The sequence below is a fragment of the Streptomyces sp. NPDC051286 genome, from assembly GCF_044455345.1.
Taxonomy (GTDB): Bacteria; Actinomycetota; Actinomycetes; order Streptomycetales; family Streptomycetaceae; genus Streptomyces.
The window spans coordinates 85,918-141,922 of sequence record NZ_JBITER010000003.1 but is presented as its reverse complement, the minus strand read 5'-3'; the positions used below and the strand labels follow the sequence as shown (position 1 = coordinate 141,922).

Here is a 56,005-nt window from a genome sequence, read left to right as displayed (position 1 = left end):
CATCCGGCCAGGACCGGCATTCGGCCCGGACTTGCGCCCGAACCCGAACACGCCTCGGCCGCCATTCCAGGACGTGGGCCGGGGAGCCACCCACTCGCATCCGCACCCTCCGCCGACGTCCGGATCCCACTCCCGACCGCCCGCCCGACTTGTCCTTATTTGAACGCAAAAGTAAAGAAGTGCGGCCAGCACTACCGCTCGTCCTGGCTCTGGAGTACAAAGGACTCAACGGCCCGCGAGACCAAGGACATCCGAAAGGATTAACCTGAAAACGCAGAGAAGGCCCCACGGACCGAGCATGAATATCCAGCACCCACGCGACGTCGACCCGTCGATTACGGGCCAGCCGCACCAGGGAACGGGCTGAGTTCTCGTCCTGATGGGCAATTTTCGAGGACGCATGGTAACTGGGTGGACGTGCCAGCGGCGGTACCGCGGACGGTACCGCCGCAACCCTTTTATCGGGCAGTGATGACGAAGCACAACAGGCTTGACGGACCCGCAAGTTGAGGTGCGTTCCGGCAGCCCCGGGTCGTTACGCGGCTCCGCGCTGAAGCGCTTCGCAGACCGCCGTCGATTCCCTGACCCCCAGCTCCACCGCGCGCCCGCAGTGTGCGATCCAGGCGGACATCCCGTCCGGCGTTCCCGACCGATACCCCTCGAACGCTGCGACGTACGCCGCTCTGCCCTGCTCGGCGTAACCGACCTCGGCGGGGCAGATCGCTTTCGGGTCGAGTCCGCTCCCGATCAGGACGATCCGCTCGGCGGTCCGCGCGACGAGGCCGTTGTACGAGCCGAAGGGACGCAGCGCCAGCAGTTCGCCGTGCACGACCGCGGCCGTCACCAGTGCGGGCGCCGCGCTTCCCGAAAGGATCAAGCCGGAGAGCCCCTCCAACCGGCCGGCGACCTCGTCGGCGTCGGGCAGCGGCGCTTCGATGAGCGGCTCGTCGACCGGTTCACCGGCCAGCCGCGGGCGGCCGATTGCGTCGTCGGGCGCTGCCCCGCCTGCCGCCACAAGGTGCAGCCGGGCGAGGACCCGCAGCGGCGACTGCCGCCAGATGGAGAGCAGTTGGCCCGCCTCCGCGGTCAGCCGCAGGGCGGCGCCGATCACCTGCGACTCCTCGTCGCCGCTGAAGTCGGTGCGCCGCCGAACCTCCTCCAGGTTCCAGTCGGCACCGGAGAGCGCGGCGGAGCCGCGGGCGCCGCGGAGCGCCGCCTCCGCGGTGATCTCGTTACTGCGGCGTCGCATCACGCGGTGGCCGTAGACCCGGTCGACGGCCTTGCGTACGGAGTCCACCGCATCGGTGACACCCGGCAGGGCACCCAGGGCGGCGAGCGGATCTGAGGCAGGCGTACTCATAAGTAGCGAGGCTACGCGCCCCCCGCGCCCTTACCACCCCGGAGTGGCCTTCTTCACGAAGTGCGACTGCACAGCGCAGTTACACCGCTACCCTAGGTGAACATGAAGATCGCTTTCGTGGGGAAGGGCGGCAGCGGCAAGACCACGCTGTCCTCGCTCTTCATCCGCCACCTTGCCGCCAATGAAGCCCATGTCGTCGCGGTGGACGCCGACATCAACCAGCACCTCGGGGCCGCGCTCGGCCTCGACGAGGAGGAGGCCGCGGCGCTGCCCGCCATGGGTGCGCACCTGCCCCTGATCAAGGAGTACCTGCGGGGAAGCAACCCCCGCATCGCCTCGGTGGAGACAATGATCAAGACGACTCCGCCCGGCGAGGGCTCGCGGCTGCTGCGGGTCCGCGAGGACAACCCGGTCTACGACGCGTGTGCCCGCGCGGTCGGTCTCGACGACGGGGAGATCCGGCTGATGGCCACCGGACCGTTCACCGAGTCGGATCTCGGGGTGGCGTGCTATCACTCCAAGGTCGGCGCGGTCGAGCTCTGCCTCAACCACCTTGTCGACGGCCCTGACGACTATGTGGTCGTCGACATGACCGCGGGTTCGGATTCGTTCGCGTCCGGCATGTTCACCCGCTTCGACATGACGTTCCTGGTCGCCGAGCCGACCCGTAAGGGCGTCTCGGTCTATCGCCAGTACAAGGAGTACGCACGGGACTTCGGGGTCGCCCTGAAGGTCGTGGGCAACAAGGTGCAGGGCCAGGACGACCTGGACTTCCTGCGCGCCGAAGTCGGCGACGACCTGCTGGTCACGGTCGGCCACTCGGACTGGGTCCGGGCGATGGAGAAGGGACGCCCGGCCCGCTTCGAGCTTCTGGAGGCGGACAACCGGATGGCCCTGCAAGCTCTGCAGAACGCCGCGGAGGACTCGTACGAGCAGCGCGACTGGGAGCGCTACACACGACAGATGGTGCACTTCCACTTGAAGAACGCGGAGAGCTGGGGCAACGAGAAGACGGGCGCCGACCTGGCCGCCCAAATCGACCCCGCCTTCGTGCTCGACGAGCGGAGCGCACAGGCAGCCGCCGTACAGCCCGCGTGAGCCGGTCGCCCGAAGCCCCGTCCACCGACGACCCGGCGGGCGGCGGATCGACCTGCGTCAGTGCTCCGCCGGCTTCGTGCCGGATTTACCGGGAGCCTTGGCGGCTCCCGGGGTCCTGGCCGGTCCGGAGGCCTGGGCGGCGAGATGGGCCGCCCAGCCCTCCTTCGGTGCCTGGCCGACGTCGAGCGTGCGGAGTTTCGCCAGTGTCGCCGGGTCCTGGGCGTCCAGCCAGTCGGCCAGCTGCCTGAAGGACACACAGCGGACTCCCTCCTTGGTGCAGACCGCCTCGATGGTCTCCTCGACGGCGCGCATGTATGTGCCGCCGTTCCAGGACTCGAAGTGGTTGCCGATGACCAGCGGGGCCCGGTTTCCCTCGTACGCGCGGTCGAAGGCCTGAATCAGGCCGTCGCGCATCTGATCGCCCCAGTACTCGTACTGATCAGGGTCGCCCTGCATGGTCGTCCCGGACTGGTTGATCATGAAGCTGTAGTCCGCCGACAGCGTCTCGAACCCCCGCCCCGGCACCGGCACGAATTGCAGGGAGAGGTCCCAGACGCCGTCCTTCTTCTTCGGCCAGACCTGCTTGTCGGCGCCGCTGGAGTCGTAGCGGAAGCCCATCGACCGCGCTGCGACCACCATGTTCTTCCGCCCCTCCAGGCAGGGGGTGCGGCCGCCGACCAGCTCCGTGTCGTAGTCGAAGGGCAGCGGCTTCTCGTCCGCGAGGTCCGGGACGTTCGTCCTCCATTTCTTCACGAAGGCCTTGGCCTGGCTGATCTCGCGCTTCCACTCGGCGACCGACCAGGTGCCGACACCACCGTCCGGGCCGCAGAAGTGGCCGTTGAAGTGGGTGCCGATCTCGTCGCCGTCCTGCCAGGCGCCCCGGATCTGGGTGATGGTGTCCCGGATCCCCTTGATTTCGTTGAAGCCGATGTCGGAGCTGCCCGCGTTGTGCTTGGGCGGGTCGTAGAGCTCCCGCTTCTCCTCCGGCAGCATGTACACGCCGCTGAGGAAGTACGTCATGTTCGCGTGGTACTTCCTGCCGACCTCGCGAAAGCGGGAGAAGAGTTCCTGGCTGTCCCCACCCACGCCGTCCCAGGAGAACACCACGAACTGCGGGGGCTGTTGACCAGGTGTCAAGCGCATGGGTACGGGCTGCTTCGGCTGGCTGCCGGTGAAGGAGGTGGAGCCGTCGCCGATAAGCCGGAAGGCCTTCTCGGGGGCGTTTCCCTTGGGCCCGGCGGCCCCCTTCTCGGCACCCGGCCCGGCAGCCCCGACAGCCGAACCCGAAGCCGAACCGGAGCCGGAACAGCCGGCGACTCCCGCAACGAGCGCGACGGCCATGGCACCCAGGGCGACCCTCTTCATGGCGGCCATCATCCGCCCACCCTCTTCCGTTTCAGGTAATTTGCGTGGAATGCGCCGACGCGGCGCAGCCACGTTCTCACGCACCCTTGAACGAATCGACACAACAGGCCATATGAAAAGCCGCCTATTCACGTGAATGGGTGATTGAGTGGACCATTTGCCCTCAATCATGGACACGGCTCTTTACTCTCCATTACGATCCATTTACCGAGAGTTGAGAAATCCCGCCGCTGCACGCCGTGACCCACGGCCGCGTCCCCACATTCCGCGACCGCGCTGCCCCGGAGGAGACGGGAACATGCCTGCCTGCGTCCCCGCACGTCATGACCACACGTCCCGCAGTTGGCGCCAGTCCAACGGCCCGGGAATCAAGCGACCTCACAGCCCGCCACCGCCGCGTCGCGGCGGACGATTCCGTATCGCGGGCGCCGACCTGTCCGCATCGATCACTGTCCTTCTCATTGCCGTTCCCATGTCGCTCGGCCTCGCCGTGGCCATGGACGCCCCGCTGGAAGCCGGACTCGTCGCCGCGGCCGTCGGCGGCATCGTCGCCGGACTGCTCGGTGGCACTCCCCTTCAGGTCAGTGGCCCGTCCGCCGGACTGACCGTCGTCACAGCCGAGTTGATCCAGATCTACGGCTGGCGCACCACCTGCGCGATCACCATCGGCGCCGGGCTGCTGCAGATGCTGCTGGGCGCGGTGCGTGCCGCGCGCAGCGCTCTCGTCGTCAGTCCCGCCATCGTGCACGGCACCCTGGCCGGTATCGGCGTGTCCATCGCACTGGCCCAGCTGCATATCGTGCTCGGCGGCTCGCCCCAGAGCACAGCCGTCGACAACGCCCTCGCACTGCCTGCCCAGTTGGACCGGATCAGCCCGGCCGCCCCTCTCATCGGCGGACTGACCATCGCCATCCTGATGGCCTGGCCACGGCTCCCCGGGCGGATCGGGCGGGCGGTACGGAGGATTCCGGCGGCCCTCGCCTCGGTGGCGATCGCAACAGCGGTGGCCGCGGTGGCGGCTCCCGGGATCGCCCGGGTGGATCTGCCCTCCTGGCGGTCGCACGCCCTGCCCGAACTGCCGCAGGGCCCCGTACTGGGCCTCGCCACCGCCGTGTTCACCGTGACGCTGGTGGCCAGCCTCGAATCCCTGCTCGCCGCGGTCGCAGTGGACAAGCTGACCACCGACCGCGCCGGACGGCAGGGCGCCGGGCCTCCCGCCCCGGCAGCCCCGACCGCCCCGCCGGTCAGGCGCTCCGACCTCGACCGCGAATTACGCGGCCAGGGCATCTCCAATGTGCTGTCGGGCCTGCTGGGCGGGCTGCCGGTGTCAGGGGGAGCGGTACGGAGTTCGGCGAATGTGCGGGCCGGGGCCACCGGCCGCGCCGCCACCGTTCTGCACGGTGTCTGGGTCCTGCTCGCCGCCGGGTTGCTGGTCACGGCTCTGGAGTGGATCCCGCTGGCCGCGCTCGCCGCACTGGTGATGATGGTCGGCATCCAGATGGTGAGCTTCGCCCATATCCGCAATGTTCACAAGCACCGCGAATTCCCGGTCTACGGCGCGACGATCACCGCTGTGGTGCTCTTCGGTGTGCTGAGGGGCGTGGTGATCGGCGTCGCGGTGGCCGTCGTCATCGCTCTGCACCGGCTGGCCCGCACACGGATCACGGTGACGGATCGAGGAGGACAGCATCTCGTGGTCGTGCGCGGGCAGTTGACGTTCCTCGCAGTGCCACGACTCAGCAGGACGCTCGGCCGGATTCCCCATGGCAGTGATGCCGTAGTCGAGTTGGACGGCTCCTTCATGGACCATGCGGCATACGAGACGATCCAGGACTGGAGCAACGCTCAGACCGCCCAGGGCGGCCGGGTCGTCTTCACCGGCAGATCCGGCGGCCGGATCGCCGAGCCTGCCTCGGCGGCGCACTCCTGCTGCCGCCCCTGGACGCCGTGGCGCAATCACCACTGCCACGACCGGCCCAAGCCGGAAAGCGTCCACCACGACTGCGGCACGCGATCCGGCGACGGTGAGCATCACACCACCGCCATCACCGCCGACCCCAGCCCCAGTCCCGGAACAACCGACACCACGGCGGCCGACACCATGACCGACATCACGAGCAACGCAACGCCCGGCACAAGCGCCTCGGCCCCGGCCGCCGAACCCATTCCCGGCACTCCGTCATCCCCCACACCCCCCGCCGCTCCCCGTGGGACCGGCGCGCACCGGCTGGTCAGTGGTCTGAGTTCGTTCCAGCGCAACACGGCTCCGCTGGTGCGCGATGAGCTGGCCCGGCTGGCCCGGGAGGGGCAGCACCCCTCCCAGCTCTTCATCACCTGCGCGGATTCCCGGCTGGTCACCAGCATGATCACGGCCAGCGGTCCGGGCGACCTGTTCACCGTGCGGAACGTCGGCAATCTGGTGCCACCACCGGGCGCGGAAGCCGGCGACGAATCGGTGGGCGCCGCGATCGAGTACGCGGTGGAGGTGCTGCAGGTGGAGTCCATCACGGTCTGCGGCCACTCCGGCTGCGGCGCGATGCAGGCACTGCTGGGCGCCAAGCCGGACAACCCGCAGACGCCCCTGTGGCGGTGGCTGCGGCACGGTCTGCCGAGCCTGCAGCGGATGACGTCCCGGCATCGCGCCTGGGCGCGGATCTCCGGCCGGCTGCCCGCCGACGCCGTGGAACAGCTCTGCCTCACCAACGTGGTCCAGCAGCTGGACCATCTGCGCGCCCACGAATCGGTGGCACGGCGACTCGCCGAGGGCACGCTGCAGCTCCACGGAATGTACTTCCATGTCGGTGAGGCGCAGGCATACCTCCTGACCGAGGGCGCGAGCGCCGGTACATGTCTCGACGAGGTCTTCGACCACGTGGGCCCCGGCGATCCTGCCGGTTCCGGCGAGTTGGAACGTACAAGCGCCTGAACCGGACGCACCTCGGTTCCGTGAGACCTTGTGGTCCCGCTTCCGCATCGCACTGTGCTGCAGCGCATCGCAGGTGGGGGAGCAGGATCGTGCCCCATACACGAAAACACAGGTCTAAACCAATTCCCGGCAGACACTTGTCACCCGGCCCCTGGACTGATGAGCTATGCGCCGGGACACAACGGACACCCTGGGAATGGGAGATGTCGTGAGCAACGAAAGCCTGGCCAACCTGCTCAAGGAGGAGCGGCGGTTCGCACCGCCTGCCGATCTGGCCGCGAACGCCAACGTCACAGCGGAGGCGTACGAGCAGGCCAGGACGGACCGGCTGGGCTTCTGGGCCGAGCAGGCCCGCCGCCTGACCTGGGCCACGGAGCCGACCGAGACGCTCGACTGGAGCAACCCGCCCTTCGCGAAGTGGTTCGCGGACGGCAGGCTGAACGTCGCGTACAACTGCGTGGACCGCCACGTCGAGGCGGGCCATGGCGACCGGGTCGCCATCCACTTCGAGGGCGAGCCCGGCGACAGCCGCGCGATCACCTACGCGGAGCTTAAGGACGAGGTCTCCCGCGCCGCCAACGCCCTCACCGAGCTCGGTGTCGGCAAGGGCGACCGGGTCGCCGTCTACCTGCCGATGATCCCCGAGGCCGCCGTCGCGATGCTGGCCTGCGCCCGCATCGGTGCCACGCACTCGGTGGTCTTCGGCGGCTTCTCCGCCGACGCCATCGCCGCCCGCATCCAGGACGCGGACGCCAAGGTCGTCATCACCGCCGACGGCGGCTACCGCCGCGGCAAGCCGTCGGCGCTGAAGCCTGCGGTCGACGACGCCGTATCCCGTATCGACAGCGTCGAGCACGTCCTCGTGGTGCGGCGCACTGGCCAGGACACCGCGTGGACCGAGGGCCGCGACGTCTGGTGGCACGAGATCACCGGCCGCCAGTCCGCCGAGCACACCCCCGAGGCCTTCGAGGCGGAGCAGCCGCTCTTCATCCTCTACACCTCGGGTACGACGGGTAAGCCGAAGGGCATCCTGCACACCTCCGGCGGCTACCTCACGCAGGCCGCGTACACCCACAACGCGGTCTTCGACCTCAAGCCGGAGACCGACGTCTACTGGTGCACGGCCGACATCGGCTGGGTGACCGGGCACTCGTACATCGTCTACGGACCGCTGGCCAACGGCGCGACGCAGGTCATGTACGAGGGCACGCCCGACACCCCCCACCAGGGGCGCTTCTGGGAGATCGTGCAGAAGTACGGCGTCACGATCCTCTACACCGCGCCGACCGCGATCCGTACGTTCATGAAGTGGGGAGACGACATCCCCGCCAAGTTCGACCTGTCCTCGCTGCGGGTCCTCGGTTCGGTCGGTGAGCCGATCAACCCCGAGGCATGGATGTGGTATCGCAAGCACATCGGCGCCGACAGGTGCCCGATCGTGGACACCTGGTGGCAGACCGAGACCGGCGCGATGATGATCTCGCCGCTGCCCGGTGTCACGGACACCAAGCCCGGTTCGGCGCAGCGCGCCCTGCCCGGAATCTCCGCCACCGTCGTCGACGACGAGGCCCACGAGGTGGAGAACGGCGGGGGCGGCTACCTCGTCCTCACCGAGCCGTGGCCGTCGATGCTCCGCACCATCTGGGGCGACGACCAGCGCTTCATCGACACGTACTGGTCGCGCTTCGAGGACAAGTACTTCGCGGGCGACGGCGCCAAGAAGGACGAGGACGGCGACATCTGGCTGCTCGGCCGGGTCGACGACGTGATGCTCGTGTCCGGGCACAACATCTCGACGACCGAGGTCGAGTCGGCACTCGTGTCGCACCCGGCGGTCGCCGAGGCGGCCGTGGTCGGCGCGGCCGACGAGACGACCGGTCAGGCCATCGTCGCGTTCGTGATCCTGCGTGGTTCGGCGTCCGCCTCCGACGAGCTCGTCGCGGACCTGCGCAACCACGTCGGTGCCACGCTCGGCCCGATCGCCAAGCCGAAGCGAATCCTGCCGGTGGCCGAACTGCCGAAGACCCGCTCCGGCAAGATCATGCGGCGTCTGCTGCGTGACGTCGCGGAGAACCGCGAGCTGGGCGACGTCACCACGCTCACCGACTCCTCGGTGATGGACCTCATCCAGACGCAGCTGCCGACGTCGTCATCGTCCGAGGACTGACAGACGCACAGGCAGAAGGCCGGAGCACCGGCCAACGCACATGCACGAACCCGAGGGGCATCCGGCAACGCGCCGGGTGCCCCTCAGGCAATTAAGGTGAAGATCACTGGATACGCCCCCGCACACCCCCGGGTACAGTGGCAGCAACGTCAACAACACATCAAGAAATCTCCACAGGGTGTGCCGGGAAGTCTGGTCGGCAAGTGCATCAGCCATGCCATCGCTGCCGAACCGACCCGGAGGTCTCCACTCGTGGCCGCGCCCACCCGCACACCCCCGACGTCCCGCCGGACCTTCCTCGGGCGCCTCTCCCTCCCTGAGCGGAACTACCTCGCGGACGCCCTGCGCACCGAGACCGTCGGCGGGGTCATCCTGCTGGTCGCCGCGATCGCGGCGCTGGTCTGGGCAAACACCTTCGGCTCCAGTTACCGGGCCCTCAGCGACTTCCACTTCGGTCCGGGTTCCATAGGACTGAATCTCTCCGTGCAGCACTGGGCGGCCGATGGGCTGCTCGCCATCTTCTTCTTCGTCGCGGGCGTCGAGCTCAAGCGCGAACTGGTCGCAGGTGAGCTGCGCGATCCCAAGGCGGCCGCGCTGCCGGTCATCGCCGCCGTGTGCGGAATGGCTGTGCCGGCCGTCGTCTACACGCTGGTGAACGTGATCGGCGGCGGTTCGACCGCCGGATGGGCCGTCCCCACGGCCACCGATATCGCCTTCGCACTCGCTGTGCTTGCGGTCATCGGCACCTCACTGCCGTCCGCGCTCCGCGCCTTCCTGCTCACGCTCGCCGTCGTCGACGACCTCTTCGCGATCCTGATCATCGCGGTCTTCTTCACCGACCACATCGACCTCGCCGCGCTCGCCGGCGCCTTCGTCGGCCTCGCCGTCTTCTACCTCCTGCTGCGCAAGAACGTGCGCGGCTGGTACGTCTACATCCCGCTCGCCCTGGTCATCTGGGGACTGATGTACAACAGCGGCATCCACGCCACCATCGCCGGTGTCGCCATGGGACTGATGCTGCGCTGCACCCGGCGCGAGGGCGAGGAGCACTCCCCCGGCGAGCACATCGAACACTTGATGCGCCCGCTGTCGGCCGGTCTCGCCGTGCCGCTGTTCGCGCTGTTCTCGGCCGGCGTATCGCTCTCCGGCGACGCGGTGGCACATGTCTTCACGCGGCCCGAGACGCTCGGTGTCGTGCTGGGGCTCGTCGTCGGCAAGACGGTCGGCATCTTCGGCGGTACATGGCTGACCGCCCGCTTCACCAAGGCGGAGCTGAACAAGGACCTGGCCTGGGCGGACGTCTTCGCGGTCGCCTCACTCGCCGGGATCGGCTTCACCGTCTCGCTGCTCATCGGCGAGCTGGCGTTCGCGGGCGACGCGTTCGTCGAGAACGAGATCAAGGCAGCCGTGCTGCTGGGGTCGCTGATAGCAGCCATGTTCTCCGGTGTGCTGCTCAAACTCCGGGTACGTACCTACCAGGCGCTGTACGAGGCGGAGGAGCGCGACGAGGACGAGGACGGGGTACCCGACGTCTACGAACAGGACGATCCGGCGTACCACCTACGGATGGCCGCGATCTACGAGAAGAAGGCCGCAGAGCACCGGCGCCTTGCCCAAGCGGCGGGGGCGGCGAGCAGCAAGCCGGACAGTCCGGCATGATCTGACACCAGATGTGTTGAGCAGGAGAGCAGAAGAGGGAGTCAGGGATGAGCGACCCCGGCAACTACGCGGGCAGCGCAGACCGCAGTCTCGGGCAGCTGGTCGCCTCGGCGACGGCCGAGGTGTCCGCACTGGTGCACGACGAGATCGCCCTGGCCAAGGCCGAGGTGCGGCAGGACGTCAAGCGGGGCGTGACCGGCAGTGTGGCATTCATCATCGCGGGAGTGCTGATTCTGTTCGCGATCCCAGTTCTGAGCTTCGGAGCCGCCTACTGGATCCACACCACGGGACTGGGCCTCGCCTGGTGCTTCGGGATCGTGGGTCTCGCCTTCATCGTGCTGGGGGTGCTGCTCGCGCTGTTCGCCATCGCCAAGTTCAAGAAGGTCAAGCCGCCGGAGAAGTCGATCGCGTCGGCCAAGCAGACGGCGGCCGTGCTGCAGGGCGTCAAGCCGCACCCGCGTCCGGCGATCACCGCGCGTGCCGGTCTCCCGGCCGTCACAGCTTCGGGCAGCACGCGGACGGAGAAGGCCGGAGCGGAGTCCGCGGTCAAGGACGAGGCGTCCGCTGTGGCACGCTCGTCCACATGACCGTCCCCGATTCCAGCGCACTCGACCCCAAAGGCCCCGGCTCGGCAGGCCCCGGCTCCGGCAGTCCCGTACGGATCGACGGTCCCTGGAGCCACCGGGACGTGGCAGCCAACGGGGCACGCTTCCACATTGCCGAGCTGGGCGACGGCCCTCTGGTACTGCTGCTGCACGGCTTCCCGCAGTTCTGGTGGACCTGGCGCCATCAGCTGACCGCGCTCGCCGACGCCGGGTTCCGTGCCGTCGCGATGGATCTGCGCGGGGTGGGCGGCAGCGACCGCACACCGCGGGGGTACGACCCCGCCAACCTGGCCCTCGACGTCAGCGGTGTGATCCGGTCGCTCGGCGAGCCGGACGCGGCGCTGGTCGGCCATGACATGGGCGGATACCTCGCCTGGACGGCCGCGGTGATGCGGCCCAAGCTGGTGCGCCGGCTGGTGGTCTCCTCGATGCCGCATCCGCGCCGCTGGCGGTCCTCGATGCTCTCCGACTTCGCGCAGTCCCGGGCGGGCTCCTACATCTGGGGCTTCCAGCGCCCCTGGGTGCCGGAGCGTCAGCTCGTCGCGGACGACGGGGCCTTGGTGGGCCGGCTGATCCGCGACTGGTCGGGTCCGCGGACGCCCGAGTTCCCCAACGACGCGACAGTGGACGTCTACCGGCGTGCGATGTGCATCCCCTCGACGGCTCACTGCTCGATCGAGCCGTACCGCTGGATGGTGCGCTCCATGGCGCGCCCGGACGGCATCCAGTTCAACCGCCGGATGAAGCGCCCGGTACGGGTGCCGACGCTGCATCTGCACGGTTCGCTCGATCCGGTGGCCCGTACGCGGAGTGCGGCGGGGTCCGGCGAGTACGTCGAAGCGCCATACCGTTGGCGACTTTTCGATGGTCTGGGGCACTTCCCGCACGAGGAGGATCCGGCCGGATTCTCGACCGAACTCATCAACTGGCTCAAGGATCCCGAGCCCGACCGGTAGCCCGGGACGGAACCTGGGGGTCGCCGGACAGGTAACCGGGCGCGACCAGCCGGTGGCCGGAAGAGCACACTTGTCCGACGAACAGCCAATTGCCTGGCGCATAGGCCAATTGGCTGGCGCCCGCACGATTACCGACCATGAGGCACGGGCAGACGTCGAGGTATGGGCTGGACGCACGACTTCGGTGACACAGCACGCAATCGTCGCTCGACCGCCACGGCGGATCCGAGCATTCATGAGGGGGACGGCCTTCAAGGCCGGGTGCCCGGTGTGCATGACCTGCATGATCCCCAGCTGGGCATTCCACACATTCTTCGCCGCCGGGCCCGCTGGGTCTCGGCGCGGCTGCGCCATCCCCGCGGATGACGCAGTCCTGACCTGATCAGACGGCCCGGACCCGGGCCGACCCCTGTCCGTTTCCCTACAGCGCGCACGCCTGGCTGTCGACCTGCTGGTTGGCGGTGCGGCCGTCGGCGATGTCCTGGCGGATCTCGTCGGCGGTCAGGGCGTAACCCGTGTCGGGGTCGTCCAGCGACTTGGCGAAGACGACCCCGTACACCTTGCCGTCGGCGGTCAGCAGCGGTCCGCCGGAGTTGCCCTGGCGGACCGTCGCGAAGAGCGAGTACACATCGCGGCGAACGGTGCCCCGGTGGTAGATGTCCGGGCCGTCGGCGTCGATGCGGCCGCGGACGCGCGCGGAGCGTACGTCGTACGAGCCGTTCTCCGGGAAGCCCGCGACGATGGCGTCGTGCCCCGTCGCGGCGTCGTGGTCCGTATCGGTGAACTTCAGCGGCTTCGCGTCGAGGTCCGGGACGTCGAGTACGGCGATGTCGCGCTGCCAGTCGTAGAGGACGACCTTCGCGTCGTACAGCCGCCCCTGGCCGCCGATCTGGACGGTCGGCTCGTCGACGCCGCCGACGACATGGGCGTTGGTCATCACCCGGCGGTCGGAGAAGACGAAGCCGGTGCCTTCGAGGACCTTGCCGCAACTCGGGGCCGTACCGACGACTTTGACGATGGACTGCTTGGCGCGGGCCGCGACGGGGCTGCCGGCCAGGGCCGGATCCGGGGCCTTGACCTCGGTGATCGGCTCGTTGGCGAAGGGGCTGAAGACCTGCGGGAAGCCGTTCTGCGCGAGGACGGAGGAGAAGTCCGCGAACCAGTTGGAGGCCTGGGCGGGCATCACCCGGGAGATCCCGAGCAGCACCGAGGAGTTACGCACCTCCTTGCCCAGCGTCGGCAGCGACGTGCCCGCCAGTGCGGAACCGATCAGCCACGCCACCAGCAGCATCGCGACCACATTGACGAGTGCGCCGCCGGTGGCATCGAGGGCGCGGGCGGGCGACCACGTGATGTGCCGCCGGAGTTTGCTGCCGAGGTGGGTGGTGAACGCCTGGCCGACGGAGGCGCACACGATCACGATGATGACCGCGACCACGGCGGCCGTGGAGGAAACCTGGGAGCCGTCCGTCAGCTGGTCCCACAGGACCGGCAGCAGGTAGACGGCGACCAGGCCGCCGCCCAGGAAGCCGATGACCGACAGGATGCCGACGACGAAGCCCTGGCGGTAGCCGATCACGGCGAACCACACGGCGCCGGCCAGCAGCAGGAAGTCCAGCACGTTCACCGTCTATTGCCTCGCAGACTCGTCACCGGACCCGTTCGGCTGGGACCGGGCAGGCCCGAACGCCCCAGCATGGAAGTCAGCCTGTCATGCGCGCCAGTCGAGCGGCACCTGCCTGGTCCCGTCCCAGGGGCGCTCCCACCCCGCGAAGTGCAGAATGCGGTCGATCACCCCGGCGGTGAAACCCCAGACCAGTGCCGATTCGACCAGGAATGCCGGGCCCCGGTGACCGCTGGGGTGCACCGTCGTCACCCGATTGGCCGGATCAGTGAGATCCACCACCGGAACCGTGAAGACCCGGGCAGTCTCGGCCGGATCGACGACCCCGACCGGGCTCGGCGCCCGCCACCAGCCAAGTACGGGCGTGACGACGAAACTGCTCACCGGGATGTAGAGCCGGGGCAGCACAGCGAAGAGCTGGACGCCGCAGGGATCGAGTCCGGTCTCCTCCTCGGCCTCCCGCAGAGCCGCCCTGAGCGGCCCTGCGGTCGCCTGGTCGCCGTCCTCGGGGTCCAGGGCTCCCCCGGGGAAGGAGGGCTGTCCGGGGTGGGAACGCAGTGAGCCCGAGCGCTCCATCAGGAGCAGCTCGGGCCCACGCTCGCCCTCACCGAACAAGACAAGGACGGCGGACTGGCGCCCGGCGCCGTTCTCGGGCGGCAGAAAGCGGCTGAGCTGCCGGGGCTCGATGGTCCGCGCGGCGCGGGCGACGGGCTCGAGCCACTCGGGCAGCCCGTCCGTCGAGACGGCGATCGCGCCGTCCCGGCCCACACCGGCGGAGTGATCCTCCACGTGGCTCTGTTCGTGCGTCTTCATAGGCACCCCTCGTCTCACAACGCCTGCGGTCGCGCATTTCGTTCCGGAAGGGCGCCCCCGTCACCCGGCTCCCAGCGCCGGCGCGGGCTTGCCCGGGTAGTCGGGCGGCGGGCTCAGCCGCTGGCCGGGCTGCCCGCCCATCTCGTACTTCAAGAGCTTCCGGGCCTTCTCCGGATCCGTCTCGCCCTCGCCGTACGAGGGGCAGAGCGGGGCGATCGGGCAGGCACCACAGGCAGGCCTGCGGGCGTGGCAGATGCGGCGGCCGTGGAAGATGACGCGGTGCGAGAGCATCGTCCACTCGCTCTTGGGGAAGATCGCGGCGATCTCAGCCTCGATTTTCTCCGGGTCCTCCTGCTCCGTCCACTTCCAGCGGCGGACCAGCCGGCCGAAGTGGGTGTCGACCGTGATGCCGGGGACGCCGAAGGCATTGCCGAGGACGACATTGGCGGTCTTGCGGCCGACGCCGGGCAGCGTGACCAGGTCCGCGAGCCGCCCCGGGACCTCACCGCCGAAATTGTCCCTGAGGGACGCGGAGAGCCCCATCAGCGACCTGGCCTTGGCCCGGAAGAAGCCGGTCGGCCGGATGATCTCCTCCAGCTGCTCGGGGACGGCCGCCGCCATGTCCTCGGGGGTCGGGTAGGCGGCGAAGAGCGCGGGGGTGGTCTGGTTGACTCTCAGATCGGTGGTCTGGGCGGAGAGGACCGTGGCGACCAGGAGTTCGAAGGGGTTCCGGAAGTCCAGCTCCGGGTGGGCGTACGGATAGACCTCGGCGAGCTCGCGGTTGATCCGGCGAGCGCGGCGGACCATCGCGAGGTGCGACTCCGGCTTCCCGGGCTTTCCCGGCTTCACCGATGCCCCGGCCGTCTTCCCGGACGCTCCGGACGTCTTCGCCGATGCCCCGGCCTTCTTTGCGGAGCCGCTGGACGCCTTCGCGGGCCCCTCGGACTTCACCGGCTTCACCGACTCCCCAGTCGGGCGTTTTGCGGCTTTTGTCGGTTGACTTGCAGCCTGTTCGCCCACAGCGGAATTATGGTCTTCCGACACCCCATCAGCCCCCTTGGCCTGCGCTCTCACCGGCTTGTTGGACACCCGGCCAGCCTAGAGCCAGGCAGTGACATCCGCCCCGGTCACCGTGGATCCGTCCCCTATCGGCCCCCTGCGGCACGATGAGGCGCGCCCGTGCGTCAAACTGGTTTGTGATTGATCGCACTGTTTTACCGTCCGGCATGATGGGGACCACGGTTCCCTGAACAGGCCGACAAGGAGAGAACTCGTGGACGACGTTCTGCGGCGCGCCCCGCTTTTCGCGGCGCTCGATGATGAGCAGGCCGCGGAGCTCCGCGCCTCGATGAGTGAGGTGACCCTCGCACGCGGCGACGCTCTCTTCCACGAGGGCGACCAGGGTGACCGCCTGTACGTGGTCACCGAGGGCAAGGTGAAGCTCCACCGCACGTCCCCCGACGGACGCGAGAACATGCTGGCCGTCCTCGGCCCCGGCGAGCTGATCGGTGAGCTGTCGCTCTTCGACCCGGGCCCGCGCACCGCCACCGCCACCGCGCTGACCGAGGTCAAGCTCCTCGGCCTCGGCCACGGCGACCTCCAGCCCTGGCTGAACGCCCGCCCCGAGGTGGCCACGGCCCTGCTGCGCGCCGTCGCCCGCCGACTGCGCAAGACCAACGACCAGATGTCCGACCTGGTCTTCTCCGACGTACCGGGCCGTGTCGCCCGCGCCCTTCTCGACCTGTCGCGCCGGTTCGGCGTCCAGTCGGAGGAAGGCATCCACGTCGTCCACGACCTGACCCAGGAAGAGCTGGCCCAGCTGGTCGGCGCCTCCCGCGAGACGGTCAACAAGGCGCTCGCCGACTTCGCGGGCCGCGGCTGGCTCCGCCTGGAGGCGCGCGCCGTGATCCTGCTGGATGTGGAGCGCCTGGCGAAGCGTTCGCGCTAGCCGGACACCACCCCCTCACGACGCGAGAGGCCCCACCGGACGGCGGGGCCTCTCGCGCGTCACGGCGCGTCGGCGCCGCGCAGCCCTGATAGCAGCGCCGCGGCCGTCACAGCGGCTCAGATCAGCCCGTGCTCGCCCAGGTACTCCAGCTGCGCCCGCACCGACAGCTCCGCCGCGGGCCACAGCGACCGGTCCACGTCCGCGTACACGTACGCGACCACCTCCGTGGCCGAGCGGTGCCCGGCCTCCACCGCCGTCTCCACCTGGGCGAGCCGGTGCGCGCGGTGGGCGAGATAGAACTCGACCGCGCCCTGTGCGTCGTCCAGGACCGGACCGTGCCCTGGCAGCACCGTGTGCACCCCGTCGTCGACCGCCAGCGAGCGCAGCCGCCGCAGCGAGTCGAGGTAGTCACCGAGCCGCCCGTCGGGGTGCGCGACGAGCGTGGTGCCGCGGCCGAGGATCGTGTCGCCGGTCAGCACCGCCCGGTCGGCGGGCAGATGGAAGGAGAGCGAGTCGGAGGTGTGCCCGGGGGTCGGGACCACCCGCAGTTCGAGCCCTCCGGTGGTGATCACATCGCCCGTCGTCAGCCCCTCCTCGCCGAGCCGCAGCGCCGGGTCCAGCGCCCGCACCGCTGTACGGGTCAGCTCGGCGAAGCGCGCCGCGCCCTCCGCATGGTCGGGGTGGCCGTGGGTGAGGAGCGTGAGGCCGATCCGCCGGCCGGCGCGCTCGGCGGTGTCGATGACGGCCTGCAGATGGCTGTCGTCCAGCGGGCCCGGGTCGATGACGACCGCAAGGTCGGAGTCGGGCTCGGCGACGATCCAGGTGTTGGTGCCGTCGAGCGTCATCGCCGAGGCGTTGGGGGCGAGGACGTTGACCGTACGGGCGGTCGCGGGGCCGGAGAGGACCCCGCCGCGCGGCTGCCCGGGCAGCGCTGCTGCGTCGCTCATGCGGAACCATCTCCGGTCGGGATGTGCTTGGTGAATTCGTCGTGCCCCGGCCAGCTCAGCACCAGTTCGCCGTCCTCCAGCCGGGCCTGTGCGAGTACCGGGGTGAGGTCCTGGGAGGACGCGGCCTTCAGCGCCTCGGCCGCGGTGCCGTACGGGCGCAGCTGACGCAGCGTCGACACGGTCGGCGGCATCATGAGCAGCTCGCCCCGGTCGTATCCGTCGGTGGCCTCCGCCGGGGAGATCCATAGCGCGAGGTCGGCCTCGGTGGAGGCGGAGGGGGCGCTTCCCATGCCTTCAGGGCCGTGGGAGAGGGTGCGCTGCCCCTCGGGGAGCGCGGCGACGAAGAACCAGGTGTCGTAGCGCCGGGGTTCGAACTCGGGCGTGATCCAGCGCGCCCACGCCCCGAGCAGATCGGAGCGGAGTACGAGCCCGCGCCGGTCCAGGAATTCGGCGAAGGACAGCTCGCGGGCGACGAGGGCCTCGCGGTCCGCCTCCCAGTCGGCGCCCGTGGTGTCGCTGACGACGGTGTCGGCGGTCGGCCCGGCAAGGAGGACACCCGACTCCTCGTACGTCTCACGGACCGCCGCACAGACGATGGCCTGCGCCTCGGCGACCGTACCGACGCCGAGCCGCTCGGCCCAGAGCTCCAGCGCGGGTCCGGCCCAGCCGACGAGGCGGTCGTCGTCGCGCGGGTCGACGCCGCCACCCGGATAGGCGTACGCGCCTCCGGCAAAAGCCATGGAGGTGCGGCGGCGCAGCATGTGGACGGTGGGCCCGCCCTCGGTGCCAGAGGGGTCCCGGAGCAGCATCACGGTGGCGGCGCGCCGGGGGGTCGCGGCCGTGAGCTCGCCTGCGGCGAGTGCCCGGACCCGGTCGGGCCATTCCGGTGGGTACCACTGACCATTGGACATGGCCGGAGGCTATCCGGAACCGCGACGATGTTCGAGAGGCGGCAAGGGGCGCACGGGACGAGACACGCGTCACGCACGGACCCGGGGGTGTGAAACGCGTGATCCCGCCCGGTCGCACGGACCGGACGGGATCATGGATCACGGAGGTACCCGCCTCACTGCGGCAGTGGCTCAGGCCCCGTCCAGCTCGACCTGCACCTCGACCTCGACCGGCGCGTCCAGCGGCAGCACGGCGACGCCCACGGCGCTGCGCGCATGCACGCCCTTGTCGCCGAGCACTGCGCCGAGCAGCTCGCTCGCACCGTTGATCACGGCGGGCTGCCCGGTGAAGTCGGAGGCCGAGGCGACGAAGCCCACGACCTTCACGACCCGCTTGATCCGGTCCAGGTCGCCCGCGACCGACTTCACGGCGGCCAGCGCGTTGAGCGCGCAGGTCCTGGCCAGCTCCTTGGCCTCGTCCGGCGTGACCTCCGCACCGACCTTGCCGGTGACCGGAAGCTTGCCCTCCACCATGGGCAGCTGGCCCGATGTGTACACGTACACACCGGACTGGACGGCCGGCTGATACGAGGCGAGCGGCGGTACGACGTCCGGCAGCGTCAGCCCGAGTTCGGCGAGCTTCGCCTCGACGGCGCCCGCCACTACGCCTTCTCCCGCTTCAGGTAGGCCACGAGCTGCTCGGGGTTGTTCGGGCCGGGAACGACCTGGACCAGCTCCCAGCCGTCCTCGCCCCAGGTGTCCAGAATCTGCTTCGTCGCGTGCACGAGGAGCGGCACGGTCGCGTATTCCCACTTGGTCATAGGCCGACTGTAATGCCTGGCACGTACGGGCTCGTGCGTAGCCCGGGGCCGTACTGGTTAGGCTCGAATACGTGAGCAGGTTCCAGGTCGTCAGCGGCAAGGGCGGTACCGGTAAGACCACGGTCGCCGCCGCCCTCGCGCTCGCCCTCGCGACCGAGGGCAAGCGCACCCTTCTCGTCGAGGTCGAGGGCAGGCAGGGCATCGCCCAGCTCTTCGAGGCGGATTCCCTTCCGTACGAGGAGCGCAAGATCGCCGTCGCGCCGGGCGGCGGCGAGGTGTTCGCCCTCGCGATCGATGCGGAGCGCGCACTCCTCGACTACCTCCAGATGTTCTACAAGCTCGGCAGCGCGGGCCGGGCGCTCAAGAAGCTCGGTGCGATCGACTTCGCCACGACGATCGCACCCGGTGTACGGGACGTGCTGTTGACGGGCAAGGCCTGCGAAGCCGTACGCCGCAAGGACAAGCAGGGCCGGTACAGCTACGACTACGTGATCATGGATGCGCCGCCCACCGGCCGCATCACGCGCTTCCTCAATGTGAACGACGAGGTGGCGGGGCTGGCCCGGATCGGCCCGATACACAATCAGGCGCAGGCCGTGATGCGGGTGCTGAAGTCCCCGGAGACCGCGGTCCACCTGGTGACGCTGCTGGAGGAGATGCCGGTCCAGGAGACCGCGGACGGCGTCGCGGAGCTGCGGGCGGCCGAACTGCCGGTGGGCAAGGTCATCGTGAACATGGTGCGGCCGCATCTGCTGGACGAGGACGCGCTGCGTACCGCCTCCGGGGGCCGCCGCAAGGAGATCGCCAAGGCGCTCACCCGGGCGGGCGTGACCGGGTCGGCGGCGCTGGTACGTCCGCTGATCGAGCAGGCCTCCGAGCATGCCCAGCGGGTCGAGCTGGAGCGCGAGCAGCGCGCGGCCCTCGCGGATCTGGAGCTGCCGACCAACGAACTGCCGCTGATCGGCGAAGGCGTGGACCTGCCCGGCCTGTACGACCTGGCGGTCGAACTCCGCAAGCAGGGCGTGGGCGAAGAGGCGGGCCAAGGGGTGGGTGCATGAGAGCAGGTACGGAACCGGGCACCGATGCGCGTACGGACGCCGGTACAGGCACAGCCACGGCCACCGCGCCCGCGCTGGACACCGACGCGCTGCTCGACGATCCGGACATCCGGATCATCGTGTGCTGCGGCTCGGGCGGCGTCGGCAAGACCACGACCGCGGCGGCACTGGGTGTACGGGCCGCCGAGCGCGGCCGGAAGGTCGTCGTCCTCACCATCGACCCGGCCCGCAGGCTCGCCCAGTCCATGGGCATTCTCTCCCTGGACAACGTCCCGCGTCGGGTGCCGGGCATCGAGAGCGCGGGTGAGGGCGGTGGTGAACTGCACGCCATGATGCTCGACATGAAGCGGACCTTCGACGAGATCGTCGAGGCGCACGCGGAGGGCGAACGGGCGCGCGCGATCCTGGAGAACCCCTTCTACCAGTCCCTGTCGGCCGGTTTCGCGGGCACGCAGGAGTACATGGCGATGGAGAAGCTGGGGCAGCTGCGGGCGCGCAACGAGTGGGACCTGATCGTCGTCGACACCCCGCCGTCGCGTTCCGCGCTGGATTTCCTGGACGCGCCCAAGCGGCTCGGCTCGTTCCTGGACGGGAAGTTCATCAAGCTGCTGATGGCTCCGGCGAAGATGGGCGGCCGGGCCGGAATGAAGTTCCTCAACGTCGGCATGTCGATGATGACCGGGACGCTCGGCAAGCTGCTGGGTGGCCAGTTTCTGCGCGACGTACAGACGTTCGTCGCGGCGATGGACACCATGTTCGGTGGTTTCCGGACCCGGGCGGATGCCACGTACAAACTGCTGCAGGCGCCCGGCACGGCGTTCGTCGTCGTCGCGACCCCGGAGCGGGACGCACTGCGCGAGGCCGCCTACTTCGTGGAACGGCTGGCCGCGGAGGACATGCCCCTGGCCGGTCTGGTCCTCAACCGGGTCCACGGCAGTGACGCCGCCCGGCTCTCCGCCGAGCGTGCCCTGGCAGCCGCAGAAAATCTTGACGACATCGGCATTGTGGATCAGTCGACCGGGAAGGCTGGACTTCGTGACCCGGCCGACTCGGCAGTCACCTCCCCCGAAGACCCCGAGTCGCCGCCCTCCCCCGCCCGTTCCGAGCACACCCAGGATGCTGACACCGAACCAGAGGCTGATGCCGTCTCCGTCGAGCAGCTGACCGCAGGCCTGCTGCGGCTGCACGCTGAACGCATGCAGGTGGTCGCGCGCGAACAGCGCACCCGCGACCGCTTCATCGCGCTGCACCCCGAGGTCGCCGTGACCGAAGTCGCGGCGCTGCCCGGAGATGTGCACGACCTCGCAGGACTGCGGGCCGTCGGGGACCGGCTCGCGACCGATTCCGCTCCGGCCGGAGCTGCGTAACTCACCCGGACGGCCGGGTGGCCCCCGGCGGCCTACCCCACGGCGGCGTACGTCTCGTGCAGTTCGTCGTCCAGACCGATGGCCACCGGCAGGATGCCCGTGGACCGCTCATACTCACTGCGAGCGGTCTCCAGCAGCCGGCGCCAGGACGTGACGGTGGGTCGCCTGCGCAGCAGCGCGCGACGCTCCCGTTCCGTCATTCCGCCCCACACGCCGAACTCGACGCGATTGTCCAGCGCATCGGCCAGGCACTCGGTCCGCACCGGGCAACCGGTACACACCGCCTTGGCCCTGTTCTGCGCTGCCCCTTGTACGAACAGTTCATCCGGATCGGTAGTGCGGCAGGCTGCCTGCGCACTCCAGTCGGTTACCCAGCCCATCCCGGCGCCGTCCTCTCCCGAATCGAGGCTCCCCCACGGCGGTAGCGGCATATTCACCGCTGCCAGTTGAGGACGTTACGGAAGGTGGCGACAGCACAACACCCCCTTCGGGCCCAATCTTGAATGGCCCGAACGGACTATGCGTACGCGGCAGATCACCCGGGGGAGTGAGGCGAGGACATACAAGAATATCCCCGCAAAATAGGGACAATTGATCCGAGTCGCAACGGACGTTCAATGACACATGGGGCGAATTCGGGGGCGCCCGAGGTGCTGGCCGAACCGTGGTTGGGTCACGGCCGAATGCTGCATGGGGGTTGATACGGAACCGGACGGCTGTGACAGTTGGGAGCAGCTTAGGCCAACGCATATACGCGTGTCCGGCGAATGAGAACGTAGGCTGCCTCCATGCCAAAGAACCGCTCGGGCGGGGGTCTCACCGCGACCCAGCAGGCCGCCAAGTTCCTCGGTGTCGCCGCACTCTCCGGAGTCGTGCTCGCAGGCATCGCGCTGCCGGCCGCCGGAGGTCTGGGGCTCGCCGCGAAGGGGACGGTCGAGGGATTCGACGAGATCCCGGCCAACCTCAAGACTCCGCCGCTGAGCCAGCGCACCAAGATCCTGGACAGCAAGGGCGACATGCTTGCGACGGTCTATTCGCGTGACCGCACCGTCGTTCCGCTGAAGGACATCTCCCCGTACATGCAGAAGGCGATCATCGCGATCGAGGATGCCCGCTTCTACCAGCACGGGGCGGTCGACCTCAAGGGCATCCTGCGCGCGATGAACCGTAACGTGCAGGCGGGCGGGACCGCGCAGGGCGCGTCGACCCTCACCCAGCAGTACGTGAAGAACGTCTTCGTCGAGGAGGCGGGCGACGACCCGGACAAGGTCGCGCAGGCCACCCAGCAGACGATGGGCCGCAAGATCCAGGAGCTGAAGTACGCGATCCAGGTCGAGGAAGAGCTCGGCAAGAAGAAGATCCTGGAGAACTACCTCAACATCACGTTCTTCGGCCAGCAGGCGTACGGCGTCGAGGCGGCCTCCCAGCGCTACTTCTCCAAGTCGGCGAAGGACCTGAAGCTGGAGGAGGCCGCCCTGCTGGCCGGCATCGTCCAGTCGCCGAGCCGCTACGACCCGGTCAACGACGCGGAGGAGGCGACCAAGCGTCGCAACACCGTGCTCCAGCGGATGGCGGATGTCGGGGACATCACTCGCACGGCGGCGAAGAAGGCCCAGGCGACGCCGATCAAGCTGAGGGTCAGCAAGCCGAAGAACGGCTGCATCACGGCCGTCAACGGGGCCTCCTTCTTCTGTGACTACGTCCGCAAGGTCTTCCTCACCGACCCGGTCTTCGGCAAGACGAAGGAGGAGCGGGCCAAGGTCTGGAACCAGGGCGGACTCACGGTCCGCACGACGCTTGACCCGCAGGCGCAGGCGGGCGTGCAGGACTCGATCAGGAGTCACGTCTACAAGACGGACAAGGTCGCCACCGCCGTGACGCTGGTCCAGCCCGGCACCGGCAAGATCATGGGCATGGGCCAGTCCAAGCCGTACGGTTTCGGGCCGAACGAGACCCAGTACAACTACTCGGTCAACAAGGACATGGGCGGCTCGAACTTCGGCTTCCCGACCGGGTCGACGTTCAAGCCGTTCCTCGCCGCGGCGGCCATAGAGGGTGGCATGCCTGCGACGCAGATGTACTCGTCGCCGTACGAGATGGACTACCCGGACACGGTTCAGACCTGCGGAAAGCCGTGGGTCAACACCAGTGTGCCGAAGGACCACCTGGAGAACGAGAGCGAGTCCGAGGAAGGGCCGTACGCCCTGAAGGAAGCGATGGCGAAGTCGGTCAACACCTACTTCGTCCAGATGCTCCAGGACATCGGCATGTGCCCGGTCACCCAGATGACCGACAAGCTCGGTGTGGTGCAGGGCGACGGCACCAAGCTGCCGCAGAGACCGGCCACACTGACCCTCGGCTCCAACGGCCTCTCGCCGCTCACGATGGCCAGCGCGTACGCCGCCTTCGCCAACCGGGGCACGTACTGCACGCCGATCGCCATCGAGGCGGTCACGACGGCGAACGGCAAGTCGCTCCCGGTACCGAAGACCACCTGCTCGCAGGCGATGTCGCAGACGACGGCCGACACCGTCAGCACCCTGCTGCGCGGTGTGATCGACTCCGGTACCGGTCAGCAGGCCGGCCTGCAGAACCGCGACAACGCGGGCAAGACGGGTACGACCGACCGCCGTTTGAACGCCTGGTTCGTCGGCTACACGCCGAACATGTCCGGCGCGGTCTGGGTCGGCAGCCCGTCCCAGAGCGTCGAGATGGAGGGCGTCACCATCGGTGGCGTGTACCAGGACAAGGTGTACGGCGGTCAGGTCCCCGGACCGATCTGGCGCGACGCCATGACGAACGCCCTCAACGGAATGCCCGCCCCGTCGTTCAACACCGTCAACATCCCGGACCCGCCGGACAACACGGACGAGGGCCCGGGCTGGGGACGGGGACACGGACGGGGACGTGACAAGGGACGGAACAGGGGCGACGGCAACAACCCGTTCCCCGGCATCCCGCCGGACAACACCGACGGGAACTACGGACCCCAGCAACCGGGTCCCGACGGCACAAAGGGTCCCTGACCGGCCGCTCGGTCCATGAACGAGGAGGTGGGGGGGGGGGGGGGGGGGGGGGGGGGGCGGCCCCCCCCCCCCCCCCCGGGCGCGGCCGCCCCCCCCCCCCGGCGCCGCCCCCCCCCGCCCCCCCCCCCCCCCCCCCGCCCCCCCCGCCCGCGCCCCCGCCCCCGGTCGGGGGGGGGGGGCCCCCCCCCCCCCCCCCCCCCCCCCCCCACCTCCTCGTGTGTACGGTCCGCTCAGCCCGCGAGGAGCTTCTTCACCGCGGCGGCCACCCGGCCGCCGTCCGCGCGCCCCGCGACCTTCGGGTTCACGATCTTCATGACGGCACCCATCGCCCGCGGCCCCTCGGCGCCGGCGGCCTTCGCCTCGTCGACCGCCGACGCGACGATTGCACCCAGCTCGTCGTCACTGAGCTGCTTCGGCAGGTACGCGTCGAGCAGCTCGCCCTCCGCCTTCTCGCGCTCGGCCTGCTCCGTCCGGCCGCCCTGGGCGAAGGCCTCTGCGGCCTCGCGGCGCTTCTTCGCCTCCTTGGCGATGACCTTCTGCACCTCGTCGTCGGAGAGCTCACGCGACGTCTTGCCGCTGACCTCCTCCTTGGTGATCGCGGTGAGGGTCAGCCGGAGCGTCGACGAGGTCAGCTCGTCGCGCGCCTTCATGGCCGCAGTGAGGTCTTCCTTGAGCTTGGACTTGAGCGTGGTCATGTGCTGATTGTGGCAGGTGCGGGGTGGCCACCGCCCTCCGGTTTTCCTCTCGCCGCATCGTGTCTGCGACGATGGGCACATGCGCGCACGCTACGGAGTACCCCTGAAAGTCACGGCAGTCGGCGCAGCGGTCGGCGCCGCCGGGCTCGTTTACGCGGCAGGTTTCGAAGCCCGCTCGTTCCGGCTCCGACGGGTCACCGTCCCCGTACTCCCGTACGGGGCACGCCCGTTGCGCGTGCTGCAGGTCTCCGACATCCACATGGTGAGCGGCCAGCGCAAGAAGCGCGGCTGGCTGCAGTCGCTGGCCGGCCTGCGCCCGGACTTCGTCGTCAACACCGGCGACAATCTCTCCGACCCGGAGGCCGTACCGGAGCTGCTGGACGCGCTCGGTCCGCTGATGGAGATCCCGGGTGTGTATGTCTTCGGCTCCAACGACTACTACGGGCCCAAGCTCCGTAACCCGGCCCGCTACCTCTTCGAGAAGGTCCAGGGCAAGCACGGCCTCAACGGCAACGCCCCCGCGGTCGGTGTCGTCCACAACCCGTGGGAGCCGATGCGCGACGCATTCGACGAGGCGGGCTGGCTGAACCTGAGCAACACCCGGGGCCGTCTCAAGCTGGACGGCCTGGAGCTCGCCTTCACCGGTCTGGACGACCCGCACATCAAGCGCGACAGGTACGCGGAGGTCTCGGGCGGCCCCGAGACGGGCGCCGACCTGTCCATCGGCGTGGTCCACGCCCCGTACCTGCGCAGCCTCGACGCCTTCACCGCCGACGGCTACCCGCTGATCCTGGCGGGCCACACCCATGGCGGCCAGCTCTGCATCCCCTTCTACGGGGCTCTGGTCACCAACTGCGACCTGGACACGGACCGGGTCAAGGGGCTCTCCAGCCACACGGTCGGCGACCGGCGCGCCTACCTCCACGTCTCCGCAGGCTGCGGTACCAACCGCTACACCCCGGTCCGCTTCGCCTGCCCGCCAGAGGCGACCCTGCTGACGCTGACGCCCCGCGACTGAAAAACCGGGGGCGCCCCGCCCACCGGGGCAAAAACCGGATTTCGTCTCCGGGCGCGGGTGGGCTAAAGTAATCGATGTCGCCGGGAGACCGGCGGCGATCGGGGTGTAGCGCAGCTTGGCAGCGCGCTTCGTTCGGGACGAAGAGGTCGTGGGTTCAAATCCCGCCACCCCGACAGAGAAATACCAGGTCAGGCCCGATGCTGAGAGATCAGCATCGGGCCTGACCTGCTGTGCGGCTCGGTTTTGAGGCCACTTGGGAGCCGGCTTCGAGGTCCGGCTCCCGGCGGGTAGCGATCCACCTTCGAACGCGCCGCGCGCCGCGCGCACCTTGGAAGATGCGCCCGCTACGAGTTGTGCCGACGCGACCACAGACGGTACGACGATCGTCATGCACCCGCGGGTACGCGGCCCTCGCCATCCTGCTCGTGATCAGCCCCGTACGCCGCCGCTGCGGAGGCGGGTGACACCGGCTCGGCGGGCTCAGCAGGCGATGTCGAGGGTGACGGTCGCGCCTGATGCGGTGTTCTCGGCCTGGGCGGTGCCGTCGTGCGAGGCGGCGACCGCCGCGACCAGAGCCAGACCGAGTCCGGTGCCGGGGGTGGTGCGGCTGGTCTCGGCCCGGGAGAAGCGGTCGAAGGCACGTGGAAGGAAGTCGGGCGGGAAGCCGGGGCCTTCGTCGGTGACCGTCAGCCGCAGACGCCCGCCGTGGGTCTCGGCGCGCAGCCGGATCGCACCGGCGCCGTGGCGCAGGGCGTTGTCCAGCAGGGTGCCGATGGCCGGTTCGAGCCAGCGCGGGTCGACCCGCACCGTGGCGTCGCCGTGCTCAACAGTGAGGGTGCGTTCCTCGCGTGCGGCGGCTGTCCGGTAGCGGCCGCAGGCGCCGTCGAGGAGGCGGCCGAGGCCGATGGCGCTGCGCTGCACGCCTTCACCGCTGTCGAGCTGTTCCAGATCGAGGAGAGCGTTGGCCAGGCTGACCAGGCGACCGACCTCGGTGTCGACGGAACGCAGCGTGTCGGTCAGCTCCTCGGCGTTGCGTGGCCGGTGCAGCGCCACGTCGAGTTCAGCCCGCATCAGGGTGAGCGGCGTGCGCAGCTCGTGGCTGGCGTCCGCGATGAACTGGTGCTCGCGAGCGGCGGAGGCGTCCAACCGGTCGAGCATGCGGTTGAGGGTGTGGCCGAGCCGGGTGATCTCGTCGTCACGGTCCGTGGGCACCTCCAGGCGCAGGTCCTGGGTCCCGCCCGTGCTGTCGGCGAGAGCGGCGGCGCCACTGCGGTAGCGCTCGACGGGGCGCAGCGCGGCGCGGGCGGTGCGGTAGCCGACGTACGAGGCGGCCAGCAGCGTCAGCCCGGATGCCAGGGCCAGCTGGGCCAGGAGCTCGCGCAGCGCCTCGTCACGATGGCCCCGCCGGACCGCGGCGACCACGATGCGTGGCTGCCCGCCGACGGTGACCCGCCTGGCCTGCAGCCGCAGCGTGTCCGAGGTGATGGGCAGCAGGGAGCCGACATCGCGGCGGACGGTGGCACCGTCCGCGACGGCGGCGCGTTCCGCGGGCGTGAGCAACTGCTGACCGCGCAGGGCGCCGCTGGAGTGCAGCACCCGGCCCTCGGCGTCGAGGACCTGATGGAGACTGCCATCGGGGCCGGGCGGCAGTACGTCACCGGCGCGCACGGCCCGGTCCAGACTCTGCTGGTACGTGGCCAGGTCCCCGTCCAGTTGACGGTCCAGGGCGGTTTCGACGCGCCAGTAGACCAGGCCCGCGGTGCCCGCCAGAACGAGGGACATGGTGACGGCGACGGCCAGCACCAGCCGTGCGACCACCGGCAGGCGCCGCAACCGCGCCGACAGCCGACCGGGCCGTGTCACGGGGCGGTCTCCAGGCGGTAACCCCGGCCGCGCAGCGTCGTGATCGTGGTGCGGTCGAAGGCCCGGTCGACTTTGGCGCGCACCTTGGAGACGTGGACGTCTATGGCGTTGCTGCGCAGATCGGTCTCGCCGTCCCAGACCTCGTCGAGGAGCTGCAGCCGCGACACGACCCGGCCCGCGTTTTCCATCAGCACGTGCAGCACGGCGAACTCCCGGCGCGGCAGGTCGAGTTCGCAGTCGCCCCGCCAGGCCCGCTGCTGCTCCGGATCCAGCACGAGGTCGCCGACCCGGAGGCGTCCCGACGGGTCGGGGCGGCGCCGGGAGATCGCGCGCAGCCGGGCGAGCAGCTCTTCCATGGCGAAAGGTTTGACGACGTAGTCGTCGGCCCCGGCGTCGAGGCCGGCGACCCGCTCAGTGACGGCGCCGCGTGCGGTGAGCAGGATCACCGGGACGTCGACGCCCTCGCCGCGCAGGGTGCGGCACACCTCGAGCCCGTCCATCCCGGGGAGCATCACGTCCAGGACCACCGCGTCCAGCCGGGGATCGCGGGCGGCGGCCAGCCCGGAGGACCCGTCGTAGCGGCCCTCGGCACTGTGCCCGGACTCGCCGAGGTAGCGGACGACCAGATCGGTCAGGCGGATCTCGTCGTCGACGACCAGGTAGTGCATGACGGCCAGGCTAACCGGAACCGCGGATGCCCCGGCCGCGAGGACCCGACCCGGTCGGCCGAGAAGGCTTCATGGTCTGTTCATGCATCGTCCCTAGCGTTCTTCACGTCGCAGCGCATCGCGGACCGGGGCCGGTCCGCCTCCTGGTGCGCCGCGGGGGAAGGAACTGCCATGCACACAGCGATATCGGTGCTCGCCGCGAAGGCCATCACCGACCACATCGCCCCCGGGGACCTGATCACGCGCGGCGGCCTCGACGTCGTCGCCCTGCTGATCCTGGTCGGCTGGCTCTACCGGCGCCGCCCCAGCGCACCGGAGATGCCGCTCGTGCTGACCGCGCTGAACATCGGCCTGTTCGCCGCGATGGGCGCGATCGGTGGGGGCAAGTTCCCGGCCGGGGTCGGCTTCGGCCTGTTCGGCATCCTCTCCCTGGTCCGGCTGCGCAGCGCGGCGTTCACCCTACGCGATGTCGCCTACACCTTCGCAGCCCTGGTCATCGCTCTCGTCACCGGGCTGCCGCAGCGCCAGAGCTGGCTCGTCCTCGCCCTGAACGTCCTCGTGCTCGTGGCCGTGCTGGTCGTCGACGACCCCAGGACGTACAACCCGACCCGGGTCGTCAAGGTCACCCTCGACCGGATCTACCCCGACCCCGGTCTCATCGCCCAGGACGTAGCGTTCCGCTTCGGCCAGTCTCCCCTGTCCGTCGTGGTCGACGAGGTCGACTACGTACGCGAGACCACCCGGGTCTCCGCCCGCTACCCCACCCAGCCGGACGAACCACCGGCCGTCACGGAGGCCGGCCTTCCCACCGCGCGCGAGGGCGCGGCAGCGTCATGACGGACGTGGCCTCCCTCTCCACCGCGCTCGGACTCCCGGGATTGCGCGGCGCGACGCTCACCGAGGTCGACGCGGCAGCCGCTCTCCAACACCGCACCGACCGCAAGTACCTGCTCCCGCTCGAGGCCGCACGCCTCTTCGTCGACCGGCTCGCCGACAGCCACCGGGTCCTCGACCTCGCCGGACGGCGCACGACCAGCTACCTCAGCACGTACTTCGACACCCCGCAGCTCGGCGCCTGGCGCGCCCACATCCAGCGGCGACGCCACCGCTGGAAGGTCCGCACGCGCCTGTACGCGGAGGACGGACTGTGCCGGGCGGAGGTGAAGACCAAGGACGGCCGCGGCGCCACGGTCAAGCACGCGCTCACGATCCCGGCCCCCGCGTACGGCCAACTCGACGCAATGGCCGCGGAGTTCGTCGACGACGTTTTGCGGCAGGCCGGGATCCCCGTCCGGGCCGCCGCCCTGTCCCCCGCCGCCGAGATCCGCTACGTCCGCGCCGCCCTCGCCGACCTCCACCACGGCACCCGCGTCACCCTCGACGGCATCCTCACCTGCCACCGCGGCGACCGCACCGCCGGCCTCGACCCCGGTCACGTCCTCGTCGAGACCAAGGGCGGCCTACGGGCCGCACCTGCCGACCGGCTGCTGCTGCGCCTCGGCGCCCGGCCCGTCTCCCTCAGCAAGTACATCGTCGGCCAGTCCCTGCTCACCCCCGGCCTGCCCGACAACGACGTACGCCACCTCGCCCGCACCCACTTCCGGACCGACGGGCAACCGGTGACGGCACCGCACCTCGAAAGGATCCACGCCGCATGAACGTCCTGCGCAGCATCAAGTGGCCGTACGCCGTCATCGCGATCGTCGCCGTCGCGGCCGCCGCCGTCGGCCTGCTGCGACCGCAGATGATCGGGGCAACAGCCTCCGCGTTCACCTCCGCCACGCACAAGAAGCCCGGAGCGACCGCCCTCATCAAGCAGAACCCGCCGCCGGCCCTCTTCACCGACACGGAAATCGCCCCGCTCGGCAAGCAGGTCGCGGCCCAGCGCACCAAGGCCGACAAGCTCTTCGCCCAGTGGAAGGCACAACACGGCACCACCCGCGACGACAAGGCGTTCGCCGCCTGGGCCGCCCAGCAGATCCCCGCGCCGCCCTCCGCGCAGACCCGTACCGCCGAACTCCACCAGGTCCAGCAACTCGCCAAGACCCGTACCGCCGCCGGGAAGAAGGCCGCCACCTGGCTGGAGATCTACGGCAAGAAGGACATCTGGAAGCTCTACCTCCACGACCAGCGCGAACTGATCCCCGCCGCCCAGGGCACCGCGGAGAAGGCACAGCTCAAGGACGCCCTGAAGATGGCCAAGACCATCAGCGACCAGCTGGCCGCCAAGGACAAGCAGCCCGCGCCGTTCGTCCTGGACCCCTCCCTGCGCCCCGACAAGCACCTCAAGGCCGGCGCCAAGGGCCCCTACTCCTATCCCTCCCGGCACGCCGCACGCTCCGCCGCCGCGGTCACCGTGCTCAGCGCCCTCGCGCCGCACCGCACCACGGACTACGAGTGGATGCAGGACGAAGTCGTCTACTCCCGCGTCTACATGGCCGGTCACGTCCCCAGCGACATCCTCGCCGGAACCCTGCTCGGAGACCTCATCGGCGACTACGAGCTGGCGGCCGGCGCACGCTGACACCACGCCCCCTGGGCCGTGGCGGGGGTGACCTGTCCGCGTCGTAACAGGTCAGAGGGCCGGTACCGAGTTCGGTACCGGCCCTCTGACCTGGAGTCGCAACCTCCCGGAGGCCACCCTTTCCCCGGACAGCGGCTCGTCAGGCCACGCTGTCTGCCGCATCGGCGAGCAGGCCGCGGCCACCAGCCGGCCCGCTACGGAAGCTTCAGCACGGCACAACCGTTCCTGGGCAGTGAGCAGTTCCTCGACCGCTACCAGCCGCCGGCCCGGGGAGCGGTCCCGGTCTGCGGGACGAGCAGGTGGGCGATGTCGCGGGCGGTCGCGGCGATCTTCTCGTCGGACACCTCCAGGCCATGCGAGGCCAGCAGCACGATGTTGACGCTCAACAGCGCGGCTCGCATGCGGAGTTCCTCCTCAACCGAGGCATCCGGCCCGGCCAGAATTTTGAACAGTTCGCCGAGCCGCTCGAACGCGTTCTCCCGGCCGGGGTGGAGGTCGCGCACGACATGCTGGTTGGCGAGCGCGAAACGCATGGCGGACAGGCCACCACCGGTGACCAGGTCGATCATGCGGTCTACGGCGCGGACGCGCAGCTCGGGACCGGGCGGCTGCTCCCTGGCCCAGGCGACCATGTCGTCGAGTGCGTCCAGGTGCTCGGTGAACTGCGAGCGGACAATGTCTTCCTTGCTGCTGAAGTGGTAGTAGAGCGCGGCCTTGGTAATGCCAAGGCGTTCGGCGATCTCCCGCAGCGAGGTCGCTTCGTAGCCCTGCTCGGTGAACAACTCGATGGCCACCTTGCGGATTTCGGCCTTCGTGTCGTCGCCCCGCCGCCGCCCCGCCATCGCCATCCGTTCCCTTCCATGGTTCTCCCCGGGGCTCCCCGGTACTCCTGTACGCCGGATCGCCTGACTCGATCGTCGTCGGAGGACCCTTGGTTGCCAACTTACCGGTCGGCAAGTAATCTACTAGCCGGCCGGTAAGTAAGGTACCCGAGTACGACCGGCCGCCCTCTCCCTGTCCGAAATTCGTTCGTCCGGCTCCCCTCGGACCCGGGCGGCCCGTTCCATTGCTGAAAGGCATTCGCCGTGACGCAGACAGCACCGGCGTCGGCAGACGCCGAGACTCATCCGCGACGTTTCACCCACCGCGAGATCATGGTGACGATGAGCGGCCTGGTCATCGCCATGCTGCTGGCCATGCTGGACAACATGATCGTGGCGCCCGCGCTGCCCACGATCGTGGGCGACCTCGGCGGCCTCAACCACCTGGCCTGGGTAACCACTGGCTACATCCTCGCCTCCACCGCCGCCACCCCGATCTGGGGCAAGCTCGGCGACCTGCTGGGCCGCCGCATCACCTTCGTCTCCTCCATCGCGATATTCCTGCTCGGCTCCGCGCTGTGCGGAATGTCGCAGAACATGGGCGAGCTGATCGGCTTCCGCGCGCTGCAGGGCCTGGGTGCGGGTGGCCTGATGGTGGGCGTCATGGCGGTGCTCGCCGACATCGTGCCGCCGCGCGACCGCGGCAAGTACCAGGGCGTGATGATGGCGGTCATGCCGGTCGCCATGATCGGCGGCCCGCTGGCGGGCGGTTTCATCACCGACCACCTCAACTGGCGCTGGGCGTTCTACGTCAACCTGCCACTGGGCATCGTCGCCCTGCTGGTGTGCTGGTTCGTCCTCGCCAAGCTGCCCCGCAGGAGCGCCGGGCAGGTGCGCATCGACTGGACCGGCGCCGCGCTGCTGACCGTGTGGATCACCACCCTTGTCCTGATCACCAGCTGGGGCGGCACCGAATACGACTGGGCGTCGCCCATGATCATCGGCCTGGCCGTGGTCACCGTGGTGGCGTTCGCCGCGTTCGTCCTCGTCGAGCGGCGCGTGGCCGAGCCGATCATGCCGCTGTCCGTCTTCAACGACCGCAACTTCAACCTCGCCGGTGCGCTCAGCCTCGTCGTCGGCTTCGCCATGTTCGGCGGGGTGACGCTGCTGCCGCAGTTCCAGCAGTACGTGCAGGGGTCCTCGGCCACCAACAGCGGTCTGCTGCTGATGCCGATGATGATCGCCTCGATGGTGCTCTCGCTCGCCGGCGGCGCCGTGATCAGCAAGAGCGGCCGGTACCGCGCCCTGCCGATCGCGGGCAGCGTCCTGATAACGGTCGGCCTGGCCCTGTTCGCCACCATGGACACCGGCACCTCGCGCTCCATGACAGGCATCTACATGGTGGTCCTGGGCGCCGGCATGGGCTGCATGATGCAGACCACCATGCTCATCGCGCAGAACAGCGCGCCGCTCAAGGACATTGGCGCCGCCACCGGCGCGGCCACCTTCCTGCGCAACATGGGCGGCTCCCTCGGCGTCTCCGTACTCGGCGCCCTCTACACCAGCACGCTGACCGATTCCTTCACCTCCGCGGACGGCGCCGCCGGTGCCGGAGCCGCGAACGCTGGTGGCGCAGTGGCGCAGATGACTCCCGAGGCGCTGCGCAACCTGCCCGAGGCCGTGCAGCACGCCTTCGCCCAGGCCGTCAGCGACGGCGTCGGCACCGCCTTCGCCTGGGGTGCGGGCGTCGCCGTCATCGGCATCGTGCTCGCCCTGTTCATCCGGCACGTGCCGCTGCGGGGCTTCGGCAGTGCGGCGGGCGCGGACAAGGCTCCGGCCGACGTCACCGCCGCCGAGCACGCCCAGTGACCCGTGGGGGCGGGCCGCACCGCTCTTCCGAGTCCCGGGCGCCGGACTCACAGACCAACTGCGCTGCATCACCGCCGCGTTGACCGTGCAGGGTGTGCCTGCCGCCCTGGCGGACGCCGAAGGCGGCGTGGCGGAACTATGAGCCGCAGGGCTGGCCGTCGGGCTGGAGTTGCTGGCAGCCACCCACTCACCGCGCCCCGAAGATCGGCCGGGTCTCCAGGGATCCGCTCGGGAGCCGAACTGCTCCCCGAGCCCAGGCGAAACCACCTGAAACTCACCGCCACCAACACCCTGACCTGCGCAAATCTCACGCATGCGGCTGCCGTTCCACTCTCGAATCTCATTCGGGACGAAGACGCCGTGGGTTCACATCCCGCCACCTCGACAGCTGAAAAACCAGGTCAGGGGCCTGATCCACTCAGTGGATCAGGCCCCTGAGTGGCTTCCGGAGATCGTTTGGGAGAAATGCGAGAGAAGATCTTGGTCGGACTCGCACGGTCGGACCGTCCGCGCAGGTGGCAATCCGGTATCTCGCGACGGGCCGCCCTCCTGGTCCTCAGCCCGCCCGTCCGGAATGCGTGCTTCGTACTCACATGCGAATCTGAAAGTGGCCCCTCGTCCGAGACCGGCTACAGGAGGCGTGATCGTGAGCAAGAAGCAGAGCCGACAGAATCGCGGTGCCCGCACAGGTGGTCACGAACGCAGCGCGTCCGCGGAGACGAAGGAGCAGAGGCAGGCGCATCTTCCGGATGCACCTGGGCCGGTGCGCGCGATATCGGAGCAGGTCTCCCACCGGAAGCAGCGCAGGTTCGGGCACAACTGATCTTCGCCGGCCGGCCGCGACCGACGCGCTGTGGTGGGACCCCGCGTGGGGGCCACCACAGAGTGCGTCTGTGTGTCGGCCTGAATCCGCGCAACCACTGGGCGCCATCGGTAGCGGTGCCCCGCAGGTGTTCGACTGATGCCGCGGCCAGCTCGCTGCGCTCCGGTGACGGCTGGCTCAACAGTGTGACGCCGCCGGTCTACAACTCGTACCACCCCAAGGCCACGGGGCAGTCGGGCGGCTACCTGCCCGCCTTCCGCTCGGTCGCATGACGGGCAACGAGTAACGCGTTCGTACGGCACGAAAGGTGGCGGTCCGCCGGGAATTCTCCGGTGGGCCGCCACACGTACGCCGTCCCGCTCAGCGCGGCCCGCAGCGCCCGGCCGGGGCAGGGCGAGGGCCGTCGCCGCGGCAAGTACGGCGGTGGCGGCGGCCGGCCCCACCCCTGTGGAGGCCGCCCCCGGAAGCCGCGCCTCAGTAACGCTCGGCGAGGTGCTCCCGCCCTGCCGGCGGCTCGTACGGCTCCGGCCAGAAGTCCGTGATCTCCACGATCCGGCCCTGGTCGTCCCCCGTGAAGAAGTGGATGGCGGGCATCTCTTCCAGACCTACAGTGAACAGCGTCCGTACGGCCACCTGTTCGCCTGCCCGGTCGGCCACGATCCGTTCAACACGGACATGCCAGTCCCGGGGATACTCCCGGTTGAACCGGAGATACCGCTCCTTGCCGCGGATGCGCTCGCGGGTCTGCGGCAGGTCGTAGAGCACCTCCTCGGCAAGCGTCGTCGCGAAGGTGTTCCAGTCACGTGTCTCGGCCGCGGTCCAGTACGTCTCCACCGTGGCACGCAGATCGGCAGTCATGGTTCGAGTCTGAACCCCACCACTGACAACCGGCCTTCGCTCAACCCGCAGCCGGCTTCGACGCCTTGATCGAGTACATCAGTGGAATGCGGGGCCGGTCCGGCGAGAAGCGGTGGAACCCGTCGGCGTGCCGCTCCAGTGCCGCGAACCGCTGGACGAGCGAGGCGTCGTGCTCGTGCAGGAACTCGATCCGCAGTCCGGCGGCGGCCAGCGCCGACACCACGTCACCGACGGGGTGCTGCCACTCGACGCTCCGGTTGTGGACGGTCGGCGCGTCGAGGTCCGCGTACGTACCCGGTGTCTCGTCGACCCATGCGTCGCGGCTGAAGTAGTCGTACGTGATCGTCGAGCCGGTCGCGTCGTCGAGGCAGTCGGTCAGCGGATGGAACTCCGCGAGATAGAGGAATCCGCCGGGCGCGACGAGCGCGGCGGCGATCTCGGCCCAGCGGCGGGTGTCCGGCAGCCAGTTCAGCGCACCGACGCCGGTGTAGACGATGTCGTACGAGGAGTCGGGGACGGCCTCCGCCGCGTCATGTACATCGGCGGCGACGAACGCCGCCCGGTCCGGGGTGAACCCCAGTTCGCGGGCCAGCCCACGGGCGGTCTCGACGGCAGGCCCGGAGAAGTCGAGCCCGACGACGTGCGCGGCGCCGTGCCGGGCCCAGGAGAGCGTGTCGAGCCCGATGTGGCACTGCAGATGCAGCAGCGACTTTCCCGTCACGTCCCCGACCTCCGCGAGCTCGAACGCACGCAACGCGTCCTTGCCCGCCCGGAAACCGTCGAGGTCGTAGTAGTCGCTCGCCGTATGGATCGCCACGCGCTCATCCCAGCGCGCGCGGTTCGCCTCGCGCCAGTCGTCCGGGGTCGGGGAGTACATGCCGGTGAGGTTATCCACAGACTGAGGACGATGGATACGGATTTTCCGGGCCCGACGCAGAATGGAGGGCATGACTGAGATCACTGGCTCGACGACCGACTCCGCTCCGGCGCGGGCGAACGGCTCCGTTCCGGCACCGACGACCGATTCCGTTCCGGTGTGGGAGCAGCGCTTCCGGGCGCCCCGCGTGTCGTTGCCCGACTGGGCGGAGGACGCTCCGGACCGTGCGCTGTTCGTCTCCAACGCGACGGGGACGTACGAGCTGTACGCATGGGACCGGGCGAGCGGGGATCAGCGGCAGGTCACCGACCGGCCGAACGGGACGACGGACGGGGTGCTGACCCCGGACGGCGAGGCGATCTGGTGGTTCGACGACACCGACGGGGACGAGTTCGGGGTGTGGATGCGCCAGCCGTTCCACGGCGGTGGCGATGAAGGGACGGCGGACGTGCCCGCGGCTCCCGGTCTCGCCCCCTCCTACCCGGCGGGGCTCGCGATCGGGCGGGACGGGACGGCGGTGATCGGCCGATCCACCGACGAGGACGGGACGACGATCCATGTCGTACGGCCGGGGTCCGCGCCCGTCGAGATCTACCGGCACCGCGAGTCGGCGGGCGTCGGGGACCTGTCGCACGACGGGACGCTGATCGCCCTGGAGCACACCGAGCACGGCGACGCGATGCACTCGGCGCTCCGCGTGGTGCGGCCGGACGGAACGACGGTCGCCGAGCTCGACGACACCAAGGGGGGCACGGAGGAGCTGGGGCTGACCGTGCTGGGCTTCGCGCCGGTGGCCGGAGACACCCGGTTGCTGATCGGGCATCAGCGGCGGGGACGCTGGGAGCCGATGATCTGGGATCCGGTGGCGGGGACGGAGACGGACCTCCCGATCGATCTGCCCGGCGACGTGGGTGCCGAGTGGTATCCGGACGGCTCCGCGCTGCTGATCGTCCACGGCTTCGAGGCCCGCAGTGACCTGTGGCGGTTCGAGCCGGGCACCGATACCGCTCCGGTACGGGTGGAGACGCCGGCCGGATCGGTGTCAGGTGCCACGGCCCGGCCGGACGGCACGGTGGAGTATCTGTGGTCGTCGGCCGCGCAGCCGCCCGTCGTGCGGTCCACGACGGGCGCGGTGGTGCTCGATCCGCCGGGCGCGAAGGCTCCGGGGTCGGTTCCGGTGGAGGACGTGTGGGTGGACGGTCCGGGCGGCCGGATCCACGCGCTCGTGCAGCGGCCCGCCGCCCCGGCGGAGGGACCGTTCCCGACCGTCTTCGAGATCCACGGCGGCCCCACCTGGCACGACAGTGACGAGTTCGCGTCCGGGCCCGCCGCCTGGGTGGACCACGGCTACGCGGTGGTCCGGGTCAACTACCGCGGCTCCACGGGCTACGGGCGGGCGTGGACGGACGCGCTCAAGCACCGGGTCGGCCTGATCGAACTGGAGGACATCGCGGCGGTGCGGCAGTGGGCGGTGAAGTCCGGGCTCGCCGATCCGGAGAAGCTGGTGCTGGCCGGGGGCTCGTGGGGCGGCTATCTGACCCTGCTCGGCCTTGGTACGCAGCCGGACGACTGGACGCTGGGCCTGGCTGCGGTCCCGGTCGGCGACTACGTCACGGCGTACCACGACGAGATGGAGGCCCTGAAGGCGATGGACCGCACGCTGTTGGGCGGCACGCCGGAGGAAGTGCCCGAGCGGTTCGAGGCGTCGTCCCCGCTGACGTACGTCGACGCCGTGAAGGCACCGGTCTACATCTCGGCGGGAGTCAACGACCCACGCTGCCCGATCCGCCAGGTCGAGAACTATGTGGACCGCCTGAAGGACCGGGGCGCCCCGCACGAGGTGTACCGGTACGACGCGGGGCACGGCTCGCTCGTCGTCGAGGAGCGGATCAAGCAGGTACGGCTGGAACTCGACTTCGCCCGACGGCACCTCGGGTAGTCGGCGTCCTGGCCCGCGCCGTGGCCGGCGACGGCGCGGGCCCGTGCCAGGCCCTGGTGGCGCCCGGGCCACGCGGGGGCCCACGCCACGCTCCGGCGCGGCGTCCCGGGTGACCGGCGTCCTGGCCCGGGCGGGGTGGCGGTGCTTGCGGCCCCCCGGTCCGGGATGCGGGATCGGAGACCGTACCGTGGAGGGGTGTACCGGTTCCTGCTGACCCCGCGATGGTGGGGGATCAACCTCTTCGCCGTCCTGGCCATCCCGTTCTGCGTCTTCATGGGCACCTGGCAGCTCGGGCGCTTCGAGGACCGCGTGCAGACACACGAAAAGGCCCAGGAGCAGCCCGCCCCGGGCAGCAGGGCCGCCGAACCGCTCGACGATCTCCTGCCGGTCGACAAGGTGACGTCCGGGCGTCCCGCCACCGCGACCGGCCGGTACGCCGACCAGTTCCTGGTGCCCGGCCGGGTACTCGACGACAAGAGCGGCTTCTACGTCCTGAACCTGCTGCGCACCGACGGCGGCAAGGCGCTTCCGGTGGTGCGCGGCTGGCTGCCCGGCAAGGCCGGGCAGACCCCGGTTCCCGCAGCTCCGACCGGTGAAGTCACCGTGACCGGCGACCTCCAGGCGTCCGAGAACGCGGGGACTCCGGGCGTCGACACGGCGGGTGGACTCCCGGACGGCCAGCTCGGCATGATCAGCGCCGCGTCGCTGGTCAACCTCGTCCCGTACGACGTGTACGACGCATGGGTGACGCTCCAGGACACCGACAGCAAGAGCACCGACGCCCAGAACAGCGGGGCCGCTGCTCTACGCCCCGTACCCGCCGTCGCGCCGCAGGGCAGTGGGCTCGACCTGAAGGCGTTCCAGAACCTCGGCTACACCGGCGAGTGGTTCGTCTTCGCCGCCTTCGTGCTCTTCATGTGGTTCCGGCTGGTCCGGCGTGAGGCGGAGGCCGCGCGGGACGTGCGGCTCGGCCTCACGGACGACGCGGACACGGACAGCGCCTGAGAGCCTGTCGGGCGACCTCTGACCGGGCGGCCCGACAGGCTCTGAGGCACATACGTGAGGGGGGGGGGGGGGGGGGGGGGGGGGGGGCCGGGCGCCCCCCCCCCCCCCCGCGGGGGGGGGGGGGGCCGGGGGGGGGGGGCCCCGGCCGCAGGGGCGTGCGCCCGGCGGGGGGGGGCGCGGTGGGGTGGTGGGGGGGGGGGGGGGGGGCGCCCCGGGCCCCCCCCCCCCCCGCCCGCGCGGGCCGCCCCCCCCCCCCCCCCCCCCCCCCCCCCCCCCCCCCCCTCACGTATATGCCGTCGTCGCTACGCCGACGGGGCGATGACGCCCGTCCGGTAGATCGTGCCCGCGCAGGCGTTGGGGATCCTCGCCGCCGCGACCGGCGAACCGGGCTCCGCAGTGTGCGTCACAGCGACGCTGCCCTCCAGCGTTCCGCCGCCGTCCTGGCCACCGGACTGCGGCTCCGTCTGCGACGTCCCTTCAGTGGTGCCGCCGCTGGTACCCACGGCGCTGTTGGTCGGTGTCGGGGTCGGCGAGCTGTCGGCGGTCGGGCAGGTGTCCTTCGGTACCCAGGCGAACTGGACCTCGTACGCCATGGACGGCTTCAGCAGCACCGTGCCCGCCTCCTGCGACGGGTCGGGCAGTCCGGCCGCCGGGTCGCCCGCGGTGTGCTGGACGACATCGATCCTGGCCGGGTCGGCCACGCCCGTCGTCTCGAAGCCCACGGTGCCGCTGCTGGTCACAGTGCAGTCCGTGCCGGAGATGTTGGAGATACGGAACGTGCCGTACACCGTGCCGCCGGCACCGGCCGCGCCCGCCTGGGCGGAGGCGACACCGAGCTGCCCCGGGGCGCAGACCGGCGTCGAAGCCGCCTCGGTGCCGGCCGGGTCGGCGCCCCCGCCCGACGCGGTGCCGCCGGTGCCTGTGCCGCCACTGCCCGAGGGGCTGCTGGTGCTGTTGGGGTGGCCGTTGGAGCCGTTGGTGTGTCCGTCGGTGCTGCCGCCTTGGCTCTTCTCGTCGGCAGCCGAACCGGAATCGGCGTCGTTGCCGCCCTGGGCCTGCTCGCCGTGTCCGGCGATGGCCGGGTTGGCGGTCTCCGAGCCGGTGGAACGGGCGACATGGACGAACGCGGGGACCGCGGTGCCGATGAGCAGCGCCGCCGCCGCCATGCCGACGACGGCCTGCCGCCGCCGGGCGCGCCGGGCGGGAACGGCACGCCGCAGGTGGTCGAGGGCACCGTCGGTGGGTGCGAGGTCCTGTACGGCGCCGTGGAACATGCGGCGCAGTGCGAGTTCGTCCAGGTCGGGGCCGGAGCCGTCGGCTGCGCCGGAACCGTCGTCGGAGTCCGGGCCGAAGAGCTCCGACAGACCTCCGAACCGGGCCGTTTCGGCGGGATCGTCGCCCCCGCCCTGCGCGGCTGCCGCGTCCGTCACGGATGCGGCGGCCTCCGTGGTGGCGTCCGCATCCGACCGCGGGCCCCGATCCCCGTTCGACTGCGCGTTCGAGCTGTTCTCCGGCCCGTGGTTCACAATTCCGTTTCCAGTCCGGTCAGTCCCACGCTCATGGGTGCGTCCCTGCCTGCGCTCGCGCCAGTTCATGCCTGGGCCTCCATCACGACGCGAAGCGCCGCGATACCGCGCGAGCCGTACGCCTTGACCGAACCCAGCGATATCCCCAGCGTCTCGGCCACCTGGGCCTCGGTCATGTCCGCGAAGTAGCGCAGCACCAGTACCTCTCGCTGGCGCCGTTGCAGCCCCCGCATCGCTTTGATCAGCGCGTCCCGCTCCAGCTGGTCGTACGCGCCCTCCTCAGCGCTCGCCATGTCGGGCATCGGCTTGGAGAGCAGCTTCAGCCCGAGGATGCGTCGGCGCAGCGCGGAGCGCGACAGGTTGACGACCGTCTGGCGCAGGTACGCGAGTGTCTTCTCGGGCTCACGTACCCGGCTGCGCGCCGAGTGCACGCGGATGAACGCCTCCTGCACCACGTCTTCACATGACGCGGTGTCGTCCAGCAGCAGGGCCGCGAGGCCGAGCAGCGAACGGTAGTGGGCGCGGTAGGTCTCGGTGAGGTGGTCAACAGTGGTTCCGGCTGCCACGCTGCACTCAGCGCCTTCGCGCTGCGACGGGAGCTGGGTGGGGCGCGCAGCGGGCATGGGCGCAATCACCGGCATACCGCCGGGTGCGCGGGGCCTCCGGAGCGGACGCACTGAAGCGCCCCGCAACGGGCCCACCACTGTGATGTCGAGAACCTCTGCCACGCCTGTTGGACACGTTTCCCCCCGTCAGGGTTGTACGCGTACGGCACCATGTTTGGCGCTGTGCGACATGCCCTCATACGTACCTGCTCTTCCCCGAATGCCACGATTTCGCGCCCCGCCGCGCAAGAAGTGACCGCAGAGACGCGCGCTCCCCGGCCGCCGGTTCCAGAACACCAAAGGTCATCGTCGGGCACCGCAAGGCCCCAGCTCAAGAGGTTCTGACCGGCAACTTGCTCACAGGTTGTTCACAGAGCGTACAGAAACGGTCGGATCAGGTCCGGGGGAATTCTGCGGCCACCGCTTCGGCGATCTGCGCCACGTTCAGTGCCGCCCCCTTGCGGAGGTTGTCGGCACAGACGAACAGCTCCAGGGCGCGCGGATCGTCCAGCGACCGCCGCACCCGGCCCACCCAGGCAGGGTCGGTGCCCACGACGTCGGACGGCGTCGGGAAGTCGCCGGATGCCGGGCTGTCGAAGAGGACGACGCTCGGCGCGGTCGCCAGGATCTCGTGCGCCCGGTCGACCGCGACCTCGTTCTCGAAGCGGGCGTGCACGGACATGGAGTGTGTCGCGACGACGGGTACGTACACGCAGGTCGCCGCGACCCGCAGGCCCGGCAGGTCGAGGATCTTGCGGCATTCGTCGCGGATGGCCAGTTCCTCGGACGACCAGCCGTCCCCGGCGTCGGTCCCGGCCCACGGCACGACGTTGAGCGCCACCGGCGCGGCGAACGGCGAGTCCTCGGCGTCCCCGAGGGCGCGGCGTACGTCCCCGGGCTTGGTGCCCAGTTCCGTGCCCGCGACCATCGACAGCTGCTCGCGCAGCGCCACGACGCCGTCGCGGCCCGCGCCGCTCACTGCCTGGTACGAGGAGACGACGAGCTCCCGCAGCCCGAATTCGGCATGCAGCGCACCGACGGCGACGATCAGCGACAACGTGGTGCAGTTGGGGCTCGCGATGATGCCGCGCGGCCTGATCCGTGCGGCATGGGGGTTGATCTCGGGCACCACCAGCGGCACGTCCGCGTCCAGCCGGTACGCCGCCGAGTCGTCGACGACGACGACACCCTTGGACGCGGCGATCGGTGCCCAGCGTGCGGACACGTCGTCGGGCACCAGGAAGAGGGCCACGTCCACGTCGTCGAACACGTCCTCGGTGAGTTCGAGGACTTCGGTCTCCGCGCCGCGTACGACCAGCTTGCGGCCGGCCGAGCGCGGCGAGGCGATCAGCGTCACATCGCCCCAGACGTCCGCGTGCTGCGAAAGGATCTGGAGCACGACGCCGCCGATCGCCCCGGTCGCTCCGACGACCGCGAGCGAAGGGCGGCGAGGCGTCATCGGCCGGTGCCCCCGTAGACGACGGCCTCGTCGGAGTCGCTGTCGAGGCCGAAGGCGGTGTGCACGGCGCGCACGGCCTCGATGACATCGTCGGCACGGGTGACCACCGAGATGCGGATCTCGGACGTCGAGATCAGCTCAATGTTCACACCGGCGTCGGACAGCGCCTCGAAGAAGGCCGCGGTGACCCCGGGGTTCGTCTTCATACCCGCGCCGACCAGGGAGATCTTCGCGATCTGGTCGTCGTAGCGCAGCGACTCGAAGCCGATCGTGCCTCGGTTGCGCTCCAGGGCGTCGATGGCCTTGCGGCCCTCGGCCTTCGGCAGCGTGAACGAGATGTCGGTCAGACCGGTCGACGCGGCGGAAACGTTCTGCACCACCATGTCGATGTTGATTTCCGCGTTCGCGATGGTGCGGAAGATCGCTGCGGCCTCGCCCGGCTTGTCGGGCACGCCGACGACCGTGATCTTGGCTTCGGAGACGTCATGGGCGACTCCGGAGATGATCGCGTGCTCCACCTTCTGGTCCCCTTGCGGCTCGTTGCTGACCCAGGTGCCGCGCAGTCCGGAGAAGGACGAGCGGACGTGGATCGGGATGTTGTAGCGGCGTGCGTATTCCACGCACCGGTGCAGCAGCACCTTGGAGCCGGACGCGGCCAGCTCCAGCATGTCCTCGAAGGAGATCCAGTCGATCTTCCGGGCCTTCTTCACGACCCGCGGGTCGGCGGTGAAGACACCGTCCACATCGGTGTAGATCTCACAGACCTCGGCGTCCAGCGCGGCCGCGAGTGCGACGGCGGTGGTGTCGGACCCGCCGCGGCCGAGGGTGGTGATGTTCTTGCCTTCCTGGCTCACCCCCTGGAACCCGGCGACGATGGCGATGTTGCCCTCGTCGATCGAGGTCCGGATACGGCCCGGCGTGACATCGATGATGCGCGCTTTGTTGTGGACCGAGTCGGTGATGACGCCGGCCTGGCTGCCCGTGAACGACTGGGCCTCGTGGCCCAGGTTTTTGATCGCCATCGCCAGCAGGGCCATGGAGATCCGCTCTCCGGCGGTCAGCAGCATGTCGAACTCACGCCCGGCAGGCATCGGTGACACCTGCTCGGCGAGATCGATCAACTCGTCCGTCGTGTCGCCCATCGCTGACACCACGACAACCACCTGGTTGCCGTTCCTCTTGGCATCGACGACTCGCTTGGCGACACGCTTGATGCCTTCGGCATCGGCTACGGAGGAGCCTCCGTACTTCTGCACGACAAGGCCCACGTGCGCTCCTCGCTCAGTCCATTACTGCGGTCGACTCAGTTTAACGAGCAGTCCGGAATCGCCCCGTTGATATCACATCGTGAGATGTCCCGCTCACCACGTGATCATCGGCGCGTCACCCGGACTGCTCGTACGGGTCTGCTGCCCAGTGATCCCGGCACCACGCCCGCATGTGGCTCAGCCCACACCGGGCAAGGTCCACGATCTCCGGGTCCGTCCCCTCCAGAGTGAACCGGAACCCCACGGACCGCCCCCGGAAACCCCTCCCGCTCCGCACCCTCCGGCTGCTTCTCGCCCTCGTCTCCGTACTCCTGGCCGCCGCCCCGGCCCATGCGGGCGGCACCTGCTCAGCTCCCCACGCGGGCACGCCGATCCACGCGGGCGCCAACCCGTGGACGGAGATCGTCGGCTGCTCGGCCCCGGGCATCCCGGTGAACGGCACCCACCAGGGCGCGGACGAGCCGTGGCGGGTGTCCCGCACAGACAACGGCGCACAGCCGCGCCACATGCGGGCGGCCGGTGTATGCCGCGACGGAGGGTGACGGGGGCCCCGGCACCCCGGGGCCACTCCCGGCCGGACGGCTACGTCCCGGACGGCTACGTCCCGGACGGCTACGTCCCGGACGGTTACTTCACCGGGCGCAGTCCGAGCGGTCCCGCGATCTCCTCGGCCATGACCCGGCCCGCCTCCTCGGCCAGGTCGTCGTCGACGGTCTCCGAGTCCGTGTCCAGCCCGTCCAGTTCCTGGAGGGGCTGGTTCAGGCGGATGTGGGCGACCAGGGACTGGAGGGCGCGCAGGGTGGCGGAGGCGGTGGAGCCCCAGTTGGAGAAGTAGGAGAACTGCCACCACCACAGCGCCTCGGTGGCGCGGTCCTCTTCGTAGTGGGCCAGGCCATGACGCAGGTCCGTGACCAGATCGGCCAGGTCGTCGGAGATACGGGCCGGGACCGGGGCCTTGCGGGGCTCGTAGGGATCGAACACCTCGGAGTAGACGTCGATCGGTTCGAGAAGGGCCGCGAACCGCTCGCGCAGGCCGTCAGCGTCCGGTTCGGCACCCAGGTCCGGCTCGTAGCGCTCGTCCGGGAGGACGTCCTCGTACGCGCCGAGCCGGCCGCCCGCGAGGAGCAGCTGGGAGACCTGGAGGAGCAGGGTCGGGACGGCCTGCTCCGGCTCGTCGACCTTGGAAACCTCGGTGACCGCGACGATGAACGTCTTGATCTGGTCCGCGATCTGGACGGCGAAGTCGTCCGGGTCCTGCGTGACGGAATTCAGCGTGGCGTCAGACATCGAGGGGACCTCCCGTGGGCACGGTCGCGAACGGTGAGTAGAACATAACGCCGCTGAACGTAAAGCCGCCGTGAGACGTCAAGGTTTCGTCCGCGAGGATCCCGGCCGTGGTGCAGGTGTCGTACGGGGTGAGGTCAGACATCCAGCAAGCGCCTCCCCTCGAAGGCGCGGCCCAGGGTGACCTCGTCCGCGTACTCCAGGTCACCGCCCACCGGCAGCCCGCTGGCCAGCCGCGTCACCCGCAGCCCCATGGGCTTGATCATCCGCGCCAGGTAGGTCGCGGTGGCCTCGCCCTCCAGGTTGGGGTCGGTGGCCAGGATCAGCTCCGTGACCGAGCCGTCGGCGAGCCTCGCCAGCAGCTCGCGTATGCGCAGATCGTCCGGGCCGACGCCCTCGATCGGGCTGATCGCCCCGCCGAGCACGTGGTAGCGGCCCCGGAACTCACGGGTCCGCTCGATCGCCACGACGTCCTTCGGCTCCTCGACCACACAGATCACCGTCTGGTCGCGGCGTGCGTCGCGGCAGATCCCGCACTGCTCCTCCTGCGCGACATTGCCGCACACCGAGCAGAACCGGACCTTGTCCTTGACCTCCAGAAGGGCCTGGGCGAGACGGCGCACGTCGGTGGGCTCGGCCTGCAGGATGTGGAAGGCGATCCGCTGCGCGCTCTTGGGACCGACGCCGGGCAGCCTGCCCAGTTCGTCGATGAGGTCCTGAACCACGCCTTCGTACAACGGAACGCCTTCCTGAGCTGAGTGCCTCGACTGCTACTGCTGTTGTTGTCGTGGTACGTACGGTAGTTGCTGTGCGGGCGGATCAGAAGGGAAGGCCGGGCATGCCGCCCAGCCCTTGGGCCAGCGGGCCCAGCTTCTGCTGCTGAAGCGCCTGCGCGTTCTCGGTCGCCGCCTGGACTGCGGCGACGACGAGGTCCGCGAGCGTCTCGGTGTCCTCGGGGTCGACCGCCTTGGGGTCGATCACGAGGCTGCGGAGTTCGCCGGAGCCGGTGACGGTCGCCTTCACCAGACCGCCACCCGCCTGACCGTCGACCTCGGTCCTGGCCAGCTCCTCCTGGGCCTGGGCGAGGTCCTGCTGCATCTTCTGGGCCTGCTGCAGCAACTGCTGCATATTGGGCTGCCCACCACCGGGAATCACGGTCACTCCTGGCATTTCGACGACAAATGTTTTGGTATGCCGAGCCTACGTGGTCACCGGGAACCGCGCCCCACCCACTGCCGAGCAACCCTTTCGGGTGAAATCCAATCAACCACGGCAAGACTCCTATACCTGATCACAGGGCATGCACACCCGGGAATACCGCGATTTCGGCCCCACGGCCCACCATTCGGCGGTAGGAAGGGCATGCATATCAATACGCACACGTGCGTCGTCCGTCACGCAGGGTTACGCAAGCGGGACAGGCGGCCACACCGAAGGTCCGCCGGTCGTCGCATGCACGTGTCCCATACGCGCGTCCGAAACGTCGAAAACGCAGAGTGCAGAGGAGTGCCCCGGTGAGTCAGCCGGAGATGCAGCCCGAGAGGGCGCCCCGCAACGAGTCCGGCGCGCCCGGTTCGGCCGTTCCGCCGGGCTCGGACCCGGGCTCCGGGCCGGGCTCGGAGCCGCGCTCCGGCTTCCGTGCGCGGGGCCGGGATCTGACCGGACAGCCGTTCCCGCTCGGCGACTGGGGCGAACCCGCGGAACGCCTCGACGAGCTGTACCGCTGGGTCGAGGCCGAGGCACTGCGCACCGCCGGCTGGTATCTGAACGACCGGGTGTGGAAGCGGCTCGGCGCCAGGGCGCTGCGGATCGGCACGGCGGCCGGGGCGGTCGCGGGCGCGGCGCTGCCGCTGCTCGATCTGACGGGCGCGCTGCACGGGGCGGCCGGCTGGGGCTATCTCTCGCTGCTGCTGGGAGCCGCCTGCATGGCCTGCGACCGGTACTTCGGCCTGACCTCCGGCTGGATAAGGAACCTCGCCACGGCGCAGGCCGTGCAGCGACGGCTTCAAGTGCTGCAGTTCGACTGGGCGTCGGAGTGCGTACGGGAGGTGCTCGGGCCAACTGAGGGGACGGCGAGCGAGGCGGCCGAGCGGTGCCTGGGGGTGCTGCGGCGGTTCTCGGAGGACATCACGGATCTCGTACGGTCCGAGACCGCGGACTGGATGGTGGAATTCCGGGCCGGGCCTGCGCCGATGGGGATGCAGGCACTGGTCTCGGGGAGCGGGATCGGCGGGCGCACGGAGCCGGGGGCGGCGCAGGGGCGGCTTCCGATGCAGTCGGTGACCCGGCCGAACATGCCGCGGCAGCGACCACCGGAGTCACCCCGGTGACGGTGGTCCCGGTGGGCGGTGACTCCGGTGGGCGGTGACCTCGGCGGTCCGGGCCGCCGCGTCAGCTGAAGATGATCATGGAGCCTTGGGCGAGGCTGCGGGTCGCCGCCGCGTGCAGGCCCAGCCAGACGTGCCGCTCCCGGGCGAACAGGCTGTCGTCGTACGGAATCGGGCTCGCCGGCTCCTCCAGCGAGGTCGGCGCGATGGGCGGCAGCGGGGCGGCCGGGGGGTTCGCCGGGTCGATACCGATGGCCGGAGCGACGTACTCCAGCTCCCGCAGCAGCCCGTGCGCCGAGCCGAGCGGGCCGCCGCCCTCCAGCAGCTGGTCGTTGGAGAGCGGGGAGGGGAAGTCCACGGGGACGTACGCCCCCGCATGGTCGTAGTGCCAGACCAGGTGGGATTGACGCGCCGTCGACTCGAACATTTCCAGCAACTGCTCGTAGTCGCCGCCCAGTTCGTCGACCGGTGTGACGGCGAGACCGCTCAGCTGCAGCAGATAGGCGCGGCGCAGGAAGTGCAGTGCGTCGTAGTCGAAGGCCGCGACCGGGGCCACATCGCCGGTCAGACCCGGCATGTAGGCGTAGACGGGTACGGCCGGGAGTCCGGCCTCGCCCAGCGCGTTGTCGTAGACGGCTATCTCTTCGGCGAACGGGTTGTCGGGGCTTTGGCACAGCACATCGACGAGGGGGACCAGCCACAGGTCACAGGCCACGAAGTCTCGCTCTCCCACAGGATCTCGCGCGGTTCGCGCGATGGTCGGGACAGCGTAATGCGAGGGGGCCGCCGCGCACAGTGGTCCTTCATGTCCGGCTGCGGAACACCTCGCTGCCGGACCGTCAGCCGCTGTGCCCCGGATGCGGCGGGTCGCCGGCCGCGAGCCGCTCCGCCCAGCTCAGCGCATGGGCGTTGTGGCCGTCGATCACCGCGCGCACCGCGTCGCGGTCCCCGAGCGTGATCGCCGCGACCAGGTCCGGGTGGCCGCTCCAGAGCCAGTCGCACACATCCCCGTCGCTGCGGAGGTACGGCACGGCGAACACCCAGGCCTGGATGCGCAGCCGGTGCAGGAAGTCGGTGATGTACGTGTTGCCGACGAACGCGCCCAGCTCACGCCAGAAGCGCAGGTCGTACCCGATGAGGATGTCGAGGTCTCCGCCCCGCGCCGCCCGTGCGGCCTCCTCGGCCCGACGGCGCACGGAGACCAGCGCGTCGCGGCACTTCGCCGACTGCGCACCCTTCGGGCGGACCGGCCCGTCGAAGATGCTGCGGATGACTCCGTTGACGACCAGGGTGCGGGCCTCGACGATCGCCCGGTAGTCGGCCACGGTGAACTCGTACACCCGGAACCCGCGGTGCTGGTCGGATTCGAGCAGGCCCTGCGCGGAGAGATCGAAGAGCGCCTCGCGGACGGGCGTCGCGGAGACTCCGTACTGCTCGGCGATCTGCTTGACGGTGAACTCCCGCCCCTGCTGCAAACGCCCGGCGAGCACCTCGTCACGCAGCGCGTCCGCGATCTGCTGCCGGAGCGTACTGCGGGTCACAGTTCCACTCGCGCGCATGACGACCCTCCCTTTTCGGCTTCGGGCCACCTTAAGCCAGGGCCGGTGTGCCCGGATCCGGGCACGGGGGAGGGACGCCATGCGGGCGGCCCGCGAAATGCGGGCGGGAGCGTGTCAGACGGTGTGCTCGTCCGCGACGGACAGCGCCACGTCCAGAGCCGCCAGCCCCTCCTTGGCCTCGGCCTCGGTGACGTTGCAGGCCGGAACGGCGTGGGTGCGGTTCATGTTGATGAAGGGCCACAGGCCGTTCTTCTTGCAGGCCGCGCCGAACGCCGCCATCGGCGCATTGGCCTCGCCGGCGGCGTTGTACGGGACCAGCGGCTCCCTGGTCTCCTTGTTGCGGACCAGGTCCAGCGCCCAGAACGCGCCGAGACCGCGCACCTCGCCGACCGACGGGTGGCGCTCGGCGAGCTCACGCAGGCCGGGGCCGAGGACGGTCTCGCCGATGCGGGCGGCGTTCTCGACGACCTTCTCGTCCTCCATGACACCAATGGTGGCAACGGCCGCGGCGCAGGCCAGCGGGTGACCGGAGTACGTGAGTCCGCCCGGGTAGGGGCGGGTCTCGAAGGTGGCGGCGATCTCCGCGGAGATCGCGACACCGCCGAGCGGTACGTAACCGGAGTTGACGCCCTTGGCGAAGGTCATCAGGTCGGGTGTGACGTCGAAGTGCTCGGCGGCGAACCACGTGCCGGTACGCCCGAAGCCGGCCATCACCTCGTCGAGGATGAAGACGATGCCGTACCGGTCACAGATCTCGCGGACGCCCGCGAGGTAGCCGGGCGGCGGCGTCATGATGCCCGCCGTGCCGGGGATCGTCTCCAGGATGATCGCCGCGATGGTCGCGGGCCCCTCGAAGGCGAGGGTGTCCTCCAGGTGCTGGAGGGCGCGGGCGCACTCCTCGGCCTCGGTCTCGGCGTAGAACGGCGAGCGGTAGAGGAACGGCGCCCAGAACCGTACGACACCTGCGGAACCGTTGTCGGACGGCCAGCGGCGCGGGTCCCCGGTCAGGTTAATCGCGGTGGAGGTGGCACCATGGTACGAACGGTAGGCGGAGAGCACCTTCGTACGGCCGGTGTGCAGCCGGGCCATCCGGACGGCGTTCTCGACGGCCTCGGCGCCGCCGTTGGTGAAGAAGATCTTGTCCAGGTCGCCGGGGGTCCGCTCGGCGATGAGGCGTGCGGCCTCGGAGCGGGCCTCGATCGCGAACGCGGGAGCGAAGGTGGCGAGCTTGCCCGCCTGCTCCTGGATCGCGGCGACGACGGTGGGGTGCTGGTAGCCGATGTTGGTGTAGACGAGGCCGCTGGTGAAGTCCAGGTAGCGGTTGCCGTCGTAGTCCCAGAAGTACGCGCCCTCGGCGCCGGCGACGGCGAGCGGGTCGATCAGGCCCTGGGCGGACCAGGAGTGGAACACGTGCGCACGGTCGGCGGCCTTCACGGCCGCACCGGCCGCGGAGTCGACCTGCGGAGCGTGGGAGGCATGGGAGGCATGAGGGGTCATGCGGCCGAGCGTAGGTCGTGCGGCGAGCGGCTCGACATGGCCAACCTGTATGGCGTGGGGCGGTTTGGTGGGCAGGGTGTCGGGTCGGCACGGGGGGATACGGTGCGGGCGCTGGAACGGCTGTCGGTTGCAGTCGACGCGGTGACCGGCGCACAACCCACTCGGCCCAGCGCGTGAACCCCGTCCTGTCCAGCGGATGAACCCGGCCCGTCCGGCGCGTGAGGGACGCAGCCGGCAGCGGACGAAACCGGCGCCCGGCCGGACTGCTGGGGCGTGACGTGCGCGGCTATTCTCGACCCGTCCGGCGTGTCGCCGCACGGGGGAGGTCGCACACCATGGAACAGCTCGGATCCGCCGACCCGCAACGCATCGGCACGTACCGCCTGCTGGGGCGGCTCGGCGCGGGCGGCATGGGGCAGGTCTATCTGGCCCGGTCCGATCGGGGCCGTACCGTCGCGATCAAGCTGGTACGCCGGGAGCTCGCCGAGCAGCAGGAGTTCCGCGACCGGTTCCGCCAGGAGGTGCAGGCCGCACGCCAGGTCGGCTCGACGTGGACGGCCCCCGTGCTGGACGCCGACACCGAGGCCGCCGTGCCGTGGGTCGCGACCGGATACATCGCCGGGCCGTCCCTCCAGGTCACCGTCTCCGGGCGCGCGGGTGCACCGGTGGGACCGGCCTCCGGGGCCTTCGGTCCGCTGCCCGAGCGCTCGGTCCACATCCTGGGTGCCGGGCTGACCCGCGCGCTCCAGGCCATCCACTCCGCCGGGCTGATCCACCGCGACCTCAAGCCGTCCAACATTCTGCTGACGATCGACGGTCCGCGGGTCATCGACTTCGGCATAGCCCGGGCACTGGACACCGTCACCGACGGGGGTCTCACCCGCACCGGGGCGCTGGTCGGTTCGCCCGGTTTCATGGCGCCGGAGCAGGTGCGGGGCGAGCGGGTGACCGCGGCGTGCGATGTGTTCTGCCTCGGCTCGGTGCTGGCGTACGCGGCGACGGGCAGGCTTCCGTTCGGCGGGGCGGACAACGAGGTCCATGCGCTGATGTTCCGGATCGCACAGGAAGACCCGGACCTGACCGGCGTCCCGGTGGATCTGGTCGACCTCGTCCGGGACTGCCTCCTCAAGGACCCGGCCGCCAGGCCGACGACGGACGCGATCCTGGAGCGGCTGGCGGAGGACGAGCCCGCCGAACCGTGGCTGCCGGGCGCGCTCCTCGCCCAACTGGGCCGTCACGCGGTGGAGTTGCTGGACTCGGAGGACCCGGAGGAGCCGGAACAACCGGAACAGCCTGCGGAACCGGCTGACCCGCCCGGCCCGGAGGCGGTGCCCGCGGCGGCGGAACCGCCCGCCCCGCAGCCTCCCGCCCTGCAGCCTCCCGCACCGCAGCCGCCCGCCCCGCAAGCACCCGGCGGGGTCCATCCGATACCCACGGTGATCGGCACCTCAACCCCCGTACCGGGCCCGGCCCTCGCCTACGGCTACCCGCGGTTGCCCGCCCAGCCGCACCCCGGTCAGGGACAGCCGTACGGCTACGGATATCCGCAGCAGCAGCCACCGCAGCACCCCGGCTTCGGCTCCACACCTCCATACGGCCCCCTCTATCCCGCCCCCGCCCCACAGCCCGAACCCGCACGCCGCACGGCGGGTTCGACCGTCGCTCTCATCGTGGTCGCCGTGCTCGTCGCGATCGGTGCGGGCGGTTCGGTGTACGCGCTCATGACCGACAACGGCACGAAGTCCAGCGCTTCCCCGAGCAGTTCGCCCAGCCCGTCCGCGTCCGAGGAACCGTCGGACTCCCCCTCCGACAAGGAGAAGAACGGCGACGGCTCCATCCCCGAGGGCTACCTCGGCACCTGGTCCGGAAGCATCGACAACCCCTCCGGTCACTCCACCCGCGAACTCGTCATCCAGCAGGGCAAGGTCGGCCAGAGCGTCCTCACCCTCACCGCGGAGGGCCCGATCGACACCGGCGGCACCTACCACTGCGTCTTCCAGGCGGACCTGACCGACGAGCCGTCCCCCGACGGACCGGTCCACATCGGACCCTCCACGATCACGCTCGGCGAACCCATATCGTCCTGCACCCCCGGCAAGGCCACCACGCTGACGCTGTTGCCGGACGGCACTCTGCGCCGCGAGAACCCGGACACGGGCGAGAAGGTCACGTACACGAAGACCGGCTGAAGGATTCAGCCGAGCGGCGCTCCGGCCGGCATCTGGCCCTGCGCGCACTTTCATCCCCGCCAACGCTTGCCGGGCAGCCGAATAGTCCTGACAAGCGGCATGTCCGCTTATAGGCGTGTCGCACTTTCTCTTGGGCTTACCCGGCCCTGTTCCCGGCCGGAAGTTCTAAGTGGCCGGAGCCTCGGCGAAAGTGACCAGGGCGGCCCGGACCTTGGCCCGTCCCCGTTCGGCGGCATCCCGGAACCGGGCATGTGCGGGATTCACCGAGGGCGGCGCACAGACTCGGCAGGCCGCCGAGTCCACCACCGGCACTCCGCACTCCGGGCACTCGGCGCGCGGCGCGGGCGGCGCAGGGGGTTCGGGCCGAACGGGCATCTTGCGGGTCAGCCGGTCGCCGATCAGGCCCGGCGCCGTCAGCACGGGCGTGGGCAGGCCGCTGGTCAGCGCCTCCCGCACCTGGGCGTCGGTCGCCCCGGCCGCCCGCCACTCCTCGACCCGGGGCGCCAGCCGCACGGCCTCTGCGGTGCCGAGCGTGAGCCGGGGGTCACGGCGGCCGAGCGAGAGCAGCAGCTCCGTGGCGGACCTGAGCTGTTCGGGCACGGAGAGGCGGGGCAGCCGCCGGACGCTTCTGCGCTCCTTCGGTTCCTTACGCACCGGGGAGGGAGGTTCTTGTTCCCCCGTCTTTTCTCCCTCGGGGAGCGGGCCCGCATCACTGTCGCCCGATTCACCGGGGGCCTGATTTCGGCCAACTTCTTCCGGGGGTTCGGCATGCGGGGTATCGAAAACTTCGTACACCGTCCGCAGCTCACCCGACGCCGGGTCCCGGCGGAGCAGCCGACGCAGATAGCCGGAATCCTCCAGCTCACGCAGGGCGTCGGCGATGCGCGTACGCCCCTCCTTGCGCTGTTCGGCGAGCGCCCGGATCGAGGCACGGGCGCCGTTCGGGAGACTGAGGAGGTACACCAGTACGCCTGCGGCGCACCACGAGATCGAACGGTCACGCAGCAGCGCGTTGCCGAAAGTGGAGAAGGAACGCGTCGGCGTTGTACGGTAAATGCGCATCCGGAGCTGTTTTCTCCTGGTGTCGAGCCCCCGGGTGTTGCTGCACCGCGGGGGCATTCTCATGTCTGACGTTCTGCCGCGAATGTAATGCCACACACCGTCACCGGAGCAAATGCCAAAAGCGTTGGCCAGAGCTGCAGTTGGGGACAGCGGAGCGTCCGCTCCACACCACCCCCCACCTGCTGCTTTTCATTTCAGGTGCACTGCATTTCCACGCCCGGAATTTTCTGCGATGACTGGATGAGTTCACCCCCGGGAGTGAAACTCACGCTGCGTCGGTGACACCCGCAACGTCCAGAGCCCGGAAAGCCAGCCACAACTCGTACCGCGCACTGGGTGTCTGGAGCAGTGAGCGTTGAAGTGCCGCTTCGAGCCGGGTGAGACGCTTGCGGGCGCCCGGCACGGAGATTCCCAACGCCGCCGCTGTCGGCGCCAGTTGGGCCTCACACTCCAGCCAGGACCGGACTGTCGCCTCGGCCGCTCCACCGTTACGGCGGAGCGGTTGCAGTTGCTGGGCCGCCCACTCCCGAACGTCGGGGCGGCGCAGGATCTCGTCCAGGGAGCGGGCCCCCTTCACGGGCTCGGCAGGACGGGGTGCGCGGGCGGGTGTAGCGCGGATCCGCAGCGCCAGGTCGAGTGCGGCCTGGTCGGCGAGCCGGTTGAGGTCGCGTCCGAGCAGTTCGCCGATCAACCGCAGCCGTGCGGACAGGGTGTTGCGGTGGATCTTCAGATGCTTGGTCGCATGGGACGAGAAAGCGAGCCACGAACCCAGCGTCGCCGCCAGTTCCTGACTGCCGGGGTCCTGGCTGCGCCGGGGCAGGTAGGTGAGGAGCGGCGCCAGCAGGGCGTCGGCCCACTGTGCGCCCTCGGCGCCGACGAGCAGCGCCGGTTCCGGTGCCGAGCCGAACCGGGCGTGGCGGACCGGCAGTCCGCGGGCGACCGCCAGGGCATGGAACGCCTGCCGGTATCCGGTCGCCGTGTCGCTGAGCGGAACCTCCTCACTCACGCCGACCACGCAGTCGTCCACCACGACGGCGACTTCGCGGCCGAGTCCCGGCTCGGTCCCGCCCGGGCCGGCCGGCACGACGAGGATCAAGTGGCGTGCGTACACCGGACACCGCACGATCCAGGACCGTCCGCCGGAGAGATCCGTGCAGACCTTCGCCACCTCGTCCCGCCGCCCGCCCGGGCACTCCACCACGCACACCTGGACGGGGTCCGGCAGCCTGGGCTTCAGGGCACCCGCGACCTGGTGGGCGATGGAGAGCTGGCCGGTCATCAGCAGATGCAGCACCGCTTCCCGGCCGCGGGACTCCGCGAGGTCGACGCGGCGGCGTTTGCGTTCGACCGAATCGACGGCCCAGCACATGGCCAGCGGCATCACCGCGTCGGCGAGGAGCGTGGCCAGCCCGTCCGGCAACGGACGGCGCGTGACGACGGCGAGGACCGGGACGCGGGCGTCACCGGTATCGAGCGGGCCGTCGAGGGGGAGCAGCAGAGCGGTGTCCGGGCCACGGTCGAGAGTGAAGGAGCGTGCGCCGCGGGCCGTCAGTTCCCTTGCACCGTCGGAGGCGAGCGTGACGGCCGCGGCGCTCGTGCGGTCCGGGGTCCGCGCCACGGCGTGGAGGACGGTTCCGTC

Annotated in this window: 50 protein-coding genes, 1 tRNA gene and 1 pseudogene (1 of these 52 cut by a window edge); 23 read left to right on the top strand and 29 right to left on the bottom strand. The window is 70.1% G+C overall.

Annotated elements, in window-relative coordinates:
• Positions 1–535 precede the first annotated feature (535 nt).
• Entirely contained in the window at positions 536–1,360 is an 825-nt protein-coding gene (locus tag ACIBB8_RS05295) for an oxidoreductase (protein WP_398949077.1), read from the bottom strand.
• A gap of 102 nt (positions 1,361–1,462) precedes the next feature.
• Between ACIBB8_RS05295 and ACIBB8_RS05290 the strand changes: the two genes are divergently transcribed.
• On the top strand, positions 1,463–2,458 hold the full coding sequence (locus tag ACIBB8_RS05290; protein ID WP_398949076.1) for an ATP-binding protein: 996 nt from the start codon (positions 1,463–1,465) through the stop codon (positions 2,456–2,458).
• A 57-nt stretch (positions 2,459–2,515) separates the two neighbouring features.
• On the opposite strand, the gene ACIBB8_RS05285 is transcribed toward ACIBB8_RS05290, so the two are convergent.
• Positions 2,516–3,835, bottom strand: a complete 1,320-nt coding sequence (locus tag ACIBB8_RS05285; RefSeq protein ID WP_398949075.1) for a hypothetical protein — start codon at positions 3,833–3,835, stop codon at positions 2,516–2,518.
• Positions 3,836–4,121: 286 nt separating this feature from the next.
• Here ACIBB8_RS05285 and ACIBB8_RS05280 point away from each other — a divergent pair, with 286 nt between their 5' ends.
• From ACIBB8_RS05280 to ACIBB8_RS05255, 6 genes are all read left to right on the top strand, one after another.
• Positions 4,122–6,749, top strand: coding sequence for a bifunctional SulP family inorganic anion transporter/carbonic anhydrase (locus tag ACIBB8_RS05280; RefSeq protein WP_398949074.1), 2,628 nt, complete (start codon positions 4,122–4,124; stop codon positions 6,747–6,749).
• A gap of 166 nt (positions 6,750–6,915) precedes the next feature.
• Positions 6,916–8,916 carry an acetate--CoA ligase gene (acs, locus tag ACIBB8_RS05275; RefSeq protein ID WP_398949073.1) on the top strand — a complete coding sequence of 667 codons (2,001 nt, stop codon included), beginning with the start codon at positions 6,916–6,918 and terminating at the stop codon, positions 8,914–8,916.
• A gap of 252 nt (positions 8,917–9,168) precedes the next feature.
• Positions 9,169–10,575, top strand: coding sequence for a Na+/H+ antiporter NhaA (nhaA, locus tag ACIBB8_RS05270; protein WP_398949072.1), 1,407 nt, complete (start codon positions 9,169–9,171; stop codon positions 10,573–10,575).
• Between the two features lie 47 nt (positions 10,576–10,622).
• Positions 10,623–11,162, top strand: a complete 540-nt coding sequence (locus ACIBB8_RS05265; RefSeq protein ID WP_398949071.1) for a phage holin family protein — start codon at positions 10,623–10,625, stop codon at positions 11,160–11,162.
• Positions 11,159–12,136: an alpha/beta fold hydrolase gene (locus tag ACIBB8_RS05260; protein ID WP_398949070.1), complete on the top strand. Its 978-nt coding sequence runs from the start codon at positions 11,159–11,161 to the stop codon at positions 12,134–12,136. Before ACIBB8_RS05265 ends, ACIBB8_RS05260 begins: the two co-directional genes overlap by 4 nt.
• A gap of 162 nt (positions 12,137–12,298) precedes the next feature.
• The gene (locus ACIBB8_RS05255; protein ID WP_366689327.1) at positions 12,299–12,502 is read left to right on the top strand and encodes a hypothetical protein; all 204 of its coding nucleotides are present in this window, start codon (positions 12,299–12,301) and stop codon (positions 12,500–12,502) included.
• 55 nt (positions 12,503–12,557) lie between these two features.
• On the opposite strand, the gene ACIBB8_RS05250 is transcribed toward ACIBB8_RS05255, so the two are convergent.
• From ACIBB8_RS05250 to nth, 3 genes are all read right to left on the bottom strand, one after another.
• Positions 12,558–13,763 carry a MarP family serine protease gene (locus ACIBB8_RS05250; protein ID WP_398949069.1) on the bottom strand — a complete coding sequence of 402 codons (1,206 nt, stop codon included), beginning with the start codon at positions 13,761–13,763 and terminating at the stop codon, positions 12,558–12,560.
• Positions 13,764–13,847: 84 nt separating this feature from the next.
• Entirely contained in the window at positions 13,848–14,573 is a 726-nt protein-coding gene (locus tag ACIBB8_RS05245) for an NUDIX hydrolase (RefSeq protein ID WP_398949068.1), read from the bottom strand.
• Positions 14,574–14,633: 60 nt separating this feature from the next.
• The gene (gene nth, locus ACIBB8_RS05240; RefSeq protein ID WP_398949067.1) at positions 14,634–15,617 is read right to left on the bottom strand and encodes an endonuclease III; all 984 of its coding nucleotides are present in this window, start codon (positions 15,615–15,617) and stop codon (positions 14,634–14,636) included.
• Positions 15,618–15,846: 229 nt separating this feature from the next.
• On the opposite strand from nth, the gene ACIBB8_RS05235 reads away from it, so the two are divergent.
• Positions 15,847–16,521 carry a Crp/Fnr family transcriptional regulator gene (locus ACIBB8_RS05235; protein ID WP_030925113.1) on the top strand — a complete coding sequence of 225 codons (675 nt, stop codon included), beginning with the start codon at positions 15,847–15,849 and terminating at the stop codon, positions 16,519–16,521.
• A gap of 116 nt (positions 16,522–16,637) precedes the next feature.
• Here the strand turns inward: ACIBB8_RS05235 and ACIBB8_RS05230 are convergent, their stop codons facing one another.
• The 4 genes from ACIBB8_RS05230 to ACIBB8_RS05215 all read right to left on the bottom strand — a co-directional run bounded on the left by ACIBB8_RS05230 (position 16,638) and on the right by ACIBB8_RS05215 (position 19,179).
• Positions 16,638–17,468, bottom strand: coding sequence for an MBL fold metallo-hydrolase (locus ACIBB8_RS05230; RefSeq protein WP_366133474.1), 831 nt, complete (start codon positions 17,466–17,468; stop codon positions 16,638–16,640).
• Complete coding sequence (locus tag ACIBB8_RS05225; RefSeq protein ID WP_398949065.1) at positions 17,465–18,379, bottom strand: NUDIX hydrolase; 915 nt, start codon at positions 18,377–18,379, stop codon at positions 17,465–17,467. Before ACIBB8_RS05225 ends, ACIBB8_RS05230 begins: the two co-directional genes overlap by 4 nt.
• Before the next feature lie 171 nt (positions 18,380–18,550).
• Positions 18,551–19,021, bottom strand: coding sequence for a RidA family protein (locus ACIBB8_RS05220; RefSeq protein WP_366689322.1), 471 nt, complete (start codon positions 19,019–19,021; stop codon positions 18,551–18,553).
• The gene (locus ACIBB8_RS05215) at positions 19,021–19,179 is read right to left on the bottom strand and encodes a DUF4177 domain-containing protein (RefSeq protein WP_003967454.1); all 159 of its coding nucleotides are present in this window, start codon (positions 19,177–19,179) and stop codon (positions 19,021–19,023) included. Before ACIBB8_RS05215 ends, ACIBB8_RS05220 begins: the two co-directional genes overlap by 1 nt.
• Before the next feature lie 71 nt (positions 19,180–19,250).
• On the opposite strand from ACIBB8_RS05215, the gene ACIBB8_RS05210 reads away from it, so the two are divergent.
• Together ACIBB8_RS05210 and ACIBB8_RS05205 are read left to right on the top strand one after the other, a co-directional pair.
• Positions 19,251–20,237, top strand: a complete 987-nt coding sequence (locus ACIBB8_RS05210) for an ArsA family ATPase (RefSeq protein ID WP_398949064.1) — start codon at positions 19,251–19,253, stop codon at positions 20,235–20,237.
• Entirely contained in the window at positions 20,234–21,604 is a 1,371-nt protein-coding gene (locus ACIBB8_RS05205; protein WP_398949063.1) for an ArsA family ATPase, read from the top strand. The genes ACIBB8_RS05210 and ACIBB8_RS05205 overlap by 4 nt, the downstream gene beginning before the upstream one ends.
• A gap of 32 nt (positions 21,605–21,636) precedes the next feature.
• On the opposite strand, the gene ACIBB8_RS05200 is transcribed toward ACIBB8_RS05205, so the two are convergent.
• Complete coding sequence (locus ACIBB8_RS05200; RefSeq protein ID WP_037690812.1) at positions 21,637–21,984, bottom strand: WhiB family transcriptional regulator; 348 nt, start codon at positions 21,982–21,984, stop codon at positions 21,637–21,639.
• Positions 21,985–22,392: 408 nt separating this feature from the next.
• On the opposite strand from ACIBB8_RS05200, the gene ACIBB8_RS05195 reads away from it, so the two are divergent.
• A complete protein-coding gene (locus tag ACIBB8_RS05195; RefSeq protein WP_398949062.1) occupies positions 22,393–24,630 on the top strand; it encodes a transglycosylase domain-containing protein in 2,238 nt (745 codons plus the stop codon).
• Positions 24,631–24,860: 230 nt separating this feature from the next.
• Here the strand turns inward: ACIBB8_RS05195 and ACIBB8_RS05190 are convergent, their stop codons facing one another.
• Complete coding sequence (locus ACIBB8_RS05190; protein ID WP_358857089.1) at positions 24,861–25,325, bottom strand: GatB/YqeY domain-containing protein; 465 nt, start codon at positions 25,323–25,325, stop codon at positions 24,861–24,863.
• Positions 25,326–25,404: 79 nt separating this feature from the next.
• Here ACIBB8_RS05190 and ACIBB8_RS05185 point away from each other — a divergent pair, with 79 nt between their 5' ends.
• Together ACIBB8_RS05185 and ACIBB8_RS05180 are read left to right on the top strand one after the other, a co-directional pair.
• On the top strand, positions 25,405–26,343 hold the full coding sequence (locus ACIBB8_RS05185; protein WP_398949061.1) for a metallophosphoesterase: 939 nt from the start codon (positions 25,405–25,407) through the stop codon (positions 26,341–26,343).
• A gap of 99 nt (positions 26,344–26,442) precedes the next feature.
• Positions 26,443–26,516 (top strand) — tRNA-Pro (locus tag ACIBB8_RS05180).
• Between the two features lie 307 nt (positions 26,517–26,823).
• Here ACIBB8_RS05180 and ACIBB8_RS05175 read toward each other — a convergent pair.
• A complete protein-coding gene (locus ACIBB8_RS05175; protein ID WP_398949059.1) occupies positions 26,824–28,206 on the bottom strand; it encodes an ATP-binding protein in 1,383 nt (460 codons plus the stop codon).
• Positions 28,203–28,874 carry a response regulator transcription factor gene (locus tag ACIBB8_RS05170; RefSeq protein WP_398949058.1) on the bottom strand — a complete coding sequence of 224 codons (672 nt, stop codon included), beginning with the start codon at positions 28,872–28,874 and terminating at the stop codon, positions 28,203–28,205. Before ACIBB8_RS05170 ends, ACIBB8_RS05175 begins: the two co-directional genes overlap by 4 nt.
• A 171-nt stretch (positions 28,875–29,045) precedes the next feature.
• Here ACIBB8_RS05170 and ACIBB8_RS05165 point away from each other — a divergent pair, with 171 nt between their 5' ends.
• The 3 genes from ACIBB8_RS05165 to ACIBB8_RS05155 are packed head-to-tail and all read left to right on the top strand — an operon-like array spanning position 29,046 to position 31,398.
• On the top strand, positions 29,046–29,711 hold the full coding sequence (locus ACIBB8_RS05165) for a DUF4956 domain-containing protein (RefSeq protein WP_398949057.1): 666 nt from the start codon (positions 29,046–29,048) through the stop codon (positions 29,709–29,711).
• The gene (locus ACIBB8_RS05160) at positions 29,708–30,532 is read left to right on the top strand and encodes a polyphosphate polymerase domain-containing protein (RefSeq protein ID WP_398949056.1); all 825 of its coding nucleotides are present in this window, start codon (positions 29,708–29,710) and stop codon (positions 30,530–30,532) included. Before ACIBB8_RS05165 ends, ACIBB8_RS05160 begins: the two co-directional genes overlap by 4 nt.
• The gene (locus tag ACIBB8_RS05155; protein ID WP_398949055.1) at positions 30,529–31,398 is read left to right on the top strand and encodes a phosphatase PAP2 family protein; all 870 of its coding nucleotides are present in this window, start codon (positions 30,529–30,531) and stop codon (positions 31,396–31,398) included. Before ACIBB8_RS05160 ends, ACIBB8_RS05155 begins: the two co-directional genes overlap by 4 nt.
• Before the next feature lie 251 nt (positions 31,399–31,649).
• Here ACIBB8_RS05155 and ACIBB8_RS05150 read toward each other — a convergent pair whose 3' ends face one another.
• Positions 31,650–32,246, bottom strand: coding sequence for a TetR/AcrR family transcriptional regulator (locus ACIBB8_RS05150; protein ID WP_398949054.1), 597 nt, complete (start codon positions 32,244–32,246; stop codon positions 31,650–31,652).
• Between the two features lie 237 nt (positions 32,247–32,483).
• Between ACIBB8_RS05150 and ACIBB8_RS05145 the strand changes: the two genes are divergently transcribed.
• The gene (locus ACIBB8_RS05145; protein WP_398949053.1) at positions 32,484–34,088 is read left to right on the top strand and encodes an MDR family MFS transporter; all 1,605 of its coding nucleotides are present in this window, start codon (positions 32,484–32,486) and stop codon (positions 34,086–34,088) included.
• 978 nt (positions 34,089–35,066) lie between these two features.
• Positions 35,067–35,183, top strand: a pseudogene (locus ACIBB8_RS05140) (lipase); the annotation flags it as partial.
• Between the two features lie 202 nt (positions 35,184–35,385).
• Here the strand turns inward: ACIBB8_RS05140 and ACIBB8_RS05135 are convergent.
• Positions 35,386–35,769, bottom strand: coding sequence for a nuclear transport factor 2 family protein (locus ACIBB8_RS05135; protein ID WP_398949052.1), 384 nt, complete (start codon positions 35,767–35,769; stop codon positions 35,386–35,388).
• A 40-nt stretch (positions 35,770–35,809) separates the two neighbouring features.
• Positions 35,810–36,646: a class I SAM-dependent methyltransferase gene (locus ACIBB8_RS05130; protein WP_398949051.1), complete on the bottom strand. Its 837-nt coding sequence runs from the start codon at positions 36,644–36,646 to the stop codon at positions 35,810–35,812.
• 70 nt (positions 36,647–36,716) lie between these two features.
• Between ACIBB8_RS05130 and ACIBB8_RS05125 the strand changes: the two genes are divergently transcribed.
• Entirely contained in the window at positions 36,717–38,585 is a 1,869-nt protein-coding gene (locus ACIBB8_RS05125) for a S9 family peptidase (protein WP_398949050.1), read from the top strand.
• Between the two features lie 195 nt (positions 38,586–38,780).
• Entirely contained in the window at positions 38,781–39,590 is an 810-nt protein-coding gene (locus ACIBB8_RS05120; RefSeq protein WP_398949049.1) for an SURF1 family protein, read from the top strand.
• 302 nt (positions 39,591–39,892) lie between these two features.
• Here the strand turns inward: ACIBB8_RS05120 and ACIBB8_RS05115 are convergent, their stop codons facing one another.
• From ACIBB8_RS05115 to ACIBB8_RS05100, 4 genes are all read right to left on the bottom strand, one after another.
• Positions 39,893–41,116, bottom strand: a complete 1,224-nt coding sequence (locus tag ACIBB8_RS05115; RefSeq protein WP_398949047.1) for a hypothetical protein — start codon at positions 41,114–41,116, stop codon at positions 39,893–39,895.
• Positions 41,117–41,181: 65 nt separating this feature from the next.
• On the bottom strand, positions 41,182–41,757 hold the full coding sequence (locus tag ACIBB8_RS05110; RefSeq protein ID WP_398949046.1) for a SigE family RNA polymerase sigma factor: 576 nt from the start codon (positions 41,755–41,757) through the stop codon (positions 41,182–41,184).
• A gap of 358 nt (positions 41,758–42,115) precedes the next feature.
• The gene (locus tag ACIBB8_RS05105; protein ID WP_398949045.1) at positions 42,116–43,180 is read right to left on the bottom strand and encodes an aspartate-semialdehyde dehydrogenase; all 1,065 of its coding nucleotides are present in this window, start codon (positions 43,178–43,180) and stop codon (positions 42,116–42,118) included.
• A complete protein-coding gene (locus tag ACIBB8_RS05100) occupies positions 43,177–44,448 on the bottom strand; it encodes an aspartate kinase (protein ID WP_345517394.1) in 1,272 nt (423 codons plus the stop codon). The genes ACIBB8_RS05105 and ACIBB8_RS05100 overlap by 4 nt, the downstream gene beginning before the upstream one ends.
• A 227-nt stretch (positions 44,449–44,675) precedes the next feature.
• Here ACIBB8_RS05100 and ACIBB8_RS05095 point away from each other — a divergent pair, with 227 nt between their 5' ends.
• The gene (locus ACIBB8_RS05095) at positions 44,676–44,990 is read left to right on the top strand and encodes a hypothetical protein (RefSeq protein WP_398949044.1); all 315 of its coding nucleotides are present in this window, start codon (positions 44,676–44,678) and stop codon (positions 44,988–44,990) included.
• Positions 44,991–45,075: 85 nt separating this feature from the next.
• On the opposite strand, the gene ACIBB8_RS05090 is transcribed toward ACIBB8_RS05095, so the two are convergent.
• The 4 genes from ACIBB8_RS05090 to ACIBB8_RS05075 form a co-directional block, all read right to left on the bottom strand.
• Entirely contained in the window at positions 45,076–45,735 is a 660-nt protein-coding gene (locus ACIBB8_RS05090; RefSeq protein ID WP_398949043.1) for a DUF5063 domain-containing protein, read from the bottom strand.
• Positions 45,728–45,877, bottom strand: a complete 150-nt coding sequence (locus ACIBB8_RS05085; RefSeq protein ID WP_398949042.1) for a hypothetical protein — start codon at positions 45,875–45,877, stop codon at positions 45,728–45,730. Before ACIBB8_RS05085 ends, ACIBB8_RS05090 begins: the two co-directional genes overlap by 8 nt.
• Entirely contained in the window at positions 45,870–46,469 is a 600-nt protein-coding gene (recR, locus tag ACIBB8_RS05080; protein ID WP_366693821.1) for a recombination mediator RecR, read from the bottom strand. The genes ACIBB8_RS05085 and recR overlap by 8 nt, the downstream gene beginning before the upstream one ends.
• Before the next feature lie 82 nt (positions 46,470–46,551).
• The gene (locus ACIBB8_RS05075; protein WP_358857062.1) at positions 46,552–46,887 is read right to left on the bottom strand and encodes a YbaB/EbfC family nucleoid-associated protein; all 336 of its coding nucleotides are present in this window, start codon (positions 46,885–46,887) and stop codon (positions 46,552–46,554) included.
• Between the two features lie 374 nt (positions 46,888–47,261).
• Between ACIBB8_RS05075 and ACIBB8_RS05070 the strand changes: the two genes are divergently transcribed.
• Positions 47,262–48,062 carry an SLATT domain-containing protein gene (locus tag ACIBB8_RS05070; RefSeq protein ID WP_398949212.1) on the top strand — a complete coding sequence of 267 codons (801 nt, stop codon included), beginning with the start codon at positions 47,262–47,264 and terminating at the stop codon, positions 48,060–48,062.
• A 61-nt stretch (positions 48,063–48,123) separates the two neighbouring features.
• Here the strand turns inward: ACIBB8_RS05070 and ACIBB8_RS05065 are convergent, their stop codons facing one another.
• The 3 genes from ACIBB8_RS05065 to ACIBB8_RS05055 form a co-directional block, all read right to left on the bottom strand.
• On the bottom strand, positions 48,124–48,774 hold the full coding sequence (locus tag ACIBB8_RS05065; protein WP_398949040.1) for a hypothetical protein: 651 nt from the start codon (positions 48,772–48,774) through the stop codon (positions 48,124–48,126).
• A 124-nt stretch (positions 48,775–48,898) separates the two neighbouring features.
• Positions 48,899–49,618 (bottom strand): GntR family transcriptional regulator, encoded by a 720-nt coding sequence (locus tag ACIBB8_RS05060; RefSeq protein WP_398949039.1) that lies wholly within the window; start codon positions 49,616–49,618, stop codon positions 48,899–48,901.
• A gap of 114 nt (positions 49,619–49,732) precedes the next feature.
• Positions 49,733–51,115 (bottom strand): aspartate aminotransferase family protein, encoded by a 1,383-nt coding sequence (locus ACIBB8_RS05055; protein ID WP_393298154.1) that lies wholly within the window; start codon positions 51,113–51,115, stop codon positions 49,733–49,735.
• Positions 51,116–51,450: 335 nt separating this feature from the next.
• Between ACIBB8_RS05055 and ACIBB8_RS05050 the strand changes: the two genes are divergently transcribed.
• Positions 51,451–53,304 carry a serine/threonine-protein kinase gene (locus tag ACIBB8_RS05050; protein WP_398949038.1) on the top strand — a complete coding sequence of 618 codons (1,854 nt, stop codon included), beginning with the start codon at positions 51,451–51,453 and terminating at the stop codon, positions 53,302–53,304.
• 165 nt (positions 53,305–53,469) lie between these two features.
• Here the strand turns inward: ACIBB8_RS05050 and ACIBB8_RS05045 are convergent, their stop codons facing one another.
• Both ACIBB8_RS05045 and ACIBB8_RS05040 read right to left on the bottom strand, forming a co-directional pair.
• On the bottom strand, positions 53,470–54,366 hold the full coding sequence (locus tag ACIBB8_RS05045) for a hypothetical protein (protein WP_398949037.1): 897 nt from the start codon (positions 54,364–54,366) through the stop codon (positions 53,470–53,472).
• Positions 54,367–54,631: 265 nt separating this feature from the next.
• On the bottom strand, positions 54,632–56,005 hold the 3' portion of the coding sequence (locus ACIBB8_RS05040; RefSeq protein WP_398949211.1) for a helix-turn-helix domain-containing protein. Its footprint extends 90 nt past the window's final position; only the last 1,374 of its 1,464 coding nucleotides appear in the window; the start codon falls outside the window, past its right edge — the gene reads right to left on this strand; its stop codon occupies positions 54,632–54,634.

Excerpts from the sequence above, each read along its gene's own strand:
- ACIBB8_RS05130 (WP_398949051.1), bottom strand. The coding sequence starts at position 36,646 with ATGTACTCCCCGACCCCGGACGACTGGCGCGAGGCGAACCGCGCGCGC.
- ACIBB8_RS05070 (WP_398949212.1), top strand. The coding sequence starts at position 47,262 with ATGCAGCCCGAGAGGGCGCCCCGCAACGAGTCCGGCGCGCCCGGTTCG.
- ACIBB8_RS05230 (WP_366133474.1), bottom strand. The coding sequence starts at position 17,468 with ATGAGCGACGCAGCAGCGCTGCCCGGGCAGCCGCGCGGCGGGGTCCTC.
- ACIBB8_RS05225 (WP_398949065.1), bottom strand. The coding sequence starts at position 18,379 with ATGTCCAATGGTCAGTGGTACCCACCGGAATGGCCCGACCGGGTCCGG.
- ACIBB8_RS05045 (WP_398949037.1), bottom strand. The coding sequence starts at position 54,366 with ATGCGCATTTACCGTACAACGCCGACGCGTTCCTTCTCCACTTTCGGC.
- acs (WP_398949073.1), top strand. The coding sequence starts at position 6,916 with ATGCGCCGGGACACAACGGACACCCTGGGAATGGGAGATGTCGTGAGC.
- ACIBB8_RS05285 (WP_398949075.1), bottom strand. The coding sequence starts at position 3,835 with ATGATGGCCGCCATGAAGAGGGTCGCCCTGGGTGCCATGGCCGTCGCG.
- ACIBB8_RS05290 (WP_398949076.1), top strand. The coding sequence starts at position 1,463 with ATGAAGATCGCTTTCGTGGGGAAGGGCGGCAGCGGCAAGACCACGCTG.
- ACIBB8_RS05135 (WP_398949052.1), bottom strand. The coding sequence starts at position 35,769 with ATGACTGCCGATCTGCGTGCCACGGTGGAGACGTACTGGACCGCGGCC.
- ACIBB8_RS05085 (WP_398949042.1), bottom strand. The coding sequence starts at position 45,877 with ATGTCTGACCTCACCCCGTACGACACCTGCACCACGGCCGGGATCCTC.
- ACIBB8_RS05055 (WP_393298154.1), bottom strand. The coding sequence starts at position 51,115 with ATGACCCCTCATGCCTCCCATGCCTCCCACGCTCCGCAGGTCGACTCC.
- ACIBB8_RS05260 (WP_398949070.1), top strand. The coding sequence starts at position 11,159 with ATGACCGTCCCCGATTCCAGCGCACTCGACCCCAAAGGCCCCGGCTCG.
- ACIBB8_RS05155 (WP_398949055.1), top strand. The coding sequence starts at position 30,529 with ATGAACGTCCTGCGCAGCATCAAGTGGCCGTACGCCGTCATCGCGATC.
- ACIBB8_RS05165 (WP_398949057.1), top strand. The coding sequence starts at position 29,046 with ATGCACACAGCGATATCGGTGCTCGCCGCGAAGGCCATCACCGACCAC.
- ACIBB8_RS05160 (WP_398949056.1), top strand. The coding sequence starts at position 29,708 with ATGACGGACGTGGCCTCCCTCTCCACCGCGCTCGGACTCCCGGGATTG.
- ACIBB8_RS05090 (WP_398949043.1), bottom strand. The coding sequence starts at position 45,735 with ATGTCTGACGCCACGCTGAATTCCGTCACGCAGGACCCGGACGACTTC.
- ACIBB8_RS05060 (WP_398949039.1), bottom strand. The coding sequence starts at position 49,618 with ATGCGCGCGAGTGGAACTGTGACCCGCAGTACGCTCCGGCAGCAGATC.
- ACIBB8_RS05150 (WP_398949054.1), bottom strand. The coding sequence starts at position 32,246 with ATGGCGATGGCGGGGCGGCGGCGGGGCGACGACACGAAGGCCGAAATC.
- ACIBB8_RS05295 (WP_398949077.1), bottom strand. The coding sequence starts at position 1,360 with ATGAGTACGCCTGCCTCAGATCCGCTCGCCGCCCTGGGTGCCCTGCCG.
- ACIBB8_RS05110 (WP_398949046.1), bottom strand. The coding sequence starts at position 41,757 with ATGCCGGTGATTGCGCCCATGCCCGCTGCGCGCCCCACCCAGCTCCCG.
- ACIBB8_RS05190 (WP_358857089.1), bottom strand. The coding sequence starts at position 25,325 with ATGACCACGCTCAAGTCCAAGCTCAAGGAAGACCTCACTGCGGCCATG.
- ACIBB8_RS05245 (WP_398949068.1), bottom strand. The coding sequence starts at position 14,573 with ATGAAGACGCACGAACAGAGCCACGTGGAGGATCACTCCGCCGGTGTG.
- ACIBB8_RS05050 (WP_398949038.1), top strand. The coding sequence starts at position 51,451 with ATGGAACAGCTCGGATCCGCCGACCCGCAACGCATCGGCACGTACCGC.
- ACIBB8_RS05200 (WP_037690812.1), bottom strand. The coding sequence starts at position 21,984 with ATGGGCTGGGTAACCGACTGGAGTGCGCAGGCAGCCTGCCGCACTACC.
- ACIBB8_RS05205 (WP_398949063.1), top strand. The coding sequence starts at position 20,234 with ATGAGAGCAGGTACGGAACCGGGCACCGATGCGCGTACGGACGCCGGT.
- ACIBB8_RS05280 (WP_398949074.1), top strand. The coding sequence starts at position 4,122 with ATGCCTGCCTGCGTCCCCGCACGTCATGACCACACGTCCCGCAGTTGG.
- ACIBB8_RS05195 (WP_398949062.1), top strand. The coding sequence starts at position 22,393 with ATGCCAAAGAACCGCTCGGGCGGGGGTCTCACCGCGACCCAGCAGGCC.
- ACIBB8_RS05170 (WP_398949058.1), bottom strand. The coding sequence starts at position 28,874 with ATGCACTACCTGGTCGTCGACGACGAGATCCGCCTGACCGATCTGGTC.
- ACIBB8_RS05105 (WP_398949045.1), bottom strand. The coding sequence starts at position 43,180 with ATGACGCCTCGCCGCCCTTCGCTCGCGGTCGTCGGAGCGACCGGGGCG.
- ACIBB8_RS05265 (WP_398949071.1), top strand. The coding sequence starts at position 10,623 with ATGAGCGACCCCGGCAACTACGCGGGCAGCGCAGACCGCAGTCTCGGG.
- ACIBB8_RS05255 (WP_366689327.1), top strand. The coding sequence starts at position 12,299 with ATGGGCTGGACGCACGACTTCGGTGACACAGCACGCAATCGTCGCTCG.
- ACIBB8_RS05125 (WP_398949050.1), top strand. The coding sequence starts at position 36,717 with ATGACTGAGATCACTGGCTCGACGACCGACTCCGCTCCGGCGCGGGCG.
- ACIBB8_RS05185 (WP_398949061.1), top strand. The coding sequence starts at position 25,405 with ATGCGCGCACGCTACGGAGTACCCCTGAAAGTCACGGCAGTCGGCGCA.
- ACIBB8_RS05215 (WP_003967454.1), bottom strand. The coding sequence starts at position 19,179 with ATGACCAAGTGGGAATACGCGACCGTGCCGCTCCTCGTGCACGCGACG.